The 57671-nt window shown below is 63.5% G+C and carries 41 protein-coding genes and 2 pseudogenes (1 of these 43 only partly in view); 16 read left to right on the forward strand and 27 right to left on the reverse strand.

Annotated features, from left to right (window positions below; all coding sequences use genetic code 11):
* The 3 genes from hydA to FJ492_RS05655 all read right to left on the reverse strand — a co-directional run.
* Window positions 1–242 carry the 5' end (the start) of a dihydropyrimidinase gene (gene hydA / locus FJ492_RS05645; protein ID WP_140768909.1) on the reverse strand. 1210 nt of this gene lie to the left of the window's left edge, so 242 of the gene's 1452 nt are visible here — the first part of the coding sequence; the start codon lies at window positions 240–242; its stop codon lies off the left edge, out of view.
* Between the two features lie 66 nt (window positions 243–308).
* Window positions 309–1559, reverse strand: coding sequence for a Zn-dependent hydrolase (locus FJ492_RS05650; RefSeq protein ID WP_140768911.1), 1251 nt, complete (start codon window positions 1557–1559; stop codon window positions 309–311).
* Between the two features lie 70 nt (window positions 1560–1629).
* Entirely contained in the window at window positions 1630–2958 is a 1329-nt protein-coding gene (locus FJ492_RS05655; RefSeq protein WP_140502356.1) for an aspartate aminotransferase family protein, read from the reverse strand.
* Between the two features lie 225 nt (window positions 2959–3183).
* On the opposite strand from FJ492_RS05655, the gene FJ492_RS05660 reads away from it, so the two are divergent.
* Window positions 3184–3819: a TetR family transcriptional regulator C-terminal domain-containing protein gene (locus tag FJ492_RS05660; protein ID WP_140502355.1), complete on the forward strand. Its 636-nt coding sequence runs from the start codon at window positions 3184–3186 to the stop codon at window positions 3817–3819.
* A 147-nt stretch (window positions 3820–3966) separates the two neighbouring features.
* Here FJ492_RS05660 and FJ492_RS05665 read toward each other — a convergent pair whose 3' ends face one another.
* Entirely contained in the window at window positions 3967–4833 is an 867-nt protein-coding gene (locus FJ492_RS05665) for a helix-turn-helix transcriptional regulator (RefSeq protein ID WP_140768913.1), read from the reverse strand.
* 103 nt (window positions 4834–4936) lie between these two features.
* Between FJ492_RS05665 and FJ492_RS05670 the strand changes: the two genes are divergently transcribed.
* Both FJ492_RS05670 and FJ492_RS05675 read left to right on the forward strand, forming a co-directional pair.
* Window positions 4937–5776 carry an SDR family NAD(P)-dependent oxidoreductase gene (locus FJ492_RS05670; protein WP_140768915.1) on the forward strand — a complete coding sequence of 280 codons (840 nt, stop codon included), beginning with the start codon at window positions 4937–4939 and terminating at the stop codon, window positions 5774–5776.
* Window positions 5773–6495 carry an SDR family oxidoreductase gene (locus tag FJ492_RS05675; RefSeq protein WP_140768917.1) on the forward strand — a complete coding sequence of 241 codons (723 nt, stop codon included), beginning with the start codon at window positions 5773–5775 and terminating at the stop codon, window positions 6493–6495. Before FJ492_RS05670 ends, FJ492_RS05675 begins: the two co-directional genes overlap by 4 nt.
* Before the next feature lie 44 nt (window positions 6496–6539).
* On the opposite strand, the gene FJ492_RS05680 is transcribed toward FJ492_RS05675, so the two are convergent.
* The 7 genes from FJ492_RS05680 to FJ492_RS05710 form a co-directional block, all read right to left on the reverse strand.
* The gene (locus tag FJ492_RS05680; RefSeq protein ID WP_140768919.1) at window positions 6540–6917 is read right to left on the reverse strand and encodes a DoxX family protein; all 378 of its coding nucleotides are present in this window, start codon (window positions 6915–6917) and stop codon (window positions 6540–6542) included.
* 66 nt (window positions 6918–6983) lie between these two features.
* On the reverse strand, window positions 6984–7442 hold the full coding sequence (locus FJ492_RS05685; protein WP_140768921.1) for a carboxymuconolactone decarboxylase family protein: 459 nt from the start codon (window positions 7440–7442) through the stop codon (window positions 6984–6986).
* A 28-nt stretch (window positions 7443–7470) separates the two neighbouring features.
* Window positions 7471–7989, reverse strand: coding sequence for an Rrf2 family transcriptional regulator (locus tag FJ492_RS05690; protein ID WP_027141588.1), 519 nt, complete (start codon window positions 7987–7989; stop codon window positions 7471–7473).
* Window positions 7990–8102: 113 nt separating this feature from the next.
* Entirely contained in the window at window positions 8103–9416 is a 1314-nt protein-coding gene (preA, locus tag FJ492_RS05695) for an NAD-dependent dihydropyrimidine dehydrogenase subunit PreA (RefSeq protein WP_140747597.1), read from the reverse strand.
* Window positions 9417–9428: 12 nt separating this feature from the next.
* Window positions 9429–10271 (reverse strand): methyltransferase domain-containing protein, encoded by an 843-nt coding sequence (locus FJ492_RS05700; RefSeq protein WP_140747600.1) that lies wholly within the window; start codon window positions 10269–10271, stop codon window positions 9429–9431.
* A gap of 5 nt (window positions 10272–10276) precedes the next feature.
* Complete coding sequence (locus FJ492_RS05705; protein ID WP_140768923.1) at window positions 10277–11632, reverse strand: NAD(P)-dependent oxidoreductase; 1356 nt, start codon at window positions 11630–11632, stop codon at window positions 10277–10279.
* 119 nt (window positions 11633–11751) lie between these two features.
* Complete coding sequence (locus FJ492_RS05710; RefSeq protein WP_140768925.1) at window positions 11752–12480, reverse strand: gamma-glutamylcyclotransferase; 729 nt, start codon at window positions 12478–12480, stop codon at window positions 11752–11754.
* Between the two features lie 175 nt (window positions 12481–12655).
* Between FJ492_RS05710 and FJ492_RS05715 the strand changes: the two genes are divergently transcribed.
* Window positions 12656–13432 (forward strand): VOC family protein, encoded by a 777-nt coding sequence (locus FJ492_RS05715; protein WP_140768927.1) that lies wholly within the window; start codon window positions 12656–12658, stop codon window positions 13430–13432.
* 45 nt (window positions 13433–13477) lie between these two features.
* Here FJ492_RS05715 and FJ492_RS05720 read toward each other — a convergent pair whose 3' ends face one another.
* Window positions 13478–13969 (reverse strand): hypothetical protein, encoded by a 492-nt coding sequence (locus tag FJ492_RS05720; protein ID WP_181166584.1) that lies wholly within the window; start codon window positions 13967–13969, stop codon window positions 13478–13480.
* 202 nt (window positions 13970–14171) lie between these two features.
* On the opposite strand from FJ492_RS05720, the gene FJ492_RS05725 reads away from it, so the two are divergent.
* On the forward strand, window positions 14172–14567 hold the full coding sequence (locus tag FJ492_RS05725) for a DoxX family protein (RefSeq protein ID WP_027141582.1): 396 nt from the start codon (window positions 14172–14174) through the stop codon (window positions 14565–14567).
* 20 nt (window positions 14568–14587) lie between these two features.
* Here FJ492_RS05725 and FJ492_RS05730 read toward each other — a convergent pair whose 3' ends face one another.
* Both FJ492_RS05730 and FJ492_RS05735 read right to left on the reverse strand, forming a co-directional pair.
* Window positions 14588–17029, reverse strand: a complete 2442-nt coding sequence (locus FJ492_RS05730) for an FAD-dependent oxidoreductase (RefSeq protein ID WP_140768929.1) — start codon at window positions 17027–17029, stop codon at window positions 14588–14590.
* A gap of 79 nt (window positions 17030–17108) precedes the next feature.
* On the reverse strand, window positions 17109–18647 hold the full coding sequence (locus tag FJ492_RS05735) for a trimethylamine methyltransferase family protein (RefSeq protein WP_140768931.1): 1539 nt from the start codon (window positions 18645–18647) through the stop codon (window positions 17109–17111).
* A 216-nt stretch (window positions 18648–18863) separates the two neighbouring features.
* On the opposite strand from FJ492_RS05735, the gene FJ492_RS05740 reads away from it, so the two are divergent.
* Window positions 18864–19454 carry a transglycosylase SLT domain-containing protein gene (locus tag FJ492_RS05740; protein WP_140717642.1) on the forward strand — a complete coding sequence of 197 codons (591 nt, stop codon included), beginning with the start codon at window positions 18864–18866 and terminating at the stop codon, window positions 19452–19454.
* Between the two features lie 593 nt (window positions 19455–20047).
* On the opposite strand, the pseudogene FJ492_RS05745 reads toward FJ492_RS05740, so the two are convergent.
* The 6 genes and pseudogenes from FJ492_RS05745 to FJ492_RS05770 form a co-directional block, all read right to left on the reverse strand.
* Window positions 20048–22249 (reverse strand): annotated as a pseudogene (locus FJ492_RS05745) (ABC transporter ATP-binding protein); the annotation flags it as partial.
* A gap of 48 nt (window positions 22250–22297) precedes the next feature.
* Complete coding sequence (locus FJ492_RS05750; RefSeq protein ID WP_140717646.1) at window positions 22298–23455, reverse strand: ABC transporter permease; 1158 nt, start codon at window positions 23453–23455, stop codon at window positions 22298–22300.
* A gap of 11 nt (window positions 23456–23466) precedes the next feature.
* Window positions 23467–24501 (reverse strand): ABC transporter permease, encoded by a 1035-nt coding sequence (locus FJ492_RS05755; RefSeq protein ID WP_140502335.1) that lies wholly within the window; start codon window positions 24499–24501, stop codon window positions 23467–23469.
* 149 nt (window positions 24502–24650) lie between these two features.
* Window positions 24651–26309, reverse strand: coding sequence for an ABC transporter substrate-binding protein (locus FJ492_RS05760; protein ID WP_140502334.1), 1659 nt, complete (start codon window positions 26307–26309; stop codon window positions 24651–24653).
* Window positions 26310–26561: 252 nt separating this feature from the next.
* On the reverse strand, window positions 26562–32618 hold the full coding sequence (locus tag FJ492_RS05765; RefSeq protein ID WP_140768935.1) for a translocation/assembly module TamB domain-containing protein: 6057 nt from the start codon (window positions 32616–32618) through the stop codon (window positions 26562–26564).
* Between the two features lie 2 nt (window positions 32619–32620).
* Entirely contained in the window at window positions 32621–34549 is a 1929-nt protein-coding gene (locus FJ492_RS05770) for an autotransporter assembly complex family protein (RefSeq protein WP_140768937.1), read from the reverse strand.
* Between the two features lie 280 nt (window positions 34550–34829).
* Between FJ492_RS05770 and FJ492_RS05775 the strand changes: the two genes are divergently transcribed.
* From FJ492_RS05775 to FJ492_RS05810, 7 genes are all read left to right on the forward strand, one after another.
* Complete coding sequence (locus tag FJ492_RS05775; protein WP_140768939.1) at window positions 34830–40310, forward strand: alpha-2-macroglobulin family protein; 5481 nt, start codon at window positions 34830–34832, stop codon at window positions 40308–40310.
* Between the two features lie 213 nt (window positions 40311–40523).
* A complete protein-coding gene (pbpC, locus tag FJ492_RS05785; RefSeq protein WP_246675900.1) occupies window positions 40524–42614 on the forward strand; it encodes a penicillin-binding protein 1C in 2091 nt (696 codons plus the stop codon).
* 123 nt (window positions 42615–42737) lie between these two features.
* Complete coding sequence (locus tag FJ492_RS05790) at window positions 42738–43415, forward strand: M15 family metallopeptidase (RefSeq protein ID WP_246675901.1); 678 nt, start codon at window positions 42738–42740, stop codon at window positions 43413–43415.
* Window positions 43416–43629: 214 nt separating this feature from the next.
* Window positions 43630–44658 (forward strand): sulfate ABC transporter substrate-binding protein, encoded by a 1029-nt coding sequence (locus FJ492_RS05795; protein ID WP_140768943.1) that lies wholly within the window; start codon window positions 43630–43632, stop codon window positions 44656–44658.
* 22 nt (window positions 44659–44680) lie between these two features.
* Window positions 44681–45532, forward strand: coding sequence for a sulfate ABC transporter permease subunit CysT (gene cysT, locus FJ492_RS05800; protein ID WP_027141568.1), 852 nt, complete (start codon window positions 44681–44683; stop codon window positions 45530–45532).
* Window positions 45525–46409 (forward strand): sulfate ABC transporter permease subunit CysW, encoded by an 885-nt coding sequence (cysW, locus tag FJ492_RS05805; RefSeq protein WP_140502329.1) that lies wholly within the window; start codon window positions 45525–45527, stop codon window positions 46407–46409. The genes cysT and cysW overlap by 8 nt, the downstream gene beginning before the upstream one ends.
* A gap of 12 nt (window positions 46410–46421) precedes the next feature.
* Entirely contained in the window at window positions 46422–47462 is a 1041-nt protein-coding gene (locus FJ492_RS05810; RefSeq protein WP_027141566.1) for a sulfate/molybdate ABC transporter ATP-binding protein, read from the forward strand.
* Between the two features lie 202 nt (window positions 47463–47664).
* Here FJ492_RS05810 and FJ492_RS05815 read toward each other — a convergent pair.
* Window positions 47665–47886, reverse strand: a pseudogene (locus FJ492_RS05815) (antitoxin); the annotation flags it as partial.
* 265 nt (window positions 47887–48151) lie between these two features.
* On the opposite strand from FJ492_RS05815, the gene FJ492_RS05820 reads away from it, so the two are divergent.
* From FJ492_RS05820 to FJ492_RS05830, 3 genes are all read left to right on the forward strand, one after another.
* Window positions 48152–49138 (forward strand): sulfate ABC transporter substrate-binding protein, encoded by a 987-nt coding sequence (locus tag FJ492_RS05820; RefSeq protein ID WP_140768945.1) that lies wholly within the window; start codon window positions 48152–48154, stop codon window positions 49136–49138.
* Between the two features lie 252 nt (window positions 49139–49390).
* Window positions 49391–49840 (forward strand): Rrf2 family transcriptional regulator, encoded by a 450-nt coding sequence (locus tag FJ492_RS05825; RefSeq protein ID WP_140502327.1) that lies wholly within the window; start codon window positions 49391–49393, stop codon window positions 49838–49840.
* Between the two features lie 9 nt (window positions 49841–49849).
* Window positions 49850–51001, forward strand: coding sequence for a hypothetical protein (locus tag FJ492_RS05830; protein WP_140768947.1), 1152 nt, complete (start codon window positions 49850–49852; stop codon window positions 50999–51001).
* On the opposite strand, the gene FJ492_RS05835 is transcribed toward FJ492_RS05830, so the two are convergent.
* The 6 genes from FJ492_RS05835 to FJ492_RS05860 all read right to left on the reverse strand — a co-directional run bounded on the left by FJ492_RS05835 (window position 50996) and on the right by FJ492_RS05860 (window position 57578).
* On the reverse strand, window positions 50996–51544 hold the full coding sequence (locus FJ492_RS05835) for a gluconokinase (protein WP_140717668.1): 549 nt from the start codon (window positions 51542–51544) through the stop codon (window positions 50996–50998). The two genes, FJ492_RS05830 and FJ492_RS05835, sit on opposite strands and share 6 nt — an antisense overlap.
* 2 nt (window positions 51545–51546) lie before the next feature.
* Window positions 51547–52533 (reverse strand): ABC transporter permease, encoded by a 987-nt coding sequence (locus tag FJ492_RS05840; protein WP_140502324.1) that lies wholly within the window; start codon window positions 52531–52533, stop codon window positions 51547–51549.
* Window positions 52530–53510, reverse strand: coding sequence for an ABC transporter permease (locus FJ492_RS05845; RefSeq protein ID WP_027141559.1), 981 nt, complete (start codon window positions 53508–53510; stop codon window positions 52530–52532). Before FJ492_RS05845 ends, FJ492_RS05840 begins: the two co-directional genes overlap by 4 nt.
* Complete coding sequence (locus tag FJ492_RS05850) at window positions 53507–55054, reverse strand: sugar ABC transporter ATP-binding protein (RefSeq protein WP_140717672.1); 1548 nt, start codon at window positions 55052–55054, stop codon at window positions 53507–53509. The genes FJ492_RS05845 and FJ492_RS05850 overlap by 4 nt, the downstream gene beginning before the upstream one ends.
* A 77-nt stretch (window positions 55055–55131) precedes the next feature.
* A complete protein-coding gene (locus FJ492_RS05855; RefSeq protein WP_140717674.1) occupies window positions 55132–56259 on the reverse strand; it encodes a sugar ABC transporter substrate-binding protein in 1128 nt (375 codons plus the stop codon).
* 290 nt (window positions 56260–56549) lie between these two features.
* Window positions 56550–57578 carry a LacI family DNA-binding transcriptional regulator gene (locus FJ492_RS05860; RefSeq protein ID WP_140717686.1) on the reverse strand — a complete coding sequence of 343 codons (1029 nt, stop codon included), beginning with the start codon at window positions 57576–57578 and terminating at the stop codon, window positions 56550–56552.
* Window positions 57579–57671 lie beyond the last annotated feature (93 nt).

Consider the following 57671-nt stretch of genomic DNA (forward strand, 5'->3'; position numbering starts at 1 on the left):
GCCAGGGCCGCACGCGTGCCGGATTCGAAATCGTCGGCTGAGTAAGTGCCCATGAAGGGCATTTCAAGATGGGTATGCGGATCGATGCCGCCTGGCATGACATAGCAACCGGTGGCGTCGTACTCATGGTCGCCATGCAGGTCCGAGCCGATGGCGACGATCTTGCCGTGCTGCATCAGCACGTCGGCCTTCCAGGTGCGGTCGGCGGTGACGACGGTGCCGTTCTTGATGACTTTGGTCATTTTGCTGTTCCCTTGTTCTTCTCTTCGCGCTTCTTGGTGAGCGGCGTTGAAGGTAAATCTCTAAATTCACTCCACGATGACGGCCGTCTCCACCACCGCGTGGAACAGAACGTCGGCGCCGGCCGCGGCCCATTCCTTGGTGATCTCTTCCGCCTCGTTGTGGCTTAATCCATCCACGCAAGGGCACATCACCATCGCGGTCGGCGCGACGCGGTTGATCCAGCAGGCGTCGTGGCCGGCGCCGGAGACGATATTGCGGTGCGTGTAACCAAGCCGCTCTGCGGCGTCGCGGATCGCCTTGACGCAGCCCTTGTCGAAGGTGACCGGATCAAAATGACCGACCTGCTCGATCTCGTATCGGATGTCGAGCGCGTCGCAGATCGTGTCGATGCCTTCGCGGATGCGGCCATCCATGGCGTCGAGCATTTCCTTCTCCGGTGAGCGGATGTCTATGGTGAAGACGGTGCGGCCGGCGATGATGTTGCGCGAATTGGGATAGACTTCCATGTGGCCGACCGCGCCGACGGCGTCGGGCTGGTAGTCCATGGCGATCTCGTGCACCAGTTCGATCACCCGGGCCATGCCGAGGCCGGCATTGCGGCGCTTCGGCATCGGCGTCGAGCCGGTATGCGCCTCCTTGCCGGTCAGCGTCACCTGCAGCCATTTCAGGCCCTGGCCGTGGGTGACGATACCGATGTCGATATCTTCGTCCTCGAGGATCGGGCCCTGCTCGATATGCAGTTCGAAGAAGGCGTGAATCTTGCGGTCGCCGACCTTCTCGGCGCCCTTCCAGCCGATGCGCTCCAGTTCCTCGCCGAATTTCTTGCCGTTCTTGTCCGTATGCTCGTAGACATCGGCCTGGTCGAGCACGCCGGCAAACACGCCGGATGCCATCATCGCCGGGGCGAAGCGTGCGCCTTCCTCGTTGGTCCAGTTGGTGACGACAATCGGGTGCTTCGTCTTGATGTCGAGATCGTTGAGCGAGCGCACGATCTCCAGGCCGCCGAGGACGCCGAGAACGCCGTCATACTTACCGCCGGTCGGCTGCGTATCGAGATGGCTGCCGACATAGACCGGCGGCAGGCTGGGGTCGGTGCCTTCGCGGCGGGCAAACATGGTGCCCATCTCGTCGACGCCCATTTCGAGCCCGGCGGCATCGCACCAGCGCTTGAACAGGTGCCTGCCCTCGCCGTCCTCGTCGGTCACGGTCTGGCGATTGCTGCCGCCGGCGATGCCGGGGCCGATCTTCGCCATCTCCATGATGGAATCCCACAAACGGTCTGAATTGATTCGCAGATTTTCGCCGGGTGCGGCCATTCAAAGTCCTTCCATTTCATGTTCTGGGCGGGTGGCGGTTCCCATCGCCACCTACCCAGTAAAGGCAAGTCTAGTCGATCGACCGCAGTACTTCCCGCACATGGTCGATCAGTTCGTTGATCTGGCCCTTGGTGATGATGAGCGGCGGCGACAGTGCGATGATGTCGCCGGTGGTGCGGATCAGCGCGCCGCGCTCGAAGGCTTTGACGAAAGCCGAGAACGCACGCTTGGTCGGGCTGCCGGCGATAGGCGCGAGCTCGATCGCGCCGATCAGGCCGATGTTCCTGATGTCGATGACATGCGGCTCGCCCTTCAGCGAATGCAGCGCATCCTCCCAATAAGGTGCCAGTTCCTCGCCACGGGTGAGCAAGCCCTCTTCCTTGTAGGTGTCGAGCGTGCCGAGTGCGGCCGCACAAGCGATCGGATTACCCGAATAGGTGTAGCCATGGAAGAACTCGATCATGTGCTCGGGGCCAGTCATGAAGGCGTCGTGGATTTCCTTCTTCACGAACACGGCACCCATCGGGATGACGCCGTTGGAGACACCCTTGGCGGTGGTCATGATGTCGGGCGTGACGCCGAAATAGTCGGCGGCGAACGGCGCGCCAAGGCGGCCGAAACCGGTGATGACCTCGTCGAAGATCAGCAGGATGCCGTGCTTGGTGCAGATTTCGCGCAGCTTCTCGAGATAGCCCTTCGGCGGCAGGATAACGCCGGTGGAACCGGCGACCGGCTCGACGATGACGGCCGCGATGGTCGAGGCGTCATGCAGGGCGACGATCCGCTCCAGCTCGTTTGCGAGCTCCGCGCCGTGCTCCGGCACGCCTTTCGAAAAAGCGTTCTTCTCCGGCAGATGCGTGTGCGGCATGTGGTCGACGCCGCCCAGCAGCGTGCCGAACATCTTGCGGTTGGTGACGATGCCGCCAACCGAGATGCCGCCGAAATTGACGCCGTGATAGCCGCGCTCGCGGCCGATGAGCCGGGTGCGTGAGCCCTCTCCCTTCACGCGGTGATAGGCGATCGCCATCTTCAACGCCGTCTCGACCGATTCCGAACCGGAATTGGTGAAGAACACATGGTCCATGCCCTTGGGCGCGAGGTCGACCAGGCGGTTGGCCAGCTCGAACACGATCGGATGGCCCATCTGGAAGGCCGGGGCGTAGTCGAGTTCGGCGGCCTGGTGCTGGATCGCCTCGGTGATCTTCGGACGGCAATGGCCGGCGTTGACGCACCACAGGCCGGCGGTGCCGTCCAGCACCTTGCGGCCGTCGCTGGTCGTGTAATGCATGTCCTTGGCGGACACGAACATGCGCGGCGCCTGCTTGAACTGCCGGTTTGCCGTGAACGGCATCCAGAATGCGCTGAGATCGTTCGGCGTGACTTTCAGCCGGTTGGACATGACCAAGATTTCCCCTTGTACCTGTTTCGCTGCGCCCAACGCTTGGTCTTTGCCGCGCTTTCATGCTACGCAAATTTTGACCGATTGGACAAACGTTAGCACCGCCATGTCGGCGGTCAATGGATTACTAGCGGAAATGCGGCTCCTAAAGTGCGTTCCACAGGTTGGAGAAAAACTGGTCCAGAGAATTGGTCCAGATGACCGTCGATGCGAGGGTCCGCAACGGTGACCACGAGCACGCAAGCCCCTCGCCGCACCCGCATCCAGGTGGAAAAGCGCGAACTGATCCTGGAGGCCGCGCTCGAAGTGTTTTCCACCAACGGCTTCCGAGGTTCGACCATCGACCAGATCGCCGAAGCCGCCGGCATGTCGAAGCCGAACCTGCTCTACTATTTCCGCCGCAAGGAGGACATTCACGAGACATTGATGGAACGGCTGCTCGAAACCTGGCTGGCGCCGCTCAGGGAACTCGACGACATCGGCGATCCGATGACCGAACTCAGGAGCTACATCAGGCGCAAGCTGGAAATGGCCCGCGACTTTCCGCGCGAGAGCCGGCTGTTCGCCAACGAGATCCTGCAGGGAGCGCCGCGCATCATGCCGCTGTTGGCGGGCGAGTTGAAGACGTTGGTCGACGAGAAGGCCGCCGTCATCAAGGGCTGGATGCGCGCCGGCAAGATCGCCCGGACCGATCCCTGGCACCTGATCTTCGCGATCTGGGCAACGACGCAGCACTATGCCGATTTCGACGTCCAGGTCCGCGCCGTTCTGGGGTCGAACCGCGGCGGCGACGGCCGCTTCGAGGACGCTGCCCGCTTCCTGGAGCAATTGTTCCTCGATGGGCTGAAGCCAAACGGCTAGCGGCCGACCCACCGGTTGTTTGGTTCTTGCTGACCGTGAGGTTAGCGGAGGCGCTCATTATTTCGTCATCCACGGGCGGAGCAAGGACGTGGCGACGCAGCGCAGACCCGAGGACGACGAAGCTGAGGGGTCTCACGCGCTGCGTCGTTAGGCCGGCATCGCGTCGAGCAATTGCTGCAGCTTGGCGATCGAGTTCTGCTCGGCGAGCGGCGTGTAGACGATCAGCCGCATGTCTGAGCCGTCGTCGATCGACAAGCTCATATGCTCGAAAGCCATCAAGCCAGCCTTGGGATGCCGGATGTGCTTCACGCCGGTTAGTTTTCGCGCCACGTCGCGCCGGGGCCACCAGTCACGGAACTCGGGACTTGAGTTCATCATCAGCGCGATCAGCCGTTCGAAATCCGGATCGCCGACATATTTGGCGCTTTCGGCACGAAACGAGGCGAGCACCACGCGGGCGAGTTCTTCCCAGTCGACCAGCAGGCGGCGGTGGTGCGGGTTGGTGAACACCATGTGGACGATATTTCTGCTATCGCCCTCCAGCAGGCCGTAGTCGCCGAACACCGCCACGGCCGCTTCGTTCCAGGCAAGAACGTCCCAACGCCGGCCGACGACATAGGCGGGCTGCTGCACCAGGCTTTGCAGCATATGCAACAGCGTGGCGTCGACCTTTTCCGGCGCCGCCACACGACGCTCCGGCTGCTGGCGGCCGGCCAGGATGAACAGATGCCGCTTCTCGACGGCGTCGAGGCGAAGCGCCTCGCAGAGCGCCGCCAGCACTTCCACCGAGGGCCGCACATCCCTGCCCTGTTCGAGCCAGGTGTACCAGGTGGTGCCGACACCGGCGATCATCGCCACTTCCTCGCGCCGCAGACCCGGCGTTCGCCGTCGCGGACCTGTCGTGATGCCGGTGGCCGACGGCGCTAGCCTTTCCCGGCGCGAACGCAGGAAGGCGCCGAGCTCGCGCCGGCGGCTCTCGTCGGCTGATCGGGTGGAGGCAGCGGGAGCGTTCACGCCGGCTATTATAGCAGTATTGATACCAGGATAAAGTTTGAACTGTTTGACATGGGCGAAGCGCCCCATCTTGCGTTCAGGGCAACAACAGCAGGCTCTGAACATGGAATTGAAAGACAAGACCATCCTCATCACTGGCTCGACCGACGGCGTCGGCCGGGTCGTGGCGCAAAGGCTGGGTGCCGCCGGAGCACGGGTGCTGGTGCATGGCCGCGATGCAACCCGTGGCAAGGCCGTTATCGCCGACATCGAAGCCGCCGGCGGCAAGGCCGAGTTTCTCGCGGCCGATCTCGCTTCGCTGGCGGAGGTAAGACGCCTCGCCGAGGCCGTGCGCGGCAGCACAACCCGCCTCGACATCCTCATCAACAATGCCGGCGTCGGCACTGCTGGCGACAAGCGACAGACAAGCGCCGATGGCTACGAGTTGCGCTTTGCCGTCAATTATCTCGCCGGCTTCCTGCTGACCTCGGAGCTTCTGCCGCTGCTGAAGGCGAGCGCCCCGGCACGCATCGTCAATGTCGCGTCCGCCGGCCAGCAGCCGATCGATTTCGACGATGTCATGCTGACCCGCGGCTATAGCGGGGTGCGCGCCTACTGCCAGAGCAAGCTGGCGCAGATCCTGTTCACCGTCGATCTGGCCGAGCAGTTGGAAGGCAGCGGCGTCACCGTCAACGCACTGCATCCGGCGAGCTACATGAACACCACCATGGTCCGACAGGCGGGCGTGACGCCGTGGAACTCCGTCGAAACCGGCGCCGAAGCTATCTTGAACCTCGCCACCTCATCCGCGCTCGAAGGGCGCAGCGGCCTTTATTTCGACGGCCTGCGCGAATCCCGCGCCCACGCCCAGGCCTACGACGCCAGGGCAAGACAGCAATTGCGCAGCCGGAGCCTCGACCTCGTCGGGTTGGCTTCGCCAAAATCGAAGGAAGAACAGTCATGACCGACAGAACCGAACACACAGTCATCATCGGCGGCTCGTCCGGCATCGGCCTGGCGACAGCGCGCAAACTGCTCGGCCCGGGCATGAAGGTGACCATCACCGGGCGCAACCAGGACAAGCTCGTCAGCGCCTGGAAGAGCCTTGGCGGCGCTGCCGACAAGGCCGCCTTCGACGCTTCGAAGCCGGATGACGTATGCCAGTTCTTCGAGCGCCTCGGCCCGTTCGACCATCTCGTTCTGGCGGCCAGCGGCGGCAAGGGCCTCGGTCCATTCGAGACCCTCGACCTTGCAGACATCGCCGGGGGCGTCGACGAAAAAGTGCGCCCGCAACTCTCCTGCCTGCAGGCAGCCTTGCCGACGCTGAACAAATCGGGATCGGTCACATTCATTTCGGCGGTGTCGGCCCAGGTCGCGATGCCGGGCGTCGCCGGCATCGGCGCCATCAACGGCATGCTGCTGACCGTCGCGCCGATCCTGGCGGTGGAACTGAAGCCGCTGCGCGTCAACGTGGTTGCGCCCGGCGTCATCGACACGCCGTGGTGGGATTTTCTACCGGTTGAGCAGCGGCAGGCGGTCTTTGCCGAATATGCGGGGAAAACGCCGGTCGGCCGCATCGGCCGTGCCGAGGACGTCGCCTCGGCGATAGCCTTCCTCGTCTCCAACAGCTTCATGACCGGCCAGGTGCTGACCTGCGATGGCGGACTGCGGTTCGCGGCCTGAGCATTTGGCAATCGTCGCCAGGCGACCACTGTTCCATGAACAAATTAAAGCGACTGCGCGATCAACGTCAAAAACCCTCCGCTCAGCGCGACATTGCCCACGACACCGTTGATGCGCGCTGCCCGGTCTGGACCCTGATGATCCCAGAAATTATGGAACATTGACGTCGCCACGACCAGAAACATCACCAGCACCGTGCAGGCAATCGCGGTCCAGAGACTGGCGATCACCAGCACGCCTGCGATGATCTGCAGGACAATGCCGGCCCACAGCGCCAACCGAGTCTTTGGCACGCCACGCGCGGCCATCAAACCGGTCAGGAATGCGGCGTTCTGGATGTTGCGCAGGCCGGCGAAGACAAAGGCGCCGCCGAGCAGCAGGCGGCCGAGAAACAGCAAGGTCGAAGGCAAATCGACGGGCATTAAATTCTCCCTTTGAAAACAGTAGGAGCGCCGCTTTCCTCGGCGCTCCAATAGACACCAGGACTGTCAGGCTGCCTTGGCGGCCGGCATCGGATGGATGGCATGGAACGGGATGCAGAGCCGGTTCCAGGTGTTGATCATGCCGACCGCCACGGACAGCTTGACCAGTTCCTCTTCCGAAAAATGCTCGAGCGTGCTGATATAAAGTTGATCCGGCACACCATTTTTGGCGATCAGCGTCACCGCTTCGGTCCAGGCGAAGGCGGCGCGTTCGCGCTCGGAGAAGAGCGGCGATTCCTTCCAGGCAGCGACCAGATAGAGCCGCTGTTCGGTCTCACCGTCGCGCCTGGCTTCGCGGCTGTGCATCTCGACGCAGAAGGAACAGCCGTTGATCTGCGAGGCCCTGAGCTTAATCAGGTGCAGCAGGCTCACCTCCAGCCCGCATTCGTCGACCGCCTTGTTGAGTGCCGTCACCGCCTTCATGATTTCCGGCGCCTTGGCGAAAAACTGCAGTCTCTGTTTCATCGTCTTTCCTTTCGCATCTTTGGGGAGGTTAGGCTTGGTTGGTTGAACGGGATTTCTGCGGCCGCTGATGACGCTCGACAAAGGCGCAGCTCGCGGCAAACGATCTGGGGTCGCCTTCCGCCGCGTAATCCGCCACGATGTCGGACAGCTTCACCTCTGCGAGCGCTGCCCGGTAGGCGCGCTCGGCCTTCAGCATCGCGGCATTGATGCCGCAGGGTTTGACATAGGCCGAGGCGTCGATCTTGACCGGACCGTTGCGGCGGATCTCGCCGCAGCGAAACGCCGGCTCGCGCCCTTCGACGGCCAGCACGATGTCGAGCAGCGTGATGCGCTCGGCAGCCCGCGCCAGCCGGTAGCCGCCGGCGGGACCCGGCACCGATTCCAGGATCCGCGCCGCGCTCAACATGTTGAGATGCTTCAGGAGATAGGTCGGCGACAGGCCGAAGGCCTCCGCCAGGGCCGCGCCCGGCATCGTGCTGTTGCCCTCGACACTGGCCAGCGTGGCCGCGCAGTGAATGGCCGCTTCAACGCCCTCGCCCAGCTTCATGATGCCAATCTCCCATTCATGGATACCTTTTATCGTGGATAATTTTTATCTGCAATATGAAAATGAAAAAACGGCGCCCGAAGACGCCGCTTTTCTCGTCGAATGTCTGCTCGCTACTCCGCCGCCACCTTGGCCATCGGGTTGTTCGGATGCGTCGTCCAGTTGGCATAGACCGGCGACACCGGTCTGCCGGTGCGCTGGTCCAACGCGCCCGCCGCCAGCGGCTCCATGGTGATGCAATTGTCGACCGGGCAGACATTGACGCACAGATTGCAGCCGACGCACTCGGCCTCGATCACCTCGAAATGCCTGACGCCGTTGACCATGCTGGTGATCGCCTGGTGCGAGGTGTCCTCGCAGGCGATGTGGCAGCGGCCGCATTTGATGCAGGCATCCTGGTCGATACGCGCCTTGGCGACATAGTTGAGGTTGAGGTACTGCCAGTCGGTGACGTTGGGCGTGGCACGGCCGATGATGTCGTCGAGCGAGCGGTGGCCCTTCTCATCCATCCAGTTTTCGAGGCCGGCGATCATCTCCTGCACGATCTTGAAGCCGTAGGTCATCGCCGCCGTACAGACCTGCACGTTGCCGGCGCCAAGTGCCATGAATTCGGCGGCGTCCCGCCACGTGGTGATGCCGCCGATGCCGGAGATCGGCAGGTCGCGGGTTTCGGGGTCGCGCGCGATCTCGGCCACCATGTTCATGGCGATCGGCTTCACCGCCGGGCCGCAATAGCCGCCATGCGAACCCTTGCCGTCGATGGTCGGCATCGGTGCGAAACTGTCGAGGTCGACGCCGGTGATCGAATTGATGGTGTTGATCAGCGACACCGCGTCGGTGCCGCCGGCATGCGCTGCCCGCGCCGGTTTGCGGATATCGGCGATGTTGGGCGTCAGCTTGGTGATGACGGGCATGCGCGTATATTGCTTGCACCAGCGCACCACCATTTCGATATATTCCGGCACCTGGCCGACGGCCGCCCCCATGCCGCGCTCCGACATGCCGTGCGGGCAGCCGAAATTGAGCTCGATGCCGTCGGCTCCGGTCTCCTCGACCAGCGGCAGGATGGATTTCCAGCTTTCCTCGACGCACGGTACCATGATGGATGCGATCAGCGCGCGGTCGGGCCAGTCCATCTTGACTTGCTTCATCTCGCGCAGATTGGTCTGCAAATCGCGGTCGGTGATCAGCTCGATGTTGTTGAGGCCGAGCAGGCGCCGGTCGGCGCCCCAGATCGCACCGTAGCGCGGGCCGTTGACGTTGACCACCGGCGGCCCCTCTTCGCCCAGCGTCTTCCAGACCACACCGCCCCACCCCGCCTTGAAGGCGCGGATGACGTTGTAGGCCTTGTCGGTCGGCGGCGCCGAGGCCAGCCAGAACGGATTGGGCGATTTGATGCCGACGAAATTGTTGCGGATGTCAGCCATGACAGGTCCCTTTCAACCGAGACGAAGGAGCATTTCCACGGGAGCAAGAATGCCGCCTTCAAGCGCGGCGGTGAGATTGGCGATCTTGGTGCGGGCATCCTCGCCCATGACGAGGCCGACGCCGGGCGGCGGCTTTTTGCCCTCGGCCTGCGCGGCCGCCATGCGGGCCCGCATCTTCGCGAAGAATTCGATGGCGAAAGCACCGCGCGGGCGCTCCGCGGTCACCGAAAAGCCCGCCGCGGTGGCCGTCGAACGATAGTTGTCTGGCGTGGCGACAAAGGACATGGTCTCGTCGGATGCCCATGGCAGCGGATAGGTCAGCGCGCCGTCCTTGAGCCGCATCACGTCGTAGACAGCGAAAACGCCGCCGGACTTGAGCACACGGGCGGCCTCGCTCATCAGTTTGCGCTTGTCGGCCAGGTTCATGCCGACATGCAGGATCATTGCCGCATCGAAGCTGGCCTTGTCGAACGGCATGTCCAGCGCGCTGCCCTGCACGAAGCGCGTCTTGCCGTCCATTCCCACCTGTTTCGACAGGCTGGCCGCGATGTCGACATAGCTTTGCGTCAGGTCGATGCCGGTGACGTCGGCGCCGGCATTGTTCGCGGCAAAACGGGCCGGACCGCCGATACCTGAACCGATGTCGAGAAGCCGGACTCCAGGCTTCAGCCCCATCTGGTCGATGAGTTCCCTGGTGGCGGCCACGCCGCCAATGTGGAATTCGTCGACTGCGGCGAGATCGTCGGCGCTCAGAAGGGCGATTTCCACGCCAGTATCGGCAAGCGCGGCAAGAATCCGCTGCTCCAGGCCTGAAATCTCGTAGTGACGGGCAATGCCCGGTTCCACCGTGGCCATGATCCTTATCCCTGGGTCAGGCTCCTGTGGATGCTCTCAGCCGCATCGCGCCCTTGCGCCACGGCCGAGACGGTCAGGTCGTCGCCACCAAAAATGCAGTCGCCGCCGGCCCAGACCTTGGCCAGCGAGGTGCGCCCTTCCTCGTCAACCTTGATACGGCCGGCTTCGAGGTCGATTGACGCCCCGCTGCCGTTGAGTGCGACCGGCACAAAACTCTGGCCGATGGCCTTGAACACCTGGTCGGCAACCAGCGTCAGCGTCTCGCCGGTGCCGGCAAGCTTGTCCCCGATGAGCGCGGTGTATTCGAGTTCGATGGCACTGACCTTGCCACCTTCAGCGATCACCCGCTTCGGCTGCAGCCAATGGCGGATGGTGACGCCGTTGGCGGCGGCCAGGTCCTGCTCGAATTCGGAGGCGTTCATATGCTCCTGGCCGCGCCGGTAGCAGATCGTCACCTCCTCGGCGCCCAGCAGCTTCGACTGCACGGCGGCGTCGATCGCCGTCATGCCGCCGCCGATGACGACGACGCGGCGGCCAACCGGCAAGCCTGAGAGGTCGCTGGCCTGGCGCAGCTCGGCAATGAATTCGACCGCGTTGGTGACGCCGGCGGCATCCCCGCCATCGGCGCGCAGCGCGTTGACGCCGCCAAGCCCCATGCCGAGGAACACCGCATCGTAGTTGCGGATCAGGTCGGAGAACTGGTAGTCGCGGCCAAGCGCCTTGCCGTTCTGGATGTCGATGCCACCGATCGCGGTGACGTAGTCGACCTCGGCCTGGGCGAAGTTGTCGACGCTCTTGTAGGCGGCGATACCATATTCGTTGAGACCGCCGGCCTTCGGGCGCGCCTCCAGGATGGTCACGTCATGGCCGTGGCGGGCGAGCCGGTGCGCCGCGGCAAGGCCGGCCGGGCCGGCGCCGACCACGGCGACCGTCTTGCCCGTTGGCTCGGCGCGTGGATAAAACTGCTTGTTCTCGCTCATCGCGACATCGGTGGCGTAGCGCTGCAAACGGCCGATCTGCACCGGCTTGCCTTCCGCCACCTCGCGCACGCAGACCTCCTCGCACAGCGTCTCGGTCGGGCAGACGCGGGCGCACATGCCGCCCAGGATGTTCTGGTCGAAGATGGTCTTGGCCGACCCGATCGGGTTGCCGGTCGAGATCTGGCGGATGAACATCGGAATGTCGATCGAGGTCGGACATGCATTCATGCACGGCGCGTCGTAGCAGAAATAGCAGCGGTCGGATTCGACCAGTGCCTCGTGATGATCGAGCGGCGGGTGCAGGTCGGAAAAATTGTCCGCATATTGGTCGGGCAGGAGCCGGCCGCCGACAATACCTTCTTTGAACTGGCCCTCTGGCATTTTCAGTTCCCCATTTTCGTTTTGGGGAAGGCTAGCACGTTTTGTTTTTTTATCAATTGGTCAATTTTTGACGCAAAACATTGAAAAGGCTGGACTAAAAGATGACAATAGAATTCAAGTTAAGGGGACGGGTATGCAGGGATGGAGCTGCCGCCCATGCCAATGCCGTGGATCAACCTGATCTCGTCGGCGACCAATCGCTGCAACGTCCAAAGATTGCGGTCGCGGATGCCGAATTCCTCGAGGTGGCTGACCGTGTTGTAAAGATATTCCGCCCCGGAGCCGACATGGCCGCAGGCGCGCGCCAGCACCCGTGCTACTGTCTCCAGCGGCTGCCCGAGCGAAGTGCCTCTGCCCGTCACCCCGACCCAGAAACCCAGCGCCCGCAGATGCCCTTGCGCCGTACGCACCGGGACCCACCTGACCGACGCGACGCTCTCGTGATCGTCGATCTCGCGCCGCAACAGTCTTTCGATCTGAGCAGCCTTCTCCCCTTCTTCCGGTAGACGATAGATCACACCATCGCATCGCCCGCCGCGTTCGAGCGCCATCATCAGTCCTGGCTGCGCGACACTGCCGCGCCAGCGGACCATGTCGATGCAGAAGGAGCGATGCCAGCCATGGGCGGTGGCGCGCTGGCGTTCGACGGACTCGAAAGCCGGCTTCCAGATCAGTGAGCCATAGGCGAACACCCATAGCGGCCCCGCATCGGCTTCATCGGACAGCCGCGCGGAAAGGACCCGGAAATCCTCGTCGCTCAGCTGCGTCCAGCTGCCGCTGGGCCCGGGATCGGCCTCCTCGCGATGGCACAGTGTAACAAGCTCGGCTGTAAGCGACATCTGCCGCATGGATCGAGGCCCCCTTCTCGTGGCCAAGCAAAGGCGAAAATCGCAAGGCGCGCAAGATACCAGGAGGCTGGCCTTGCCGTTCCCGATTTCTAGCCCAGATGTCGGATTTCTGTCGTCGAGATCGTCCTAGGATGGATCGAACGACGATCGGTGCACAACGGTGAGGAGACCGACTATGCCAAAATCCCCGATGCCCTTCTTCTGGTACGAACTGATGACGTCGGACCTCGACGCCGCGGAGGCTTTCTACACAACCGTGGTCGGCTGGAGGGCCGAGCCCTTCGACAAGGCCCCAGGTATGCCGCGCTATATCGTCATGAATGTCGGCGGGCGTGGCGTCGGCGGCCTGATGACGATGCCGGAGGATGCGGCCAATATGGGTATGCCGCCCGCCTGGCTGGGCTATATCCATGCAAGGGATGTCGATGCCGCTACCGCGTCGCTGGAAAAGGCAGGTGGTGCCGTTCACCGCCAGCCCGACGACATTCCAGGCGTCGGCCGCTTCGCCGTCGTCGCCGATCCGCAAGGCGCGACGTTCATGTTCCTGCAGCCGAACGGCCCCGACCAGCCGGTTGTGCCGGCCAGCACGCCTGGCCATATTGGCTGGCACGAACTTTATACGAGCGATTGGAAGGCCGCCTTCGATTTCTATTCCAGCCAGTTCGGCTGGACCAATGCCGGCGAATTCGACATGGGCCCGATGGGCATCTATCAGACCTTTACCGCCGGCCCTGAATCCGGTGGCGGCATCATGAACAAGCCCGAGCAGATACCGGTGCCGGTCTGGCAATTCTATTTCAATGTCACCGGCATCGACGCGGCCGCCAAACGCGTCACCGACAATGGCGGCAAGATCCTGATGGGACCCATGGAGGTGCCCGGAGGCAGCTGGGTCGTGCAATGCCAGGACCCGCAAGGCGCGCATTTCGCTCTGATGGCGCCGGTGCGGTAGCGAGCGCTTACGCCAACCACTGAAATCACGCCTGCTGGCGTCGGCTCATTCCGGCGCCAGCACCGCGACCTTGAGGGTCTCTTTCTTGGCACCACTGAACTGGACGGTGGCTTGGCCCGCCGCCAGCTTGAAGCGCACGCTCTTGCGGATGCCGGGGCAGGTTTTGACACCGCTATAACCCGCCGATTTCACGGCATGGCCGTCCTGGATCACATCGATCCAGGCCTCGCCCGACAGGCTGATCTGGATGGCCCCCTCCGGCGGAACCGCCACGCTGGCTACGGCGCCGAACGTGCCCTCGGCGGGGGCCCGTTCGGGCGGCACCGCGAAACCGGCCTTCTCGGCCGGCACCAGCGCCAGATCCGCAGCGGCACCCACCGCGAGCGTCGCTCCGGACGGCGCTGAGGGCGCAGCCGCAAACAGCGCCTGTTCGCGCGTCACCGGCCATTTGAAGGCCTCGCAGCCGGCCTCCTCGGCCATGGCGAAGCTGGTGGTGCCCATAAGGATTGCGAACAGGCCGATGGTGACTTTTTTCATGGCGAGGGGACCCACATGTTTGGAGTGTCCATAAATCAATACAACCATAGCGATATAATTGCAACCCTAACGGGCGCAATATCAAAGGTCAGGCTGGGGAACATTTCCAATCACCAATTGTTGACGGCAGGCCAAGGGAAGTGAATGGTCCATAGCCGGGCGATAACCTATGGGCGAGCCGAGAAGCCAAATGGAGTTTTGGATGAAGCTTTTCGATGGCCTTGCCAGATACCAGCCGCAGGCGCTTGGCGTTCTGCGCATTATGACGGCGCTGCAGTTCGTCGAGCACGGAAGCCAGAAACTGTTCAATTTCCCCGCAGGCGAGCACGCCGCCGCCGCGTTGAGCGGACTGCCGCTGGCAGCCGGCATCCTCGAATTCCTCGGCGGCATTCTGCTGGCACTGGGCCTTTTCACCCGCCCGGTCGCGTTCCTTCTGGCCGGCGAAATGGCGATCGCCTATTTCGTGGCGCATATGCCGCGCGACTTTTTCCCCGTCAACAACGGCGGCGATTCGGCGATCTCGTTCTGCTTTATCTTTCTCTATCTGGTCTTCGCCGGCGCTGGCGCCTTTGCGCTCGACAACCGCCGCAACGCATGATCCCATGCGGGGGTGCGCTCTCACCCCCGCATCCGTTCGAAATTAGCATCGAACAGCGGCGTCGCCTGCATGCGCGCCGCATGCCGCTTGCCCAGCACCTCGATCTCGAAGCCGTCGCTCTCGTCGGCGATCTCCTTCGGCACGTAGCCGACGGCGACCGACTTCTTCGAATGATGGGCGTAGCCGCCCGACGTCACCCAGCCGCGCACCACGCCGCCAAACCAGATCGGCTCGTCGCCGATGACGTCGGCATCCTTGGCATCGATGATGAAGGCGCGTAGCCGCAACTTGCCGCCCTGTTTGCGCTCGGCCAGCGCCGCCGCCTTGCCAATGAAATCGGCGTCCTTGCCGTAGGCGACGAAACGATCGAGTCCGGCTTCCAGCGGCCCGTAGATCGGCCGGTATTCGCGCCCCCATGAACCATAGTTCTTCTCCAGCCGCAGCGCATTGAGCGCGCGCGAACCGAACAGGCCGATGCCAAATTCCGCTCCCGCCGCCATCAGCGCCTGGTAGGCGGCGCGCTGATATTCCGGCGCCACCCAGATCTCGTAGCCGAGATCCCCGGTGTAGCTGACGCGGCCGACCAGGCACGGCGCCATGCCGATATCCATCTTGCCAATGGCCATGAAGGGAAACACCGCGTTCGATATGTCGGAGCGCGTGGCTTTCGCCAGCACGTCCCTCGCCCTGGGACCGGCAATCGACAGGCCGGTGAGCTTTTGCCCCAGCGCTTCGATATGGACCGAGCCATCATCAGGCAGATGCTGCTCGAACCAGCGCATGTGATATTGCTCGGCAATGCCGGAGCCGGCCAGGAACCAGCCCCCTTCTTCCCGATCTTGGGGGCCCAGATTGGCCAGCGTGAAATCGCCGATCAGCCTGCCGTCTTCCTTCAGCATCGGCGCCAGGGTCATGCGACCGGGCTTCGGCAGCTTGCAAGCGAGCATCCGGTCGAGCCAGGCCGCCGCCCCCTCGCCCGTCACCTTGTATTTGGCAAAGCTCGATATCTCCGACAGGCCGACGCCTGAGCGCACCGCCGCGACTTCGGCGGCGACATGGGTGAAATCGCTCGAGCGCCGCCATGAGAACTCGTCCTTGACGCCTTCCGGTGCGTACCAGAGCGGCACCTCCAGCCCATAGGCGACGCCCCATTGCGCGCCCTTGGCCGACAACAAATCATAGACGGGCGTCGTCTTCAGCGGCCGCCCGGCCGGCAATTCCTCATTGGGGAAGCGGATCGAAAAACGCCTGGAGTAATTCTCGCGCACCTTGGCGTTGGTGTAGGCCATGGTCGCCCAGTCGCCGTAGCGCGCCACGTCCATCGCCCAGATATCGGCGCCGGGGTCGCCCTCGATCATCCAGTTGGACAGCGCGAGCCCGACGCCGCCGCCCTGGCTGAAGCCGGCCATCACGCCGCAGGCGACCCAGAAGCCCGGCAGGCCGCGCACCGGCCCGACCAGCGGGTTGCCGTCGGGCGCGAAGGTGAAAGGCCCGTTGATGATCTGCTTGATGCCGGTGTTCTGGAAAGCCGGGAAATGTCGGAACCCGACCTCGAGCGACGGCGCGATGCGGTCGATATCGGGCGCCAGCAACTCATGGCCGAAATTCCACGGCGTCTGATACTCGGACCACGGCTTGTTGGCCTTCTCATAGGTTCCCATCAGCATGCCGCCGCGCTCCTGGCGAAGATAGAGCTCGCCGTCGAAATCGACCGCATGGATGACCTCGGTGCCGGTTTTGGCATTCCAGGCCGCGACCTCCGGCATATCCTCGGTGATCAGGTACATGTGCTCCATCGCCAGCACCGGCAGTTCGAGCCCGACCATGCGGCCGACTTCGCGCGCCCACAGGCCGCCGGCATTGACGACATGCTCGGCCACCACCTCGCCCTTGTTGCTTATGACGCGCCACATCCCGTCGGGACGGCGCACGATATCCTCCACCTTGGTGAAACGTTCGATCTCGGCGCCCAGCTTTCGCGCCGCCTTGGCATAGGCATGCGTGACGCCCGAGGGATCGAGGTGGCCGTCCTCCTTGTTGCGGACGGCGCCAACGAATTGGCTGGGGTCGAGCAGCGGCATCAGCTCGGCCGCCTCTTTCGGCGAGATTTCCTCCAGCTCGATGCCGAGATAACGGCCTTTGGCGACGACCCCTCGCAGCCAGTCAAGCCGCGCCTCGGTGGCAGCTAGAAGCACGCCGCCGGTCAGGTGGACGCCGGTCGCCTGCCCCGACAGCTCCTCGATCTCCTTGTAGAGGTTGATTGTGTATTTCTGCAGCTTGGCGACGTTGGGGTCGCCATTGATCGTGTGCATGCCGCCGGCCGCGTGCCAGGTCGAGCCGGATGTCAATTCGTCGCGCTCCAGGAGCACGATGTCGGTCCAGCCATAGCGGGCGAGGTGGAACAGCACCGAGCACCCAACGACGCCACCGCCAATGACCACGACTTTTGCATGCGATTTCATGGGTTTTTCTCTGATATCAGTGAGTTGGATGGGAGATATGAATCGGGACAGCAGGAGCCGCGCGCCGGCGCCAAGGAAATCACGGCTCGCCCTGCCCGATCGCTTCCTTGCGCTTGGCCACATAGGCCTCGAGCTCTTCACGTACGGCAATATCCATTGTCGGCTCGACATAATCCGCCAGCGCCTTCTTCCACAGCCGCGTCGCGCGCGCGGTTGCGTCGAGGCCGCCGGCTTCCTGCCAGGCTTCGAAATTCTGCCAGTTGGAGAGCATTGGCTGGTAGAAGGCGGTCGCATAGCGCTCCAGTGTATGCGGCTCGCCGAAGAAATGGCCGCCGGTCGGCACCGCGCCCAGCGCCTCGACGGCAAGCTCGGCTTCGTCGACCACGATCGGGCGCAAAAACTCCATCATGTGCTGGATCATCTCGACGTCGATGATGAATTTCTCGAACGACGCCGTCAGCCCGCCTTCCTGCCAACCGGCGGCGTGGTAGACGAGATTGCCATGGCCAAGCACCGCGCCCCACAGCGCCATCAGCGTCTCATAGGCGCCTTGCGCATCGGCGGCGTTGGAAGCCGAGCCGGGCGTCGTCCGGTATGGCAGACCGTAGCGCCGCGCCAATTGACCCGAGGCAATGTTGGCCTTGGTGTTTTCAGGCGTGCCGAAAGCCGGCGCGCCGGACTTCATATCGACATTGGACGTGAAGGCGCCGTACATCACAGGCGCGCCGGGACGCACGAGTTGCGTCAGCACAACACCGAACAGCGCCTCCGCATTCTGCTGCGCCAAGGCGCCGGCCAGCGTCACCGGGCTCATCGCCCCCATCAGCGTGAACGGTGTCACCGCCACCGACTGGCCGTACTCCGCCATGGTCATCAGCCCCTCGGCCATCATCTCGTCGAAGCGGCGCGGCGAGTTGACCGAGATGATGGTGGCGATGCCGGGATCATCCCGCATCTGATCCAGCGTCAGCCCGCGCGAAATCGCCATCATCTCGATGCCGTCCAGAGCCCTGCCCCGGCCGATCGCCGAGACATGGAAGCTCTTGTCAGTCAGCGTCAGATTGGTGAGGTAGGTGTCGAGATGGCGTGAGTTGGCCGGCAGTTCGACCGGCGCGCAGACCTGGTTACCAAGCATGTGGATACAGTTGAAATGCTGCGCCAGCCGGGTGAGATCGGCATAGTCGCGCAGATTGCCGGCACGGCGGCCGCGCTCCATGTCGTGCACATTGGGAGGACCGGCCACAAGCGTGAAATTGATGGTGCTGCCACCGAGATGGATTGACTTGGCCGGGTTGCGTGGGGTCAGCGTATAGGTAGATCGCGTCGTCTTCAGCGCCTCGTCGACCATGCCGCGATCGATGCGCACATTGGCCGAGGCGAGATCGACCTTGGCGCCGGCTTTCTCGAACAGCGACAGCGCACGCGGGCTCATCACCTCGATGCCGAAATTCTCCAATATATGCATCGACGCCTGATGGATCGCCTCGATCTGGTCTGGTGACAGCAACGCCATCGGCGGATACGGATTCGTCACCCGTCTGGGCGGCAGCTGCGCGATGGGCGCTGGCCCCCTGTTGCTGGTACGCTCGGCGCCGCGTTTGCGTCTTGGTTCGGTCATGCCGGCATCAAAGCTTCGGCAGCGCGGCCGGTCTGTCAGAAATACGCCGTTTGCCGGCGTGATTTTAGCCAAGGCGGCACATCTGCAATGCCTGTCTAGAAAAGACGACAATTGGCGTCGGAATACCGATATCGCATTTTCTCACCTGCTGGTGCCGACCGTGCGTTAACGGCGGCAGCAAGATTCCCTTTATGATTTCGGCTTATTGCTCATCCAATGCGTAGGTCGAGTTTTAGTAAAATTGTAGCGGTGTGCGCGCTGCTGGCACTTTCGGCTTGCGCCACCGCGCCCAGCCACATCAACAATGTCTGCGCCGTCTTCGACCAGAATGACGGCTGGTTCGACAATTGGCAGTCGGCCGCCGAACGCGCCTCCCAGAAATACGGCGTGCCGGTGCCGGTGCTGATGGCCACCGTGCGCAAGGAATCCGGCTTCAAGAGCAACGCCCGGCCGCCGCGCACCAAGCTGCTTGGCTTCATTCCGTGGAAACATGTCTCCTCGGCCACTGGCTTCTCGCAGGCGCTGGACGGAACCTGGTCGCAATATCAGAGCGAGACCGGCAACTGGGCGGCGCGGCGGACGAAATTCGCCGACGCCGTCGACTTCGTCGGCTGGTATCATTCCAAGACATCAGACGCATACGGCGTCGCGCGCAGCGACACCTACAACCTCTATCTCGCCTACTATCTCGGCTGGACCGCCTATGGCCGAGGCAATCGTGGCGATGCCGGCGTCCAGGGCTATGCAAGGGCCACCGACAAGATGGCCCGCGACTATGCACAGCAACTGAGCCAGTGCGGCAACTAAAGGGTTGCCGCAACGGTCGTGGCCTTTCAGCGCGGCTTCTTGCCGAACACCTTGATGTATTCAGCCTCGCCGCCTTTGGCTAGCGCCTTTGCCTGCCTGACCCAGTCCTCGCGCTCGATACGGCCGTGGAATCTCAGATGATCGTCAACCCACTCGCGCTCTGCCTTCTTCCATGCGGCGACCTGAGCGTAGGTGAAGATGCCGAGGCCATTGAGGATGCCCTCCGTCTTCGGGTCGACGCCGGAGATCAGCTTGAGGTCATCGGGTTTGGCAGGCCTGGCGATGCCGGACGGGCGATTCTTGTCGACATTTGCGCCGGCCAGACGGGCTGGCTCCGCAGTCGCGCTCGCCTTTGTCGCACTTTGGCTTGATTTGGTCTGCCTCACCGCAGGCTCACCAATTGGTGCCACGCGTGCGTTCTCCGCCTGGCGGCCGTCTCCAAGCGTCCTTGGGGTGAACGGCGCGGAGGTGGCGTTGGCGGGCTTCGGAGAGGCATCGCCGGTCTCGGAGACCTCGTCCCGAACTTCGTGGCGGCGAGCCCGCGAAACGGCTTCGGCCTCCTCGGCGGCCTCCCCCACGGCGTCGGCTTCCGCACTGGCCGTCTTGCCATGTGGTCGGTTGGGCGGCGTACCGGCAAAGCCCGGACCGTCGCCATGCGGCGCATCGTCCGGCACGCCCTCATGGGCGGCGTGTTCCTTGTCGAACTTGATCACCGGCTCCATGGTCTTGAGCACGTCGTCGGAAAGCCAGCACAGGCTCATATGGCCGTCGCCGAGATTCTTGACCGGCGGCACCTTGGTCTCGCACAAATTGTCGGGAACCAACTTCTTGTAGCCGCAGCGTGTCTGGAACGGACAGCCGGACGGCGGGTTCATCGCCGAGGGTATGTCGCCCTCCAGCACGATGTGCTTCTTGACCACGCTGGTATCGGCAATTGGGATCGCCGACAGCAGTGCCTCGGTATAGGGATGATAGGGCGGTGCGAAGATCTGGTCGGTCGTGCCCTGCTCGACGATATAGCCGAGATACATGACGACGACGCGGTCCGCGATGTAGCGCACGACGGACAGATCGTGGCTGATGAACAGCATTGTCGTCTTGTTCTTGCGCTGGATGTCCATCAGCAGTTCGGTCACCGCCGCCTGCACCGAAACGTCGAGCGCCGAAACCGGCTCGTCGGCCACAACTACCTTGGCGTCGCCGGCAAAGGCGCGTGCCACGCCGATACGCTGCTTCTGGCCGCCGGAAAGCTGGCGCGGCTTGCGCGTCTCGAAGGCGCGCGGCAGTTTCACCAGGTCGAGCAGTTCCAGCATGCGCTTGCGCCGGTCGGCGACGGTCTTGCCGACATTGAATTTTTCCAGCGTGCGGATGATCTGCGACCCGACCGAATGGCTGGGGTTGAGCGTGTCGAACGGATTCTGGAACACCATCTGGATCGACGACACAGTGTCGACGCTGCGCTTCTCGATGCCGGTCGATTGGATTTCCTTGTTGCCCAGCGTCACGCTGCCGGAACTGGCCGTCTCAAGCCCGAGCAGCACCTTGGCCAGCGTCGACTTCCCGCAGCCGGATTCGCCGACGATGGCGACCGTCTCGGATTCGCGCGCCATGAACGAGATCGTCTCGTTGGCCTTGACGACGCGGCCTTCGCTCGAGCCGAACACCTCGCTGCCGCCGACCTTATAATATTTCCGGAGGTCCTCGATCTTGAGCACCGGCGCGCCGGGCACGACACGTTCATTGATCTTCTTGGCGCCGGGCGGCAGCGCGTCCCAGTCGATCTCGTTGAAGCGTACGCAACGCGAGAAATGGCCTTCGTGACCCGCGACCTCGATCATCGGGATCTCGGCGGCATTGCAGACGCCCTCGACGAAATGGTGGCAGCGCGGGCCGAAATTGCAGCCTTTCGGCCGCTCGTGCGGCAGCGGCAATTGGCCGGGAATCGCAATCAGCGGCCGCGAGTTCTTGTCGGCGCCCGGCAGCGGGATCGAACGGAACAGCCCTTGCGTATAGGGGTGGCGCATCCGGTCGAAGACGTCCTTGATCTTGCCCGTCTCCACCGCCTCGCCCGAATACATCACCGTGATGCGGTCGCAGGTTTCAAGGATCAGGCCGAGATTGTGCGAGACGAAGATCATCGAGGTGCCGAACTTCTCGCCCAACCCCTTCACCAGGTCGACGATGCCCGCTTCCACGGTCACGTCGAGCGCGGTGGTCGGCTCGTCGAGCAGAAGCAGCGCCGGCTTCGACAGCAGCGCCATGGCAATGACGATGCGCTGCTGCTGGCCGCCGGAAAGCTGGTGCGGATAGGAGCGCATCATGCGCTCGGGATCGGGAAGCTTGACCGAGCGCACCATTTCGAGCGCCCTGGAGTAGGCCTCTTCCTTCGACACCTTATCGTGGATCAACGGCACTTCCATCAGCTGCTGGCCGATCTTCATCGCCGGATTGAGGCTGGCCATCGGCTCCTGGTAGATCATGGCGATCTTGTTGCCGCGGATGGCGCGCAGTTCCTCGTCGGAGAGCTCGCCCATGTCCTTGCCCTGGAACTTGATCTTGCCGCCGACGATCTTTCCGATGTTGGACAGGTCGCGCATGATGCCGAGCGATACGGTCGACTTGCCGCAGCCGGATTCACCGACGATGCCCATCGCCTCGCCCGGCATGACCGTGCAGGAAAAATCCATCACCGCCGGTATCTCGCCCTTGCGGGTGAAGAAGGAGATCGACAGGTTCTCGATCTCGATGATCGGCCCATTGGTCGGCTTGGCGGGATTTCGAACTGCCTCGTTCATGGGTCGCTCCAATCCAAATTTTACCAGACGCGGGTCAAGGCCCGTCAATCAGTCTTTCATCGATTGCTCGCGCAGCGAATCGGCCAACAGGTTGAGCCCCAGCACGAACGACATCAGCGCGATCGTCGGCGGCAGCGCCGGATGGATGAAGGAGCGCAGCAATCGGCTGGCGTCCTTGATCGCGGTGCCCCAGTCCGGGCTCTCGGGCGCAAGCCCCAGGCCGAAATAGCCCAGCGTGCCGAGCAGGATCGTGGTGTAGCCGATGCGCAGGCAGGCATCGACGATCAGCGGTCCGCGCGCATTGGGCAGGATTTCCCACAGCATGATATACCACGGCGATTCACCGCGCGTCTGCGCCGCCGCCACATAGTCGCGCGTCTTGATGTCCATCACAAGGCCGCGCACGATGCGGAACACGCCGGGGCTGGAGGCGAACACCACAGCCACGAAAATGTTGAGCTGGTTGGGATCGATGTGGACGATGTGCAGCGGATCCCTGTCGAAGACCAGGCCGAGGTAGATCCAGCCGCCTATGATCAGCGTCAGGCCAAGCAGGATATAGATCCGGTCGGGCCGGTTCTTGTAGCGGGTCCAAAACAGCACACTGAAAAAGATGATCGGGAACAGGAAGAAGACACCGGCCAGCGCATAGGGGATCGGCGTGTCCATGATGCCCGGCGTCACCAGCAGGTAGAACAGCAGGATCACCGGGAAAGCCAGCACCAGGTTGGCCAGGAACGACAGGATGGAATCGATCTTGCCGCCGTAATAACCGGCCGGCAGGCCGAGCGTGATGCCAACCATGAGCGCGAAGCCGGTCGCTGCGGGTGCGATGATCAGCACGATCTGGCTGCCATAGACCATGCGCGAGAACACATCGCGCGCCAGCTTGTCGCCGCCGAACAGGTAGACAAGCCCCGACTGCGGTTCGATGGCGCCGGGCAGCGTGTCCTTCATGATCGGGACCTGGCCGAGCGGATCGAAAGGCGAGATGGTCGAGGCGAAGATCGCCGTGAACAGCCAGAACAGGCAGATGAAGACGCCCGCTATGCCGACGCCGCTGTCGAACAGCTGGCCATAGAGCGCCAGCTTCTTCTTGTAGAGAAAGCTCGCGCCCATGACGATGAAAAGCGCGGCCCAGACCGGCCAGAAGCGCCAGAACACTTCGAGGATGACGGTGGAGGCGCCGATATATTGAGCTTGCATGCGCCTTCTCCCTACTGAACGCGGATGCGTGGATTGAGGAACGCGTAGCCGACGTCGGAAATGAGCTGCGTGATCAAGACGATGAACACCGAGACCAGTGAACAGCCGAGCAGAAGATCGATGTCGTTGTTACCCGCGGCCTCGACCAGCGTGTAGCCGAAGCCCTGGTAGCGGAACATCACCTCTACGATGACGACGCCGGTGAGCAGCCATGGAAACTGCAGCATGATGACGGTGAACGGCGCGATCAACGCGTTGCGCAGCGCGTGCTTGACCACGACACTTTTGAAGGAAAGCCCCTTCAGGCGTGCCGTGCGGATATATTGCTGCGTCATCACCTCGACCATCGAGGCGCGCGTCATGCGCGCGATGTAGCCGATGCCGTAGATCGCCAAAGTGATGACCGGCAGCGTGAAATTGTAGAAGGTGATACCCTGGCTTGCCGAGGCGGCAGAACCGTTCAGCCAGCCGAGCCATGAGGCGAAGACGACGGTGAAGATGACGCCCGACACATATTCAGGTGTCGCCGTCGAGGCGATCGACGCGACCGACAGCACGCGGTCGGTGCGCGAGCCCTCGCGCATGCCGGCAAGAATGCCGATCAGCAGCGAGACCGGCACCATCACCGCCAGCACACAGAACATCAGGATGCCGGTGGCGCCGAGCGCCGGGAACAGCTTGGCCCCAACCGTGGTCTTGAACTTGGTCGAGCAGCCGAAATCGCCCTCGATGACACCGGAGAATGTCGGCACCGTCGGGTCGTTGCAGAAAGAGAAGCGCTGTGTCGTCTTCCCTGTCGCCGGATCCGTGATCGGCTGCTTGGGCACGACGCCGAGCCACTGGCCATAGCGAGCGAAGAAGTTCTGGCGGTAGCCGTGATTGACCAGCCAGCTTTCGAGCTGCTCGGCCGATGTGTGCATTTCGGTCTGGCTGATCGCCAGCTTCTTCAGATTGGGTTCGAGATTGACGAGGAAGAAAACGACCAGCGTCAGGCACAGCATCGTGAGCAGTATAGTGCCGATGCGTCTGATGATGAATGAGAACATTGTACCCCCTGCCGGCCGGGTTGGGGTCAGATATGGTCAACCCTGTTTCGAAAACCTTGCGACGTCACGCCGCCGCTGCATCCGGTGCAACGGCGACGATCCCGCGAATTCGAGGGGCCAGTCGCCCCTCGTATTCGTCAAGCTGTGGGTCACGCCTGATCGAGCCAAACCTTGCCGAAGTCGTGCTCGTAGGTGGGGTGCATCGAGTGGTTCTTCACCTCGGGCTTGATGTTGATGTAGAGCTTGCGCCAGTAAGGCTGGATGATGATGCCGGACTCCTGCAGCATCGTCTCGATGTCCTTCATCACGACCTTGCGCTTCTCCGCATCGGCGATGCCGAGGGCCTCGTTGACCTTCTTGTCGAAGTCCGGATTGGCATAAGCGGTCTCGTTCCAGGCTTCGCCGGAGCGGTAGGCGATGGCGATGACCTGGATGCCAAGCGGACGCATGTTCCAGTTGGTTTCCGAGAACGGGTATTTCGTCCAGTCGTTCCAGAAGGTCGAGCTCGGCAGCACGGTGCGCTTCACCTTGATGCCGGCCTCGCGCAGCTGGGCCGCGATCGCGTCGGTGGTGTTCTTGTGGTAGTCCTCGTCATTGCTGATCAGCTCGTGCTCGAAATCGATCACGCCGGCTTCCGTCAGCATCTGCTTGGCCTTGGCCATGTCGCGCTTGATCTTCGGCAGTTCGACATATTCCGGATGGATCGGCGCGACATGGTGGTTTTCGGCCGGCGTGCCGGCATTGCCATAGCCGAGCTGCAGCACGACCGAATTATCGACGGCGAGGCACATCGCCTGGCGCACCTTCTGGTCGCCATAGGGCTTGGCATTGATGTTGAAGCGAGAGACCACGGTGGCCGCGGTCACGACTTCCGAAGCCGGCGCACCGACACCTTCGATGATCTTGACGTAATCGGCCGTGGTTTCGTGGTTGGTCTGCACTTCGCCCGATTCGAAGGCCGAGACCGTCGCGGCCGGATCGGTGCCGTAGTCGATGAACTCGACGCCATCGAGGAAGGCTTCGCCCTGCCACCACTTGCCGGTCGTGCGGCGCTTGTAGACCACCTTCTGGCCGACATCATAGGAGACGAGCTCGAACGGACCGGTGCCGATCGGGCAGTTCTTGAAGTTGGCGCCCTTCTCGTCGAAGGTCTTGTGGACGACGAGGCCGGGATAGTCGCACAGGTTGGGGATGATGGCGATGTCGGGCTTCGACAGCTTCAACTTGACGGTCATGTCGTCGACCTTGGCGATCGCCCCTTCGCGCAACTTCTTGGTCGTCTCATCGACGAGACTGCCAAGGCGTCCCGGCATCGAGTTGCCTTCCGCTGATTTGTCGGCCCAGCGGGTGAAATTGTAGATCACGTCATCGGCGGTGAACTTGTCGCCATTGTTCCATTCGACGCCAGGCCGCACATGCAGCGTGTATTCGGTGGCGTCGTCGTTGATGTCCCAGCTTGCCAGCAGATATGGCGCGAAGGTGTACTCTTTGGTGTATTTCACCAGCGGCTCGAGCGCCTGGCGCTCGGCGTTGGAAATCTCGGACCAGTCTGCTGTACGCGGATCCTTGGGATCCTTGACGGACATGGCCACCTTCAGCACGCCGCCCTTCTTGCCCTGGACGTCCTCGGCCTTGGCCGGGGTCGGAGCGGCAAGGCCGAGCAGCCCGTAGGCCATGGCCGTCGAGGCGCCGAAGACGCTGGCGAGCGCGAGGAATTCGCGGCGGTCGACCTTGCCCGACTTGGCTTCTTCGGCCATCGCCAGGATGTGATCCGGAACGCTGTCGCCATTGCTCTTGTAGATTGTCATGACTAACTCCCATTGTTGGCTTTCCGCCGATTAACATTCCGCATCCAGGCCATGATGTCAAAGACGACATGGATTGGGAACATGCTAGCGAATGTGCAACTTTGAAAGGGGGGCAGTTCGCGTGATAGCGACAGTCTTGGCGCAAAATTGCTAGTGCGCCCAGATTTCGCCAAAATCTCTTCGGGCGATTAAACTGAGACGTTCACACCGGTTACGACAGCGCCAGTTGCGGCCAGAACGAGGGCCAGATCGTCAATATTCCTTCTCGTAGAATATTCCGCCCTTGGCTTCGCCGGCGTCCGTCGCCTCGCCGCGCAATTTGACTCCGCGCCCGACATTGAGGTCGATGGTCGCCTTGCCGGAACCCGGCTTGTCGCCCTTCTGGACAGTCACATAGGTGCGGTCGTTGAGATACTTGCCGGCCGAGACCGCCGTGCCCCCCTTGTCGTCGGTGATGACGTCGAGATCGTCGACGCCGATGGCGCTGCGCAGATTCTCCAGTAGCGACGTCGAGCCGCCGACACCAGCCAGTTGCCCGGCCGCTTCTGCCAGTTGCGCGATCTGCAGCGGCGACAGGTTCGACATCGACCGCCCGAAGATCAGTTGCGCCAGCACTTCATCCTCCGGCAGCGCCGGCACTGAACTGAAGGTGAATTTTGGATTGGTCGCCTCGCCCGACACCACGATGGTGACGGTTGCGCCGGTCGTGGTCGTCGTCGCCGTCAGGTTGAGGTAAGGCACCAGTGAGCCGGAGAATCCGACCGTGCCTTCGGTGAAGGTCAGCCGCTTGCCAAGGATCGACAGCCGGCCACGCTGCAAGGTGAAGGTGCCGACGGCTTGCGGCGACGAGGCCGGGCCGGTCAGTTTGAGCGAGCCGCCGAGTTCGGCGTCGACACCCCTGCCCTGGATGAAAATCTGGTTCGGCGCATTGACGGTAACGTCGAGCGCAAGGCCGCTGCCACTGCTCTTGCCGCTGGTCGTCGCCGGGCGCAGCGCCTTGTCCTGTGCCCTGACCGCACCCGGCGCGTTCTTGTGCTTGACGTCGAGTGCCGAGAGCGAGCCCGGCAATTTGTCCGGAACCGTGATGACGGTCTTGGCCAGGTTGACGGTGCCGGCGATGGCCGGTGCCGAAGTCAGCGGCCCCTTGATCGTCAGGTCGCCACCAAGGTTTGCGGTCACCACGCGTCCATCCGTGTAGCGGCCATCGGTGAGCTTGATCGACAGGTCGGCCGGGAACCCTTGCGCCGGATTGATGCCAACCGTACCGCTGGCCGACAGGCTGCCGCGCGTCGACAGCGTTCCGGTCAACCGGTTGATCCTGGCAACACCGTTGCCTATCGAGACGTCCGCCGCGATATCGTTGACCGCAAGGCCCGAGCGTGCGTCGACTAGCCGCGCGCCCGAGGTTTTGACGCTGCCGCCGATCACGGGCGATGTCGCCGGACCGCGCACCTGGATATTGACGTTGGCGGTGCCGGTCAGCGCCAGGCCCTGCGCGGCAAGCTTCTCGCCGAGGAGGCCGAATGGCACGGCACCGTTGAAATCGAGCGCCAGCGCGGGCGTGCCCGCGGTCGTCACCGTGCCGCCGCCCTTGAGGCCAAGCCCGGCTCCGTCGCTGATATTGGCGTTGAAGGCCAGCTTGTTGCCGACAAAGGTACCCGACGAGGAAACACTCACCGCGCCGACGCCCGCGCCGCGGGTCTGCGATGTCTGCACGCCGGCCGCGTCGATGTTGAAGGCAACGGCGGGGCTCGCCGGTGCGCCCGTCACCTTCACCGTGCCGGAGATGGAACCCGCGGCATCGAGACCGGGCGAAAAACTGTTGGCGAGCGACATCGGGACGCGCGCCAGCACTGCGTTGATGTCGAGCGTCTGCCCGACCTTGCCGGTCACCGTCGCGGTGCCGCCGCCAAGGTTGAGCACCAGCTTGTCAAGCGTCGTCGTGCCATTGGCGATGCTGACGGTCGAGGCCTGGGCGATAGCCGCCTTGATGCCCTGGACCGTCGCCTGCCCCGAAGCGAGTTCGATGGTGGTGGTGCCGCCGGCCACCTTCACGCGGCCGGCGGCCCTCGCCGGAATGCCCTTGACCGTGGCGCCGCCGGAAAAGCCGGTCCAGTCGCCATCGCGCTTCAAATCGACATCGATGCCGCTGATCACGGTGCCGCCCGATGTGACGGTGTCGGCGTGGATCTTGCCGGAGATAACTGGCGCGGCGAGGTAGTTGGCGATCAACGCATCGATGGAAACGGCCTTCGCCTGGAGATCGCCACGCGTGATCGAGGCGGTAGTCGCCTTGATGGCGACCTGGGGCGCCGCGCCATTCCTGGAAAAGGCGATCGTGCCGCGCACATCGCCCTCTGCCTTTTCAAGGGCCAGCGCTGCGAGCGGGCCGATATCGGGCAGGTCGAGCGAGATGGTGCCTTCAGGTACGAACTTGTCGTCCAGCGCCAGATCGCCTGAAATCCTGTTCTTGCCAAGCGAGAGGAGCAGGCCGTTGATGGCGCTCTTGCCGTCCGCCGTTGCCAGCACGGCACTCCCCTGCAGCGCCTGGCCGGCGACAATGCCAGTGAGCTGCACATTGGCTGCAGGGTTGGCGGCATCGGCCTTGCCGGTCGCCGCGAGCTTCAATCCGGTGATCTCGCGCGATGCCACCGAGAGCTTGTCGCTGTTGACGGTAAGCGACAGGTCCGGCGCCATGGCCGGCCCTTGCGCACTCAGCGCAAAAGCGATGGCGCCCTTGGCATCCTTCGACAATGGCGAGATGTCGCTCAGCGTCCCCCTGATGTCGGCGGTCACCTTGTTGTCGGCAAGGCTTGCCTGGCCGTCGGCACTCAGTGCGCCCGAAGTGAGCTTCAATCCGCCTATGTTGAGATTGCCGTTGGGCTCGCGCTTCAGCGTGGCGCTTATCTGGGCGCGGTCGCCAAGCATGCCGCGTGCCGCCGCCGGCAGGGCCGATGATGGCGCATCCGCCTTCAGGTTGAGATCGATGGCACCGTCACGCAGCGATACCTGGCCGGCGACCTGGCTGCTGAGCGCATCGCTTTTCAGCGTGCCGCTGTCGATGGCGACGGCGTCGGCGCTCAGCCGGGCGCTGAGCGCCGCCGTGACCTTGCCTGCGATGAGCGGCGCGATCGTTGCATTGTCGAGCCCAACCTTGTCCACCGACACCGTTCCGGAAACCGGCCCGGCGCGGTTCCTGAGATCGAATGCGTCCGAGTGCAGCGTCAGGGTAAGTCCGTCCACCTTCGCCGGGCTGGTGACGACTGAGGGCAGGATCGCGGAAAAGTCCAGCCGGGCATGCGTGCTTTCGCCCGCAATTTTGGCCGACACTGATCGGACCTCGAGCTTGACCGGGCTCTCGGTAGTTCCGACCGTCAGCGGCAGGCTGGGGCCGGACGAGGTCAGATCGATCGCGAAATCGCTGGCCCCGTTCGGGTTGATGGTGCCGGCGGCCTGACCGGAGACCTTCTCGCCGGAGAGGGTGGCACGGTCGAGGGCGACGCCGCCGGCAATGGTGTAGCTGCCGACCGCATCGACGGCGAGTGGTCCGAGCCCTGCCTGTCGGGTCTGGCTGGTCTCGGCGCCGGCCAGTTTCGCGTTGAACCGGATGTCCGGAGCTGCCGGGGCGCCGCTCACTTCAGCGATACCATCAAGCGTTCCCCTAGCATCCAGGCCTGGCAAAAACGCATTGGCAAGCGTGGCAGGCAAAGCGGAGACCTGTGCCGCCAGATCGAGCGTCTCGCCGGCGCTGCCCGAAAGCGCCACTTTGCCGCCGTCAATATCGAGCGCTAGCTTGTCGATGTTGGCTGTGCCGTCCGCGATGGTCAGAGCCGACGGTTCGGCAATCGCCGCCTTGATCCCACGAATAGTGGCGTCGCCCGAGGCAATCTCGACGCTGGTGGTGCCCTCGGCGATCTTCACCCGGCCGGCAGCGGTCGCCGGAATGCCCGCGATCGTGGCGCCGCCGGTGAAATCGGTCCAGTCGCCGTCGCGCTTGAGATCGACGCCGATGCCGCTGATTTCTGTGCTTCCCGAAGTGACCGCATCGGCCTTGATGGTGCCCGAGATCGCCGGCGCCTTGAGATAATTGGCGATCAGCGCATTGATGGCGATCGCTTTGGCCGTCACCTCGCCACGCGCGACCGACGTGCTCTTGGCATCGATGGCAATGGAGGGTGCGTCGCCGTCCTTGGCGAAGAGGATGGTGCCGTTGATGTCGCCGGTCACTGCCTGGCCGGCCAGCGCGGCCAATTGGTCGATTGCCGGCGCGGCGAGCGTCAGCGTTCCCAAGGGCATGAACTTGTTGTCGAGCGCCAGGTCGCCCGAGACCTTGTTGTCGCCCAGCGAGACCAGGAAGCCGTTGATCGAACGCTTGCCCTCGCTGGTCACCAGGGCAGCCTTGATGTCGAGCGGCTGGTCGTTGACGGCACCGGCCAGCGAGACATTGGCGGAAGGGTTCGTTATGTCGGCCTTGCCGCTGGCAGTCAGCTTGATGGCCTTCACCGTGCGGCCCGAAGCGGTCAGGCTGTCGCTGTCGGCGGTAACAGTGAAATCCGGCGCGGTGATCGCGCCGGATGCCGATAGTGCGAAATCGACCCCGCCGGTAACCGGTACGCCGACCGTCGGCGACAACACTGAAACGTCACCCAATTTGCCCTTGATGTCGGCCTGGATATCCGTGCCTTGCATGCTGGCCGTACCGCTGGCGCTGAGCGATCCCGAAGTGAGTTCGATCGAGTTCGCGGCGAAAGAGCCCTGCGGATCGCGCGATGCCGTGGCCGAGAATTTCACCCGCCCGCCGAGCACCGATGCGATCTGCTGCGGGAACGCGGTCGCCACGGCATCGGCGTTCATTTTGAGCTGCATCGACATGTCGGCGAGCGCTACCGTCGCCGTCAGCGACGCATTGAGCGCATCGGAGCGCAGCGTACCCTGGTCGATGGCAACAATGGCGTCCTTGCTGATTGAACCGGCCAGATCGACATTGACCTTGCCGGTGACCAGCGGCGCCAACGTCGCGACGTCGGTTTTCAGGCCGCCAGCCTCCAGCTTGACGGCAACCGGGCCGGCGCGGTTCTGGATATCGAAACCATCGGAATGAATTTGCGCCGCCAGATTGTCCAGCCTCGTGCCGCCGACGACGATCGAAACGAAGGAGGCGCCAATGTCGACGATCGGCGCCTTGCCGTCGCCGAAGGCCCGCGCGGTGGCGTTCTTGATCGCCAGCGTGATCGGCTGCGCCTTGCTGCCGACGCTGATCACCACGGGCGGGCCCTTGGCGGCGAGTTCGACCGACAGGTCGCTGGCGCCGGCGGGATCGGCTATGCCGGAGGCGGTGCCGTGCACCGCATCGCTCTCGATGCTGGCCCGGTCGATGCTGATGCCGCCAGCCGATGTGGCGGTGCCCGCGATATCGAAGCTGGTCTTGCCGGCAAACAGCGACTTCAGGTTTTCCGGCAGGAAGCGCGCAAGATCGCCGTCGCCCTTTGCCTCGACATGATTGCCCTTGTCGGTGAGCTGATGGCGGCCGGTGAGCTGGGTGACGATCCGATGGTCGACGAGGAAGGTACCGACACCACTCCAGTTGGCAAGCGGCCCGCTGCCCAAAACCGCGATATCGACCGGTGGCGCATCCGGTAGCTTGAGCAGATTGGCAATGATGCCGCCGGCCGGCTCCGACGCCTTGAGGTCGAGGTCCAGCTTGTTGTCGGTGGGTGCGAAATGGATCTTGGCATCGACATTGCCTTGTTTACCGTCGTGGCGGGTGACGTTGAGCACCGTCTGGACCGCCAGTGGCGCGGCATCGGCCTTGAGCATTCCCTTGGCCGCGAGCTCGGCGATGCCGCTGCCGGCCAGCTGCTCGCCAAGCGCGATTTCCGGCAGGTCGATCTGCTTGATGTCGATGGAGACCGGCAGCGTCGTCGTGCCGCTCTGCGCCGGCGGCTGCGTACCGGCCACCGGCAGGCGCGCCAGTTCGATGCGCTCGGCCGCAATCCGATCGGCGCTGAAGCTTTTCGACAGCAGCGCCGTCGGCGACCAGTCGACGGCCACTTTGCGCGCCACCAGCCAAGCGCCCTCGCGGTCCTCCAGCACGACATGGTCGAGGCTGAGATTACCCGACCAGATGCCGTCGATACCGCTGACGGTAACCTTGCGATCATCGCTCGAGGCCAGCCGCGAAATGATGCCGGCGAGGTTGTCGCGCCCGCGCTCGGTCTTGGTCAGCACGACGAGCGCGCCGATCGCACCCGCGAGCACGATCAGCAGCGTGTAGAGGACAATGCGAAGGATGCGCCAGACCGTTTTCATCGTCAGAACGCCTGGCCAATGCCGGCATAGATGCCGAAATGCGGGTCGCCGGGATCACGGTTGAGCGGCACGGCCGCGTCAATGCGCAACGGTCCGAACGGCGTGACGTAGCGCAGGCCGACGCCGGCACCGACCTTGACGTCGGAGAAGTTGGGAACCGACTTAGTCGACACCGTACCGGCATCGACGAAGGGCACGATGCCGATCGTGTCGGTGACGGCGATGCGCATCTCCACCGAGGTCTCGAAGAACGACAGGCCGCCGATCGGCTGGCCGGTGAAATCCTTGGGACCGATGCCCTGATAGGCATAGCCGCGCACCGAGCCGCCGCCGCCGGAATAAAAGCGCCGGTCGGCCGGGACGCTCTGCAGCCCGGTACCGACGATCGAGCCGATGGCGACACGCTCGGCCAGCACGAATTTCGAGGCCGTGTCCAGCGACTGATAGGCCGATCCCTCGCCCTTCAGCTTGAGGAAGGCGGCACCACTCAATATGTCGTAGCTCGGCTCGGCATAGGCGAGCACCCTGAAGCCCCTGGTCGGGTTCAGCCTGCTGTCCCTGCTGTCGTAGACATATTGCAGCGGAATGCTGGCGATCAGGTAGGTGTGCTTGCCGAAAGCGTCGTGGATGCGCGAATAATCGAGCGCGACCTCGGCCGATACGGTCTGCCTCTTGTCGAGTTCGTAGGACAGGCCGGTGCTGCCCTTGACCGAGAAATGGTCGTATGCGTCCGGATGCTCGAGCACGGTCTTCACGCTGGCGAAGAATTTCGACGCCGGCCCGATGACGCCGGGTTTCTCGAACATGATGCCGGCATTGTAGTTCAGTTCGGACAGATTGTTGCTGCCGATGCCGCTGATGGCGCCGTCGATGCGCAGCTTTTCGGCACGGCCAAACAGGTTGCGATGGCCCCAGTACCCCTCCAGGCCAAGCCCCTCGGTGTTCGAGAAGGTGCCGCCGAGCCCGAAGAAGCGCGGCTTGCGCTCGCTGACCTGGACGTCGATCGGGATGTTGCCTTCGGCGTCGAGCTTGTCGGCTTCCTTGAACGTCACGCTGTTGAAGACCTCGAGCGCCAGCAGCCTGTCGCGCGCGTCGCTGATCTCCTGCGGCGAGTACTGCCTGCCACGCTTCAGCCCGGTCATGTATTCGGTGAAGTCGCGGTCGATCTTCTCGGTGCCTTCCACGGTGGTCGCGCCATAGCCGGCGACCGGCCCGGCTGCGACCGTCAGCGTCACGTCGAGTGTCGAGGTGGCATGGTCGGCGACGATCTGCCGGTCGGTCACCCTGGCCAGCGGCCTGCCCTGCTCCTTCAGCGTCCGCACGATCAGCGCCTCGGCCTTGAGCACCGCGCCCGATCCGGCGTCGCCGCCAGATATCAGCCCATAGTCGGCGCTCATCAGCCCCGCCGCGTCGCCCTCCAGCCTGATATTGCCAAGAGTGAATTTGGGGCCAGCCGAAATGGTGATCGCCACCGGAATGGGCTGCGGACCCTTGAATTCGGCGTCCGGCGGCAGTTCGTCGAGCGGCTTGCCGTCGATGGTGATGGTGACCACGCCTTCATAACGGGCATCGGCATAAAGTGCGGCGACCAGTTGTTCCCGGTCGCTGCGCGCCTTGGCCATCAGCCCGAGCGAGCCCGAAACCGGCCGGTCCTCATCGCCTTTCAGCGCCGAAGCGTTTTCGAGCTTCTTGACGAGGTCCTTGTCGGCATCGGGTGCGGAGATGGTCACCGCGTAACGCAGGGGATCGGCAATATCGGCGTCCTCGTCGCTGGAGGATCCCCACAGCTTGATACCGAAAAGCTCGAACGCGGCCGCGTGCCTCGCTTCGCAAAGCAGCGCCGACGAACACATCATGGCCAAAAGCAGGGCGCGCGGAAGCACGCGCCCTGGCGCGGTCCCTCCTGACATCTGCTCTTCATGCGCCGGCATCAAGATAACCTAGTTCGTAAACCTAAAATTGGAATGAAGTTCTGAAGCGCTCGTAAAGGGGCCACAATCCAATTGTCTGAAATAGGACGGGCTTGGAATTCACACCTTCTGCGTTTCCGCAAGAATGCGTGATCCCCTGTCCTATGGAGGTTACTGTCCGCATACCGGTCCTTGGCCGGAAAATAAACCGTTGGCAGGCGGCACCTGCCGCGTTCGCGCGTTGACAAGCCTGACTGAAGCTTGATCATGCCCGGACGCCTGCAATTGTCTGGAGGGTGTAATGGCAATGCGCGCGGCTCGTGGTCTGTCGATTCTCGTCCTTCTCTTCTTCGCCTGGGGCAGCGTCGCGCAAGCGGCCGAGGCCCGGCGAATCGCAACGACCGACAATTCCGACTATTTCGGTTTCGACCTCAGGTCGGACCAGAACGTCACGCTCGACCAGTGCAAGACGACATGTCTCGGCGATCCGGCCTGCCGCGCCTTCACCTACAACACCAAGGCCAAATGGTGCTTTCTCAAATCCGACTATAACCAGTTAAAATCCTTCACCGGCGCGATCGCCGGCAAGGTCGTCAACATCGACGGCGATCCCGATATCGGCGCGCCGCCGGAACTCGGCTTCTTTCCCAACTGGATGGCCGACCAGGCCCAGCAATATCGCAACAAGCTGCTTGGCCCGGCCTTCGACAAGCCGACGGAGGGCATGGCGGCACTGACCAATGCAGCCGAACAGGCCGTATTGACCGGCGACCATCGCGCCGCCATGCAGAAATACGAGGCCGCGGTCTCGGTCATGCCTGACGATGGCCAGCTCTGGCTCAAGCTGGCTCGCGAAACGCTGGCCGTGCAGCCTGCAGCCAGCACCTCCGAAGCCTCGACTTTGCCGGCAAACGGCACGTCGGCCGCCTTCAACGCCTATAAGCTGCTGCGCACCACCAAGACGCGCGCCGAAGTGCTGGCGCTGCTCGGCAATGGTCTCGACAAGCGCGATCTCTACCGGCCGGCGCTCCAAGCCTATGAGGCCAGCCTTGCGCTGGAAAGCGCGCCCGCGGTGCAGGCCGACTATGCCGATCTGAAGGCCCGCAAGGGGTTCCGTGTCATCGATCACTCTGTCGATGCCGACACCAGCGCGCCGCGCATCTGCGCGCAATTCTCCGAGGATCTGGTCAAGACCGGCATCGACTACACGCAGTTCGTCACCGTTGACAACGCGCCGCCCAAGGGCGTCGAGGCCAAGGACAAGCAGATCTGCGTCGAAGGGCTCGAACACGGCCAGCACTATGACGTCACCTTCCGCGCCGGCCTGCCGGCGGCGATCGGCGAAGTGACCGCCGCCCCCGTGGTGCTGTCGATCTATGTGCAGGACCGCGCGCCGTCCGCCCGCTTCACCGGCGACAGCTTCGTGCTGCCGGCCGGCGCGCGCCGCGGCATCCCGATCGTCACCGTCAACATGAACGCCGCCGAAATGAAGCTCTACCGCATCGGCGATCGTTCGCTGGCGCAGCTTCTGTCGGGCTACCAGTTCCTACACCAGCTCGACGGCTATGACATCTCCAACATCTCCGAGCAGATGGGCGCGCCGGTCTGGCAGGGCCAGCTCGACATCGTCAACGATCTCAACAAGGAGGTCACCACCTCGTTCCCGGTCGACGAAGCGCTGCCGCAGCGCAAGCCCGGCGTCTATGTGCTGACCGCGCAACCCGTCAACGACAAGAGCGACGACTACGGTTCGCTGGCCACGCAATGGTTCGTCGTCTCCGACATTGGCCTGTCGACCTATACCGGCCAGGACGGGCTCAATGTCTTTGCCCGTTCGCTGGGCAGCGCCAAGCCGATAGCGGGTGCCGAACTGACGCTGGTTGCCCGAAACAACGAGGTTCTGGGCACCGCGACGTCCGATGCGAACGGCCACGCCGTCTTCAACCCCGGCCTGACGCGCGGTGACGGCGGCATGGTGCCGGCCGTGCTGATGGCCAAACAGGGCGACAATGATTTCGTCTTCCTCGACATGGCCAAGGCCGGCTTCGACCTGTCCGACCGTGGCGTCACCGGACGCGCCGCACCGGGCGCGCTCGACGTCTATGCCTGGACCGAACGCGGCATCTACCGTGCCGGCGAGGACGTCCACGTCGCCGCCCTTGCCCGCGACGGTGCGGCCAAGGCCGTCGAGAACCTGCCGCTGACCTTCATCTTCTCGCGCCCCGATGGCGTCGAGGACCGCCGCATCGTCAGCGACGGCGCCTCGGCTGGCGGCCACGCCGTCGACCTGCCGCTCGAACCCAACGCCATGCGCGGCACATGGTCGGTGTCGATCTACACCGACCCCAAGCAGCCGGCGGTTGCCAGCCAGATGTTCCTGGTCGAGGACTTCGTGCCGGATCGCATCGAATTCGACATGAAGGCCGACAAGCAGGAGATTGCGCGGGGCGAAACCGCCAACATCAACATTGACGGCCGCTTCCTCTACGGCGCGCCGGCGGCGGGCCTGGCGCTGGAAGGCGAACTCACGCTGTCGACGTCGCGCGACTGGGACCGCTTCCCCAACTTTTCCTTCGGCCTCGCCGACGAGCAGTCGGCGGAGCCCACGGTCACGCCGCTCACCGATCTGCCGGTGGTTGGCGATGACGGCAAGGCGACCTTCCCTGTTACCGTCGACCAGTTGCCCTCGACCACCAAGCTGGTCGACGGCAAGGTGACGGTGCGCATGCGCGAAACCGGCGGCCGCGCCATCGAGCGCTCGCTCAACATCGGCATCCGCCCGCAAGGCCATATGATCGGCATCCGTCCGGACTTCGCCGACGGTGAAGTGCCACAAGGCGGCACCGCCAAGTTCAGCCTGATCGCCGTCGATCCCGACGGCAAGCGCGAGGCGCTGAAAGGCGCGCAGTGGACGCTGGTCAAGGTCGAACGCAACTACCAGTGGTATCGCTCCAACAACTCCTGGAACTACGAGCCGGTGACCTTGACCAAGTCGATCGCCAACGGTCAGCTCGACCTCGCCGCCGATGGCGACGCAACCGTTTCCGTACCGGTCGATTGGGGCCAGTACAGGCTCGAGGTCGAGACATCGGACCCGGAGGGGCCCGCCACCAGCTATGAGTTCGACGCCGGCTGGTATGTCGCCTCGACCACCACAGAAACGCCCGACGGCCTGGAGATTGCCCTGGACAAGGACAATTATACCGCCGGCGAAGTGGCCAAGCTGAAAATCTCGCCGCATTTTGCCGGCGAACTTCTGATCAACATCGGCTCCGACAAGCTGCTGAAGACAATCACGGCGACCGTGCCGGCCGGCGGCAGCACCGTCGACATCCCGGTCGGTGACGACTGGGGTGCCGGCGCCTATGTCACGGCAACCCTGTTCCGGCCGGGCGATGCGCAGGAAACGCGCATGCCCGCCCGCGCCATCGGCGTGAAATGGCTGACGGTCGATCCGGGCGCCAAGAAGCTCGCCATCACGCTCACGCCGCCCGACAAGACCGTGCCGCGCCAGCAGCTGTCGATCCCGGTTTCCGTGGCCGGCGTGCAGCCGGGCACCAACGCCTATGTCATGGTTGCCGCCGTCGATGTCGGCATCCTCAATTTGACCAACTACAAGGCGCCGGATCCGGAGACCTGGTTCTTCGGCCAGCGCATGCTGGGCATGGAGATCCGCGACATCTACGGCCGCCTGATCGATGGCTCGCTTGGCACCACCGGCAAGCTCAGGACCGGTGGCGACGGCGCCAACATGCAGGCGCAAGGCAGCCCGCCCACCGAAAAGCTGGTCGCCTTCTTCTCCGGCCCGGTCCAGCTCGATGCCGGTGGCAAGGCACGGATCGACTTCGACATTCCGCAGTTCAACGGCACCGTGCGCGTCATGGCCGTCGCCTGGACCAAGGAGGCGGTCGGTCATGCCCAGTTGGACGTGATCGTACGTGATCCCGTAGTGATCACCGCCGGCCTGCCGCGCTTCCTGGCGCCTGGCGACAATGCCGTCATGCGGCTCGACGTAGCCGACACGGACGGCCCCGCCGGCGACTATGCGCTGTCGATCGATACGACGGGCGACCTGTCGACAGGCGACAAGCCTCTGCCCCAGAAGCTGACGCTCGCCCAGGGCAAGCGCCAGACCTTGACGGTGCCGCTGATCGCAAAGACGGCGGGCAATGCCTCGCTCACCATCAAGCTGGCACACGCCGACGGCACCAAGGTCGAGCAGACGCTCCATGTGCCGGTGCGCCCGGCCCAGCTGCCGGTCACCACGCGCCTTGTGGTCGATCTCAAGGGCAACGGCGGCGCGTTGCGCGTCGACAAGGAATTGCTGGCCGCAAGCCTGCTCGAGGGCGCTTCGGTCAGCGTCGGCGTTTCGCAGGCGGCGGCCTTCGACGTGCCGTCGCTGCTGATGACGCTCGATCGCTACCCCTATGGTTGCGCCGAGCAGACCACCAGCCGCGCCATGCCGCTTCTCTACGTCAACGAGATGGCATCGGGCATCGGCATGGAAAGCGACCCTGACCTGCACGGCCGCATCCAGGATGCGATCTACAAGGTCCTGAGCTACCAGTCCTCAAGCGGCAGCTTCGGCCTGTGGGGTCCGGGCTCCGGCGATTTGTGGCTCGACGCCTATGTCAGCGAGTTCCTGACCAGGGCACGGGAGCAGAAATACGACGTGCCGGCTCTTGCGATGAACCAGGCCCTGAATAATCTGCAGAACTCGCTCGGCTACGACCAGAGCGTACAGGACCGTGGCAGCGAGATCGCCTACGCCCTCTATGTGCTGGCCCGCAACAAGAAGGCCTCGATCGGCGACCTGCGCTACTACGCCGACACCCAGCTCGAAGCCTTTTCGAGCCCGATGGCCGTTGTCCAATTGGCGGCGAGCCTGGCGCTCTATGGCGACACGCAGCGTTCGGAGGCGACGTTCAAGACCGCACTGCAGCTCGCCAAGTCGAGCACCGACTATGACTGGTACCGCTCCGACTACGGCTCGGCGTTGCGTGACGGCGCGGCGATGCTGTCGCTGGCGGCGGAATCGAAGCCGGTATCGACGATCGTGCCCGAACTGATCAAGCTGGTCACCAGGAAACGTGCCGAAGCCCGCTGGACCAGCACCCAGGACGATTCCTGGATGCTGCTGGCGGCCCGCGCGCTGAAGGAGGGCAATGATTCGATCACGCTGACCGTCAATGGCGCGCCGCATTCCGGCGGCTATTCAAACCAGGTGAACGGCTCGGAACTGGTCGACAGCCCGCTCGAAATCGCCAACACCGGCAAGACCCCGCTGCAGGCCGTCGTCACCACCGTGGCGTCGCCGATCCAGCCCTTGCCGGCCGGCGGCGACGGCTTCACCATCAACCGCACCTACTACAAGCTCGACGGCACCGAAGCCAATGTGACCGAGGCAACCCAGAACGAACGCTATGTCGTCGTGCTCAAGGTGACGGAACAGAACAGCTGGCCGTCGCGCTTGCTGGTCACCGACCTGTTGCCGGCCGGCTTCGAGATCGACAATCCAGGCCTGGTTTCCAGCGCCCAGCTGTCGAACTTCTCCTGGCTGGCACAAACCGACGCCGCGCATCTGGAATTCCGCGACGACCGCTTCGTCGCGGCATTCAACCCGGCCGACGGCGACCACGACCACAATCTGACGCTCGCCTATGTCGTGCGCGCCGTGACGCCGGGCACCTACGCCCATCCGGCGGCAACGGTGGAGGACATGTACCGGCCGCAATATTCGGCCCGCACCGCCACCGGCATGATGGAGATCAAGGCACCGTAAGGTGACGCTGACGAATATGAACAGGACGACGGCGCTGCCCCTCATCCGCCTGCCGGCACCTTCTCCCCGCATAGTGACGGGAAGAAGGGAGCTGTCTCGAACTTCGCCGCTTTTTCCGCAACGCTGGCGATTGGCGAAACCATCAGCAACAGCGTCTTTCTCCCCGTCACTATACGGGGAGAAATGTCCGGTAGGACAATGAGGGGCGGCGCCATGTTCTCCAGAAAATTCCTGCGCCGCGCCGCCATAACCTCGGCTTCTTGCGCCGGCATTCTCGCCCTCTCCACCGCCACCCTCTGGGAGCTCGACCGCGCCTTCCCGCCCCCGCTTCCTGAAAAGCTCACCGTTTCCACTGAAGTCCAGGACCGCGATAGCCAGCTGTTGCGCGCCTTCGCCACGCCGGACGGCTACTGGCGGCTGGAAACCCGGCTCGACCAGGTCGACAAGCAATTCGTCGACATGCTGGTCACTTATGAGGACAAGCGCTTCTGGGGCCATGAGGGCGTCGATGTGCTGGCGCTGGCCCGCGCAGCCGGCCAGTTCGCCACCAGCGGCCACATCGTCTCTGGCGGCTCGACCCTGTCTATGCAGCTCGCCCGCCTGATCGAGCCGCGCGAGAGCCGCAGCCTCGGCTCCAAGATCAAGCAGATGTTGCGCGCCATCCAGATCGAACGACGGCTGTCGAAGCGCGAGATCCTCGAGCGTTACCTGACACTGGCGCCCTATGGCGGTAATCTGGAGGGCGTGCGCGCCGCTTCGCTCGCCTATTTCGGCAAAGAACCGAAGCGGCTGACCGTTTCCGAGGCCGCCCTTCTCGTCGCCCTTCCCCAATTGCCGGAAAAGCGACGGCCCGACCGCAATCTCCAGATCGCCCATGCAGCGCGCGATCGTGTGCTGAGCCGCATGGTCTCATCAGGCCTGATCGGCGAACGCGAGGCGGCACGCGCAGCACTCGACGATGTGTCAGGCTTGCGGCGCACCTTGCCGGCGCTTGCCGCGCATGCCTCCTATGCGATGCTTCCCAAGGCCGTCCCCGGTCAGCCGCTCAAGCTGACGATCCGCAAAAGCGTCCAGCAGGGACTGGAACAAGTGGCGCGCGACGCCGCCACCAAGCTCGGGCCGCGTCTCTCCGTCGCCATGGTGCTGGCCGACGCCCGCACCGGCGACATTTTGGGCGAAGTCGGCTCGGCCAATTTCTTCGATGCCAGCCGTTCCGGCTGGATCGACATGACCAAGGTCGTGCGTTCGCCCGGCTCGACGCTGAAGCCGTTCATCTATGGCCTCGCGTTCGAGCAGGGACTGGTGGCGCAGGAAACGCTGATAGAGGACAGCCCAGTCGATTTCAGCGGCTACAGGCCGAAGAATTTCGACATGGGCTACCAGGGCGATGTCAGCATCCGCCAGGCTTTGCAACTGTCGCTCAACGTGCCGGCGATCCGCGTGCTCGACGCGGTCGGCCCGGCGCGGCTGACAGCGCGCTTCCGCCAGGCGGGCGTCAACCCGATCTTGCCGGTCAACGAAGCGCCGGGCCTGGCCATCGGCCTCGGCGGCGTCGGCGTCACGCTGCGCGACCTGGTCCAGCTCTACACAGGGCTCGCCAATGGCGGCAAGACGCACTCGCTGCGCGACGGCACCGAACCGGCCAACGCCGTGAGTTCGACCACCACCATCCTCAACGACCAGGCCAACTGGCAGATCATCGACATCCTCTCGGGTGTGAAGCCACCCGAAGGCGCTTTGCAGCGTGGCATCGCCTACAAGACCGGCACTTCTTACGGCTACCGTGACGCCTGGTCGGTGGGCTTCGACGGCCGCTATGTGCTGGGTGTCTGGGTCGGCCGGCCCGATGCCGGCGCGGTGCCGGGTCTTTCCGGCTATGTCTCGGCCGCTCCGATTCTGTTCGAGGGCTTTGTCCGCTCGGGACTGGCGACCGTGCCGCTGCCGGGCAAACCGCCTGGCGCCTTTACCCCCAAGCGCGAGGACCTTCCGGTGACGCTTGCCCGCTTCGGCGCCGGCGCGGATGGCCTGGTGCAGGCGACGCCGACCGAACCCGCGCCGACCATCATTTTCCCGCCGGACGGCGCTCGCGTCGATCTCGCCACCAACTCGGCCGACGCCTCGCCGCTGGTGCTGAAATTGCAAGGTGGCCGTGCGCCGTTCCGCTGGCTGGCCAACGGCAAGCCCCTCATCGGCCTCGACCGCCGCCGCACCGCGACATGGCAGCCCGACGGCGCGGGTTACTCGACGCTGACCGTCATCGATGCGGCTGGACGAGCGGCGAGTGTGAAAGTGTTCGTTGAGTAGAGTGCGTCAAGGGATTCAGCGCATTGGCTTTTTGAGACCGGGGATAGAAGGATAGCTCGCCTGATGCCTGGTGCCTCGCGCAATCCTCGATTGTCGATAGCGTTAGCTGCGGCAGCGTTCGTTGTGACAATCCCTTTCTCTGCCTTCGCCGATCCCCTCCCTGCCGGCTTCGTCCGCCTCTCCGATATCGCCCCATCCATCCGCCAGGACATTCGCTACGCCAGCTCCAACAATTTCCTGCACCGCAAGGTGAACGGCTACAACGCACCTGTCTGCATCCTCACGGAGGAGGCGGCGAAGGCACTCTCCAGCGTTCAGAAGGCGATGATCGCCAAGGGCATGACGCTGGTCGTGTTCGACTGCTACCGCCCTGCCCGCGCGGTGGCCGACATGGGCGATTGGACGACCGCGGGTGGGCCGCCGGACCCGCAGTGGTATCCGAAGATCAAGCGCAGCGACCTCATCACTGAGGGCTACGTCGCCCGGCGGTCGGCACATTCGCGCGGCTCAACCGTCGATATCGCTATCGCGCCTGCCGACAGTCCGTCCGTGCCGAAACCGGCCTGCGGCGCTGTCGATGCCAACACCCTCGATTTCGGCACCGGCTTCGATTGTTTCGACACGATGAGCGAGACCGCGCATCGCCCGCTCGGCACCGAAGCAGCGGCAAACCGCAAGCTGCTCGTCGATGCCATGCGTGCTGGCGGGTTCAAGAACTATGCCCACGAATGGTGGCATTTTGCGCTCGCCCACGAGCCATTTCCCAAGCAGCGCTTCGATTTCCCTGTGACCGCCGAGTAAGCTGCCCAACGCAGACTTGCCCGGCAGCCGTGCATCCCTAGATAGGCCGGATGGCGGACCGGCTCCGGGTGCGGAGCAGCTGCAAGGAAAATATTTTCCCAATGCCGCAACAGATCGCCGAAGATTTTCTTCAGGAAGGCAAAAAAGGCAAACATTGAATGCATCTTATTTCTATCAATTCGGTAGATTTGGCACGGGTTCAATGGAGGCAGAAATGACCAAACCTCATTTCCGGAAACTGCTCGGCGCACTGGTCGCCACATCGGTCCAGTTCGGCACGCTCGGTTTCGCGTTTGCCGATACCACCATTCTCAACGTGTCCTACGATCCGACGCGCGAGCTCTATAAGGCCTATGACGAGGCCTTCGCCGCGCATTGGAAGACCGAGACCGGCGAGACGGTGACAATCCAGCAGTCACATGGCGGATCGGGCGCCCAGGCCCGCGCCGTGATCGACGGCCTGGACGCCGATGTGGTGACGCTGGCGCTCGAAGGCGACATCAACGCCATCGTCTTCAAGTCAAAGAAGATCAATCCCGACTGGCGCACCAAATTCGAAAACAATTCAGCGCCTTACACCTCGACGATCATCTTCCTTGTCCGCAAGGGCAATCCCAAGGGCATCCACGACTGGAACGACCTGATCAAAGACGGCACGCAGGTGATCACGCCTAACCCCAAGACCTCGGGCGGCGCGCGCTGGAACTATCTCGCGGCCTGGGCCTATGCCAACGCCAACGATGGCGGCGACGAAGCCAAGACCAAGGAATTCGTCGGCAAGCTCTACGCCAATGCTCCCGTGCTCGATACCGGCGCGCGCGGCTCGACCGTGACCTTCGCGCAAAAAGGCCTGGGCGACGTGCTGATCGCCTGGGAAAACGATGCCTATCTGGCGCTCGATGAGTTTGGCGCCGACAATTTCGACATCGTCTATCCGCCGACCTCGATCCTGGCCGAGCCGCCGGTGGCTGTGGTCGACGCCAATGTCGACGCCAAGGGCACGCGCAAGGTGGCCGAGGCCTATCTGAGCTACCTCTATTCCAAGGAAGGCCAGACCATCATCGCCAAGAACCACTACCGGCCGTCCAAGCCCGATCTGGTTCCGCCCGAGGATCTCGCCAAGCTGCCGCCTATCAAGCTGATCACCATCGACGACCCGCTTTTCGGTGGCTGGAAGAAGGCACAGCCTTATCATTTCGGCGACGGTGGTATATTCGACCAGATCTACAAACCGGCCCAGTGAGCTAAACCTAGATCGGGACGACATGACCACAGCACCCGCGCAGGCGGGGTGGCGGTTCAGACAGCCGAGCGTCATTCCGGGTTTCGGATTGACGCTCGGCTTCTCGCTTGCCTACCTCACCCTCATCATCCTCATCCCGCTGTCCGGGCTGATCTGGCGTTCGGCCGCTCTCGGCTGGGCCGATTTCTGGGCCATCGCCACCGATCGCCGCACGCTCAACGCACTTGAAATCAGCTTCGGCACCGCCTTCATCGCGGCTGTCGTCAATGTCGTTTTCGGCACGCTCGTCGCCTGGGTGCTGGTGCGCTACCGTTTTCCCGGCCGCCGCATCGTCGATGCCATGGTCGACCTGCCATTCGCGCTGCCGACGGCAGTGGCTGGCATCGCGCTGACCACGCTCTACGCGCCGAATGGCTGGATCGGCAAGCTGCTGATGCCGCTCGGCATCAAGGTCGCCTACACGCCGCTGGGCATCGTCATCGCGTTGATCTTCATCGGCCTGCCCTTCGTCGTGCGCACCGTGCAGCCGATCATGGAAGAGATCGACAAGGAAGTGGAGGAAGCCGCCGCCACGCTCGGCGCCAGCCGCTTTCAGATCATCACCCGCGTGCTCTTTCCGGGCCTGGCGCCGGCCATCATCACCGGCTTCTCGCTGGCCTTCGCGCGCGGCGTCGGCGAATACGGCTCGGTCATCTTCATCGCCGGCAATTTGCCCTACAAATCCGAGATCGCGCCGCTTTTGATCGTCATCCGGCTCGAGGAATACAATTACCCGGCGGCGACTGCGATCGCGGCAATCATGCTGGCGTTGTCGTTCATCATGCTGTTGATCGTCAATCTGGTGCAGACATGGAGCCGCAAGCGCTATGGCTGAACCCGAGATCAAATCCTACGAACCGTTCCATGAAAGCCGCTCGGCGGCAGTGACCGAAAGCCGGCCGGCACGGGCCGTGCTGATGACCATCGTCTTCGTCTTTCTCGCCGTCTTCCTGTTGCTGCCGCTGATCATCGTTTTCAAGGAAGCCTTCGCCAAGGGCGTTGGCACCTACCTGGAATCGCTGAGCGATGCGGACACACGTTCGGCGATCCGCCTGACCTTGCTGGTGGCGGCGATCTCGGTACCGCTCAACATCGTCTTCGGTATCTCGGCCGCCTGGGCGATCGCCAAGTTCGAGTTCAAGGGCAAGGCCTTCCTGACCACGTTGATCGATCTGCCCTTCTCGGTCTCCCCCGTCATTTCGGGTCTGGTCTACGTGCTTCTGTTCGGCGCCCAGGGGCTGCTCGGCGAGTGGTTGAAGGCACATGGCATCCAGATCTTGTTCGCCGTGCCGGGCATTGTGCTGGCCACCGTCTTCGTCACCTTCCCCTTCGTCGCCCGAGAACTGATCCCGCTGATGCAGGAACAGGGCAATGGCGACGAGGAAGCGGCTCTTTCACTAGGGGCCAATGGCTGGCAGACGTTCTGGTATGTGACCTTGCCCAATGTCAAATGGGGCCTGCTCTACGGCGTGCTTCTGTGCAACGCGCGCGCCATGGGCGAGTTCGGCGCGGTTTCGGTGGTGTCGGGCCACATACGCGGCCTGACCAACACCATGCCGCTGCATGTCGAAATCCTCTACAACGAGTACAATGCCGTCGGCGCCTTCGCCGTCGCCTCATTGCTTGCCGGGCTGGCGCTCGTCACGCTGATCTTGAAAACTCTGCTCGAGATGCGCTACGGCGCCGAACTCGCCGCGACGCGCGGACATTAGAAGGTTCATTGCATGGAAGTTCGCGTTGCCAACGTGCGCAAGGAATTCGAGCGGTTTCCAGCGCTCCACGACGTGTCGCTCGACATCAAGTCGGGCGAACTGATTGCGTTGCTCGGACCGTCCGGCTCCGGCAAGACGACCTTGCTCAGGCTGATCGCCGGGTTGGAGCGCCCGACGCGTGGAAAAATTTTCTTTGGCGACGAGGACGCTTCGCAAAAGTCGATCCAGGAACGCAATGTCGGCTTCGTCTTCCAGCACTACGCGCTGTTCCGGCACATGACGGTGGCCGACAATATCGGCTTCGGCCTCAAGGTGCGGCACGGGCCGACGCGGCCGCCCGCGGCCGAAATCCGCCGCCGCGCCTCCGAGCTTCTCGATCTCGTCCAGCTGTCGGGTCTGGAAAAACGCTATCCGGCGCAACTTTCGGGCGGCCAGCGCCAGCGCGTGGCGCTCGCCCGTGCCATGGCCATCGAACCCAAGGTGCTGCTGCTCGACGAGCCGTTCGGCGCGCTCGACGCGCAGGTGCGCCGGGAACTGCGCCGCTGGCTGCGCGAAATCCATGACGCTACCGGCCACACCACCGTCTTCGTCACTCACGATCAGGAAGAGGCGCTGGAGCTTGCCGACCGCGTCGTGGTGATGAGCCAGGGCCGCGTCGAGCAGGTCGGCACCGCCGACGACATCTACGACACGCCGAACTCGCCCTTCGTCTACGGCTTCATTGGTGAATCGAGCTCGCTTCCGGTCAAGATCGAGAATGGCGAGATCTGGCTCGCCGACCGTCCGATCGGATTGTCGGCGCCGCACGCGCCCCAGGGCGATGCAATGCTGTATTTTCGCCCGCATGATGTCGAACTGCTGGACGGCTGCAGCGGCTGCATCGCCGGCACCGTGGCCGCCAGCCGCCGCGTTGCCGGCACACGGCGCGTCGAGCTCGAAATCGGTGGCGAGCGCCAGCGGGTCGAGATCGAACTGCCGGTCGATCATCCGGCGGCACAAAAGAGCCGGGTGGCCTTCCGGCCGGGGCGCTGGAAACTGTTCCCGGCTGCTTAGTTTCTACCGAGCGATATCGATTACTCTTTCAACACGCCTTTTAGAGGCGTGGGCGCCGACAGCATCAGCTCTGCCACGGCTTGGGTGCGTTCATAAGACGTGCAAAACCTTCACCGCTCGGCGGCTTATCGAGGATGTCGAGATAATGCCGATAACTTTTGGCATTTTCGGATTTAACAGCCGTATCGTCGATCTCGGAATCATCCTCCGGACCAAGCAGTGGCTCCTTTGCCCATTGGGTAAGCAACGCGGTGAGACCGGTCTTGCGAACGGGTTGGATGATCAAGCGGTCGCCTTCTCGACTGATCAACACCTTATCGCCGGGAAGCTCGAATTCGACAGGAATACAGACCACCTGGGTCCGATTGTTTCGGAACAGCCTGGCCTCCTTCGGCGGCACGGTTGAATGGCGGGATCGGGGCATTGTCGAAGCTCTTTTGTTTATGCCGTTTGTATCTGCCAAACCGCAACATGATGCAACTCTCCAGATTCGTGCATAGGTCGTCTCGGGAACGATCGTGCTGTCGAGACACCCGAAAAGATCTTACTCGGAAAGATATCCTAACGATTTCCGGTTTGCGCGACACTTTTTCTCAAAGCACGTCCGCATGGCCGCCATGCATGCCTCGTGGCACATAAGACATCGCCGCTATTATCCACCCATGGACGCATTGCACCGGAGCCATTTCATGAAGCGATTTTTCATCGGCGTTGCCGCCGCCGCCGGCCTCCTCCTCGCATCCGCCCAAGCCTGGTCGGCCGACAAGTTGCTGAACGCCTCCTATGACGTCGGCCGCGAACTCTTCGTGCAGGTCAACAAGGCCTTTATCGCCAAGCACCCGGGTGTGAGCATCGACCAGTCGCATGCCGGCACTTCCGCGCAGGCGCGCGCCATCGCCGAAGGCCTCGGTGCCGATGTCGTCACCTTCAACCAGGTCACCGACGTCGACTTCCTGGTCAAGAAAGGCCTCGTCTCGGCCGACTGGCAGAAGGATTTTCCCGACAACGCTTCGCCCTTCTATTCACTGCCTTCGTTTCTCGTCCGCGCGGGCAACCCCAAGCACATCAAGGACTGGAACGATCTCGTGCGCGACGACGTGCAGGTGATCTTCCCCAACCCGAAAACGTCTGGCAATGCCCGCTACACCTATCTGGCGGCCACCGCCTACGCCAAGGAAGCCTTCAAGGGCGACGACGCGAAGGTGAAGGAATTCATCACCAAGCTGTTCAACAACGTGCCGATCTTCGACACTGGCGGGCGCGCAGCGACCACCACCTTCGTGCAGCGCGAGATCGGCGACGTGCTGATCACCTTCGAATCCGAGACACGCGGCATCCGCAAGGAATACGGCGACGACAAATTCGAGCAGGTCACGCCTTCGGTCAGCCTTCTGGCGGAATTCCCGGTGGCGATCGTCGACAAGGTCGCCGACGAGCACGGCACGCGCGATCTGGCCAAGAGCTACCTCGACTTCCTCTATACACCCGAGGGCCAGGGCATCGCCGCCGACAATGGCTTGCGCGCACGCGACGCGGCTGTCGCGGCCAAATACAAGGCCGATTTTCCAGATGTGCGCCTGCTGACGGTGGAAGACGTCTTCGGCGGCTGGGACAAGGTCCAAAAAGAGCATTTCGCCGCCGGCGGTCTGCTCGATCAGGCTTATGGCAGCCGGTAAAGTCTCCGCTGCCCGATGGAAAGATCGAGGAAAGCCGGCCCCGGGCCGGCTTTCCTCGTCATTCAGCCGATAGGGTAAAGCCGGCGCCCTTCGTGCAAAACGTTACAAAGAATCAACGCGTTTGTGCCTAACATGCCTTCCAATGGCTTTGTTTCGCGAAACGGCGGCGTGCGGAAGCAACGCCGTCATCATTTGCACACAAACAGCCGCCAGATGCGGGGGTGGTTGGGGCTTCAACGGGTTGACTCGGGCATGCTGACGAAAAAAGGCAAGTACGGCCTCAAGGCCCTCGTGCATCTTTCCAATCTTCCGGTTGGCCAACTGGCCTTCGTCAACGACGTCGCCGTCGCCAACAACATCCCGAAGAAATTCCTCGATGCCATCCTGGGCGAATTGCGCAACGCCGGCTTCGTCCAGAGCCGCAAGGGCAAGGAAGGCGGTTACCGTCTCGCGCGCCCCGCTTCCGAGATCAAGATCGGCCACGTCGTGCGCGTGCTCGACGGGCCGCTGGCGCCGATACCTTGCGCCAGCCGCACGCAGTACCAGCGCTGCGAGGATTGCGACGAAGCGACCTGCCAGGTCCGGCACATGATGCTGGAAGTGCGCCAGGCGATTGCCGAGGTGCTGGACAACCGTAGCCTCGCCGCCATGCGCGATGCCGACAATGACGATTTCCCAGTCGAGTTGACATCGCAGATCTAGAGCCGGTGGATGAGGCTGTCGAGGTTTACGAGATCCCGAAAAGCCGCACGCAAGCAGCCATCGATAGCCAGCTTTCGCACCGAGATCATCGCCGACGTCTTTGTCCCCGAATATGCCGAGGACGTGCGCTTTTTCAGCCGCAAGGTGGTTAATCCCGGCAGGCTCCGCCGCTTCTCCACCAGGGATCTTCGCGAGAGCCTGATTGCTCTCTTCTATCTCGCGGTCGCGGCAGCACTGCCGGTTCGTTGGTGGTCGCCGATCTGCGATTGGGCGTCGAGATTTCGCCTGAAGCGCCATATGCGCAAGGATTTCCACTTCTATGCCGCCGCAACGTGCGCGGTGCTCGGCGACGGCATCGATGCACGCAAGCTGTTCGAGGCATTGCTCGCGGCACGCCATCGCCGCCGCATGCAACTCGCCGCGCATCTGGTCGCCGGTCGCTGGACGCCGACGATCCGGCTGGAAGGGCTCGAGGGCTTGCAGGCAGCCTTGCAACGCGGCCACGGCGCGATCCTCTGGTGCGATCAATTCACCGCCCAAACGATAATCGGCAAGCGCGCCATATATGAGGCCGGCATCGAAGCGCATCAGGTCAGCGTCAACACGCATGGCGTTTCCGAGACGGCATTCGGCCAGCGCTTCCTCAACCCGCCAATGGTTCATGTCGAGAACCGGTTCCTGAAAAGCCGGATCGTCTTCGACCGCGACGACGCCTATCAGGTCACCATCCACATTCAAAAGATGCTGAAACGGAACGGCGTCGTGCTGATGACCAACACCATCCACGCCGGCTCGACCTTCACCGAAACCGCCCTGGGCGAAAGCGGCTGGACACACCTTGCCTCGGCGCCGGCGAATTTCGCCGCGCGAGGCAACACGGCCCTGTTTGCCATGTCGACTTTCGAGGTGGTGCCCTTCCGGGAATACCGGGCCGTTTTGAGCCCGGAACTGATGCCGGCGGCATCGGCGCTCCCGGCAGTAGACACCACCAGGGACGGAGCCAAGAACATGGCCCTGCAGGCACACTATATCCTGCTGAAACGCGACTGCCTGCTGCAGGCACTGAAGCAGTGCCCCGAGCAGGTGATGTCCTGGTCGCGCCATGAACGGTTGACAGAAGCTCAGGACAGGATCGGCTTCAGCGAAGAAGAAGGCTCATGACCGGCGCATCGAGCGCATTGCCTGGCCGACGAGTTCGTCGACCGGCCGCGTCGCGTCGAGCGTCAATGCCCGCTCATCGGCACCTGGCGGCTCGAGAATTGCGAACTGGCTGTCGACCAGGCTTGCCGGCATGAAATGGCCCTTGCGGCCGGCGACCCGCTGCCTTGCCGTCGCCTGGTCGATCTCCAGGTAAAGGAAAGTGATGTCCTGGCAAAAACCGCGCAGACGCTCGCGATAGCCGCGCTTCAGCGCTGAGCAGGCTGCAACCACGCCCTGTCCCTTGGCGATCGACGCCGCGATGCGCTCGCCGATCGCGTCGAGCCAGCCTTCGCGCAGCTGGTCGGTGAGCGGTTCGCCCCGCGCCATGCGGGCAACGTTTTCGGGCGGATGCAGCCTGTCGCCCTCGATGAAGACGGCACCCAGCGCGTCGGCCAGCGCGATACCGACGGCTGACTTGCCGCAGCCGGCGACGCCCATCACCACGATGGCCGAAGGCGCCAAACCGGAAGCGCCCGTCGGCGCCTGCACTGCGTTTTCGTCCACCGTCAGCGGCTCGCCGGGGCGCGGCCATAGAGCAGGAGCATGGCGACGATAACGACGCCATAGATGATCTGCCGTCCCGCTTCCGGCATCTGCATGACCGACAGGATGGATTGCAGCAGCGTGATCAGGATCACGCCGGCGACCGTGCCGAGATAGGAGCCGCGCCCGCCGAGGATCGAGGTGCCGCCGAGCACCACGGCCGCGATCGACGGCAGCAGATAGGCGTCACCCATCGATTGCGCCGCCTTGGAGGCGTAGCCGGCCAGCAGCACGCCGCCAAAGGCGGAGAGTCCGCCGGAGACGGCGAAGGCGATCATCACCACGCGTCTTGTGTCGATGCCGGAGAGATAGGCGGCGCGCTCGCGGTTGCCGATGCCATAGACCGCGCGGCCAAAGCCGCTACGGGTCAGCACGAACACCATTGCGGCCCCGATCAGCGCCCAGATGATGACCGCATTGGGGACGCCCGGAATGGTGAAGCCGGTGGCCAGGTAGCGCATGGCGCCGGTGGCCGAATCCTGCGGCGAGAAACCGCCGGTGTAGACCACCATCAGCCCTTGCGCGACGGCGTTGGTGGCGAGCGTGATGATCATCGAGGGGATGCGCAGATAGGCGACGCCGATGCCGTTGACGATGCCGATCAGCACGCCGCAGAAGATGCCGAACGGGATCGCCAGCGCCACCCCGGCCGGACCGTAGGCGGCCGCCGCGCAGGCCATCATCGCGCCCGCCGCCACCGACCACGGCACGGACAGGTCGATCTGGCCGAGCAGGATGACCAGCATCATGCCGGTGGCGATGACGCCGAGGAACGAGGCGACCTTGAGCTGCTGCAAGAGATATTCAGGCGACAGGAAGCTGCGCGAATAGAGGCTGCCCACCAACAGCAGCACCACGATACAGGCAAAGGCGGTCAGCACCGCCGGATCGGCGCGGCGGATGAATTTCGGCATGCGGCCGGCAATGCCGCCCAAGGTCGTATCGCTCACAGGAACCACTCCAGCCGGTTGCGGACCCGAAACAGGGCAAAGGCGCCGAGGCTGACGGCGACCAGCAGGATAACGCCCTGGAACAGCGGCTGCCAGAGCGGATCGAAATCGAACACGAACAGAAGGTCGCCAATGGTGCGGAAGGCCAGCGCGCCGAAGATGGCGCCGATGGCGCTTCCCTTGCCGCCGAACAGCGACACACCGCCCAGCACCACGGCCGCGATCGAGAACAGCGTATAGGCGTTGCCGCTGGCATAGGCGGCCTCGCCCGTATAGGTGAAAAAGGTCAGGAACAGCCCGCCGATCGCGGCCAGCAGCCCCGCAAGCGTGTAAGCGGCGAACTTGCCGCGCCTTATCGGCACGCCCGACATATAGGCAGCCGTTTCCGAAGAGCCGGCCGCGTAGGCGGCACGGCCGAGTACCGAGCGGCTGAACGGCACCCAAATCAACAGCACGACCGCCAGCAGCACGACCAGGCTTGCCGGCACCAGATCGAACAAACGTCCTGTCATGGCGTCGGCCAGATCCTCGTTGACCGAGCCGCCCGGAAAGGGCCGCAGCAAAAGGCCGATGCCGTAGTAGACCGCCCCGGTTGCGATGGTCGCGACGATCGGCTGCAGCCTTCCATAGATAACGATGGCGCCGTTGATGGCGCCGCACAGAAGGCCCGCCACCAGCACGGCGATGACGCCGAGCGTGGTCTGCATCGGCGTGCCCACCACCAGCCAGGAGGCCAGGCAGTTGGTGAGCAGGAAGATCATGCCCACGGACAGGTCGATGCCGGAGGTGATGACGACCAGCGTCTGCGCCATGGCGACGAAGGCAAGCAGCACGCCCTTGTTCGCCGCCGTCTGCACGACATTGGCGGTGAAGCCCGCCGGATGGTTCGAGGTATAGATGACGAACATGACAATGAAGATGCCGAGCGCCAGCAACGTTCCGCGCTGCTCGGCCAGCCAGTAGCGCCAATCTTTCACACGCTTGCTCCCAGGCCCACCGGGCTCTCCTCGCCATGAATGTTGAGCGCGCTCGCTATCAGCGCCCGCTCGGTGATCTCGCCGCCGACCAGCTCGCGCTTGACGGCGCCGTCATAGAGCACCAGCACCCGGTCGCAACAGCCGATCAGCTCGTCATAATCGGTCGAATAGAACAGGATCGCCGCGCCCGCATCCGCCAGCTTGCGCATCAGCTGATAGATCTCCTGCTTGGTGCCGACATCGATGCCGCGCGTCGGATCGTTGAGCAGGATGATGCGCGGCTGGCGCATCAGCCATTTGGCGATGACCACCTTCTGCTGGTTGCCGCCCGACAGCGCGCCGACCGGAATGTCGAGGCCCGCCGTCTTGATCGCCAGCAGGCCGACCATGTCGTCGATCAGCCGCTGTTCGGCGGCACGGTCGATGATGCCGCCTTTCGACAGCCGGTCGAGCGCGGCGAAGGACAGGTTCTCGCGCACCGTCATCGGCAGCATCAGTCCTTCGGTCTTGCGGTCTTCCGGGATGAGCGCCATGCCGATGCCATCCTCGCGGGCCACCGCTGGACTGGTGATCGTCACCGGCTTGCCGTCGATCAGCACCTCGCCCGAGAGGCCGCGCAACACACCGAAGAAGGCGAGCAGCAATTCGCGCTGGCCCTGGCCATCGAGCCCGCCGAGGCCGACCACCTCGCCTGCCCTGACCCTCAGCGAGATATCGTGCAGCCGGTCGGCCCAGGACAGTTTGCGCGCCTCGAGCCGGGGGGCGGCACCAGCGGGTGCCGCCGCCGGCTTGGGCGGAAAAATATGGCTGTATTCACGGCCGATCATCAGCTCGACCACCTCGTTGTCGCTCTTCGAGCCGGCCTTGTAGCTGGCGACATTACGGCCGTTGCGGAACACCGTGCAGTGGTCGGCCAGTTCGGCGATCTCGTTCATGCGGTGCGAGATGTAGAGCAGCGCCAGCCCTTCCGAGCGCAGTCGTTTCAAGACGCCAAAGATCTTCGCGACATCCGCCGCCGTCAGCGCCGAGGTCGCTTCGTCGAGGATGAGGATGCGCGGTTTCCTGGCCAGCGCCTTGGCGATCTCCACCATCTGGCGCCGTGACAGCGGCAGGTCCTTGACCAGGGCCAGCGGATGGATATCGCCGGCACCCGCGCGCGCCAGCGCGTCCTCGGCGATGCGCCGCTGCGCCTTGCGGTCGATCATGCCGAAGCGTTTGGGCGGATCGGAAATGACGATGTTGTCGGCGACGCTGAGTTCGGGGATCAGCGACAATTCCTGGAAGATGCAGACGATGCCGGCCTTGTTTGCCGCACCCGGCGACGCGAAGGTCACCTCGCGCCCGTCCAGCATCATGTGGCCCTCGTCGGGCGCCACGACACCGGCCATGACCTTGATCAGCGTCGATTTGCCGGCCCCGTTTTCACCGAGAATGGCGTGGATGCTGCCGGTGGAAACCGTCAGCTCGGCCTTTTCCAGCGCCCGTACGCCGCCATAGCGCTTGGAAATGCCTTCCATGCGAAAGAGTGGAGCCGCACCGTCCATCAACCCTCCCCAGGGCGATTGTGGGATTGCAGGCTGGCGCCGCGGGATCATCCGCGGCGCCAGATGATAGAAAGTGACTACTGGTTTTCCTTGCTCTGCCCCATGATTTCCTGGGCACTGAAATTGATGCCGCAGGTCGGGAAGGAGTTGCCGACGAAGAAATTGTCGGACTGGTCGGGGAAGAAATCCTGGCCTGCCTTGAAGTTCGGATCCTCCACAATGGCCAGCGGCAGCTTCACCGATTGCGGCACGACATTGCCTTCGAGGGCCGCGATTGCCGTCTTGATTGCCACGGCCACCTGGGCGGGGCCGGTGCCAGCGGAGGAGCATTTCAAGCCGTCGCCAGCATGCGCGGCGCAGAATTTGCGAAACCCGTTCTCCGTCTCGCCGCCGAACGGAACGAATGGATGCTTGGCATCCATCATCGCCTGCACGATGCCGGTGTCGCCGCCTTGCCCGGTGATGCCGTCGAAGGGTCCGTTGGTGGCAATCGCGTCCGCCGTAGCTTTCTGGGCAACGCCATCGTCCCACTTGCCAACCACTTCGGTGACTTCCCATTTCTTGCCCGAGCCGTCGAGCACCTCGTGGATGCCGGCATGACGGTCCGTGTCAACGGAAGTGCCGGCGACGCCGCGCACTTCGAGCACCTTTCCGCCGTTCGGGACATGTGAGACCAACCACTTGCCCCACAATGCGCCAAGGCCCTTCTGGTCGACATTGACGTTGATGGCATCCTTGGTGTCGAGGATGTTGTCGAAGGCGACCAGCACGACCCCGGCCTCCTTGGCGCGCTTGATGACTGGCCCGAAGGCGGTCGGGTTCTGCGCGTTGACGACGATCGCGTCAAAGCCGGAATCGATGAAATTGTTGATCGCGGAGATCTGCGCCGGGACGTCCTCTCCGGTCGACACAACCTTGAATTCCTTCAGCTTTTTGGCGACATCCGGCTGTGCCGCATATGCCTTGGCGGTCTGCACCATCTGGATACGCCAGGTATTGGCGATATAGCCGTTGGCGAGCGCGATCCGGTATGGGCCGGCCTTCTTGGGGAACTTGAAGAATTGCGTATCGGCTGCCCAGGGGGCAAAGCAGTCCGGCTCGGCTGCTGGTCCCTTGACGACTTCTGGGCCTGCGGCCATCGCCGCTGAGCTCAACATGACGAATGCAGTGGCGGCAACGATGCCACCAACGAGTGACTTGATCATCGATATTCCTCCCAGTTGCAGTTCTGACTTGTTTGTTTAGCTGCAGTACAATGACGTGTTCGCCCCAGCACCTCCCGCCCTGGCCCGTCACGCACGTCAGGTGGCCCCGGCCGACCTGTTCCTCCTCGTTGCTTCCTTAAGCTGCAACGAAAGTATCATATTATCAATAATAAACAAGGAACATTCTGTCGCTTATGTATAATAAACAGCAGCCGGACTTCACACTGGCTGGCATGGTAGCGCTACCAAGAATGCCTGTAAAGGCTGATTTCAGCAGGTTCTAAACTGCTTCACCGTGCCGTGCTCTCGCGGCACTTGAGCTCGAAGCCAAGGTCGACGACCCGCCGTTCCGGCCTGTCACCCGATATCGCCGCCAGCGCCATGGCGACCGCGCGCCTGCCGATTTCGTAGCGGTGGGTGCGGATGCTGGTGATCGAGGGAAAGGCTACCTGCATCATGTCGAGATCGTTGAAGCCGACAATGCCGATGGTCTTCGGCACGTCGATCGAGGCGCGATGGCATTCGAACAGCACGCCGAGCGCGATGTCGTCATTGTTGCAGAACACGCCGTCGAGCGTCGGCATTTTGGCAAGCGCATCGCGGAATAGCTCGCGGCCAAGCGGCACGCTGGAAGGCACCGGCGTGGTGGTGATCAGGCGCGGGTCCAGCAGGCCGGCCTTCTCCATCGCCAGCCGGTAACCAGCCAGGCGCCGCTGCGAGCGCGGGTCCATGCGCGCACCGATGAAACCGATCCTGCGATACCCCGCCTCGATCAGGTGCTGGGTCGCCGTCCTGCCGCCTTCGAGATGCGAGAAACCGACCATCATGTCCACGGGATCGGGTCCGGTCTCCATCACCTGAACCACCGGGCAACCGGCATTTTCCAACAGCTTTCGCGAGGTAGATGTCTGGTCGATGCCGGCAACGATCAGCGCTGTCGGCCGCTGGGAGCCAAACACCTGCAGCAGCCGCTCTTCCTCCAGTCCGGAATAGTGCGTGTTGCCGAGTTGGATGCGGAACGGGCTGTCCGACAGGCTGTCATAGATGCCGCGCACCACCTCCGCGAAGACGTTGTTGGTCAGCGAAGGCACCAGCACGCCGAACACCTCGGCCCGCGCCGAGGCCAATGCCCGCGCGTTGGGATCCGGCACATAGCCGAGCTCTTCGATGGCGGCCAGGATCTGGCGGCGCAGTTCCTCGGAAACGCGCTCCGGCTCGCGCAGCGCGCGTGAAACGGTGATGGCGCCGACGCCGGCCTTGCGTGCCACGTCAGATATGGTCGGGCGGCCACCGCCCCGGCGCGAGCGCGGCTTGATCAAGGCCTTGGCCCATGCCCCTGGCCATTCAAGCACGCCCGCAATGCGATCTTTCCAGCTGTCACCATCTCACCGGCCTGTTTCAGCACCCATCGG

It is taken from the genome of Mesorhizobium sp. B2-5-4 (genome assembly GCF_006441095.1).
In the GTDB taxonomy this organism is placed as follows: Bacteria; Pseudomonadota; Alphaproteobacteria; order Rhizobiales; family Rhizobiaceae; genus Mesorhizobium; species Mesorhizobium salmacidum.

Excerpts from the sequence above, each read along its gene's own strand:
- FJ492_RS05650 (WP_140768911.1), bottom strand. The coding sequence starts at position 1,559 with ATGGCCGCACCCGGCGAAAATCTGCGAATCAATTCAGACCGTTTGTGG.
- FJ492_RS05655 (WP_140502356.1), bottom strand. The coding sequence starts at position 2,958 with ATGTCCAACCGGCTGAAAGTCACGCCGAACGATCTCAGCGCATTCTGG.
- FJ492_RS05670 (WP_140768915.1), top strand. The coding sequence starts at position 4,937 with ATGGAATTGAAAGACAAGACCATCCTCATCACTGGCTCGACCGACGGC.
- FJ492_RS05675 (WP_140768917.1), top strand. The coding sequence starts at position 5,773 with ATGACCGACAGAACCGAACACACAGTCATCATCGGCGGCTCGTCCGGC.
- FJ492_RS05680 (WP_140768919.1), bottom strand. The coding sequence starts at position 6,917 with ATGCCCGTCGATTTGCCTTCGACCTTGCTGTTTCTCGGCCGCCTGCTG.
- FJ492_RS05685 (WP_140768921.1), bottom strand. The coding sequence starts at position 7,442 with ATGAAACAGAGACTGCAGTTTTTCGCCAAGGCGCCGGAAATCATGAAG.
- FJ492_RS05690 (WP_027141588.1), bottom strand. The coding sequence starts at position 7,989 with ATGAAGCTGGGCGAGGGCGTTGAAGCGGCCATTCACTGCGCGGCCACG.
- preA (WP_140747597.1), bottom strand. The coding sequence starts at position 9,416 with ATGGCTGACATCCGCAACAATTTCGTCGGCATCAAATCGCCCAATCCG.
- FJ492_RS05700 (WP_140747600.1), bottom strand. The coding sequence starts at position 10,271 with ATGGCCACGGTGGAACCGGGCATTGCCCGTCACTACGAGATTTCAGGC.
- FJ492_RS05705 (WP_140768923.1), bottom strand. The coding sequence starts at position 11,632 with ATGCCAGAGGGCCAGTTCAAAGAAGGTATTGTCGGCGGCCGGCTCCTG.
- FJ492_RS05710 (WP_140768925.1), bottom strand. The coding sequence starts at position 12,480 with ATGCGGCAGATGTCGCTTACAGCCGAGCTTGTTACACTGTGCCATCGC.
- FJ492_RS05715 (WP_140768927.1), top strand. The coding sequence starts at position 12,656 with ATGCCAAAATCCCCGATGCCCTTCTTCTGGTACGAACTGATGACGTCG.
- FJ492_RS05720 (WP_181166584.1), bottom strand. The coding sequence starts at position 13,969 with ATGAAAAAAGTCACCATCGGCCTGTTCGCAATCCTTATGGGCACCACC.
- FJ492_RS05725 (WP_027141582.1), top strand. The coding sequence starts at position 14,172 with ATGAAGCTTTTCGATGGCCTTGCCAGATACCAGCCGCAGGCGCTTGGC.
- FJ492_RS05730 (WP_140768929.1), bottom strand. The coding sequence starts at position 17,029 with ATGAAATCGCATGCAAAAGTCGTGGTCATTGGCGGTGGCGTCGTTGGG.
- FJ492_RS05735 (WP_140768931.1), bottom strand. The coding sequence starts at position 18,647 with ATGACCGAACCAAGACGCAAACGCGGCGCCGAGCGTACCAGCAACAGG.
- FJ492_RS05740 (WP_140717642.1), top strand. The coding sequence starts at position 18,864 with ATGCGTAGGTCGAGTTTTAGTAAAATTGTAGCGGTGTGCGCGCTGCTG.
- FJ492_RS05750 (WP_140717646.1), bottom strand. The coding sequence starts at position 23,455 with ATGCAAGCTCAATATATCGGCGCCTCCACCGTCATCCTCGAAGTGTTC.
- FJ492_RS05755 (WP_140502335.1), bottom strand. The coding sequence starts at position 24,501 with ATGTTCTCATTCATCATCAGACGCATCGGCACTATACTGCTCACGATG.
- FJ492_RS05760 (WP_140502334.1), bottom strand. The coding sequence starts at position 26,309 with ATGACAATCTACAAGAGCAATGGCGACAGCGTTCCGGATCACATCCTG.
- FJ492_RS05765 (WP_140768935.1), bottom strand. The coding sequence starts at position 32,618 with ATGAAAACGGTCTGGCGCATCCTTCGCATTGTCCTCTACACGCTGCTG.
- FJ492_RS05770 (WP_140768937.1), bottom strand. The coding sequence starts at position 34,549 with ATGCCGGCGCATGAAGAGCAGATGTCAGGAGGGACCGCGCCAGGGCGC.
- FJ492_RS05775 (WP_140768939.1), top strand. The coding sequence starts at position 34,830 with ATGGCAATGCGCGCGGCTCGTGGTCTGTCGATTCTCGTCCTTCTCTTC.
- pbpC (WP_246675900.1), top strand. The coding sequence starts at position 40,524 with ATGTTCTCCAGAAAATTCCTGCGCCGCGCCGCCATAACCTCGGCTTCT.
- FJ492_RS05795 (WP_140768943.1), top strand. The coding sequence starts at position 43,630 with ATGACCAAACCTCATTTCCGGAAACTGCTCGGCGCACTGGTCGCCACA.
- cysT (WP_027141568.1), top strand. The coding sequence starts at position 44,681 with ATGACCACAGCACCCGCGCAGGCGGGGTGGCGGTTCAGACAGCCGAGC.
- cysW (WP_140502329.1), top strand. The coding sequence starts at position 45,525 with ATGGCTGAACCCGAGATCAAATCCTACGAACCGTTCCATGAAAGCCGC.
- FJ492_RS05810 (WP_027141566.1), top strand. The coding sequence starts at position 46,422 with ATGGAAGTTCGCGTTGCCAACGTGCGCAAGGAATTCGAGCGGTTTCCA.
- FJ492_RS05820 (WP_140768945.1), top strand. The coding sequence starts at position 48,152 with ATGAAGCGATTTTTCATCGGCGTTGCCGCCGCCGCCGGCCTCCTCCTC.
- FJ492_RS05825 (WP_140502327.1), top strand. The coding sequence starts at position 49,391 with ATGCTGACGAAAAAAGGCAAGTACGGCCTCAAGGCCCTCGTGCATCTT.
- FJ492_RS05830 (WP_140768947.1), top strand. The coding sequence starts at position 49,850 with ATGAGGCTGTCGAGGTTTACGAGATCCCGAAAAGCCGCACGCAAGCAG.
- FJ492_RS05850 (WP_140717672.1), bottom strand. The coding sequence starts at position 55,054 with ATGGACGGTGCGGCTCCACTCTTTCGCATGGAAGGCATTTCCAAGCGC.
- FJ492_RS05855 (WP_140717674.1), bottom strand. The coding sequence starts at position 56,259 with ATGATCAAGTCACTCGTTGGTGGCATCGTTGCCGCCACTGCATTCGTC.